This is a genomic window from Streptomyces sp. NPDC059994, from assembly GCF_042737755.1.
GTDB lineage: Bacteria > Actinomycetota > Actinomycetes > Streptomycetales > Streptomycetaceae > Streptomyces.
On record NZ_JBHWUR010000061.1, the window covers coordinates 1 to 45,268 of the forward strand.

Genomic DNA, 45,268 nt, shown 5'->3' on the forward strand with positions numbered 1-45,268 from the left:
AGACAGGACCACCTGGGGGCGCGGGGAACTGCGCGACCAGCCCCCACCGAACCCGCGGACAAACAGGGGCCGGGCGCAGCCCGGGAAGCGGGCGACCGTCACACCGCCGGGACGCAGCGGCCCTCCTCCGTGTGGTACGTCCACTTCGCACCGTCCCGCACCAACTCCCGCACCGCCCCCACGAACCGCTCCACATGCTCGTCCGGCGTCCCCGCCCCGAAGCTGACGCGGATCGCGTTGAGGGAGCGTTCGCCCGGCTCCGCCTCGGGCGCCCCGCACTCGCCCGGCTCCTGCGGCTCGCTGCCGAGGAGCGTGCGTACCAGGGGGTGCGCGCAGAACAGGCCGTCGCGGACGCCGATCCCGTACTCCGCCGACAGCGCCGCCGCGAAGTGCGAGCTGTTCCAGCCGTCCACCACGAACGAGATCACGCCGACCCGGGGCGCGTCATCGCCGAACAAGGAGAGGACGCGGACCTCGGGAACCTCCGCCAGTCCCTCCCGCACCTTCGCGATCAGGTGATTCTCCCGCTCCACCAGACCTTCGAAGCCCGCCTCGGTCAGCGCCTTGCAGGCGGCGGCGATGGCGTACACGCCGATCACGTTCGGGGAGCCGGCCTCGTGGCGGGCGGCCGTGGTGTGCCACTCGACGTCCACCCCGCCGTCCGCGCGCCGGGCGACCTTGCGGGAGGCGCCGCCGCCCGCGAGGTACGGCTCGGACTCCTGCAGCCAGTCCGCGCGGCCCGCCAGCACTCCGGAGCCGAACGGCGCGTACAGCTTGTGGCCCGAGAAGGCGATCCAGTCGACGTCCAACTCCTGTACGGAGACGGGGTGGTGGGGCGCCAGCTGCGCCGCGTCGAGCACGATCCGCGCCCCGTGCGCGTGCGCCACCGCCGCCAGCTCCTTCACCGGCCACAGCTCGCCCGTGACGTTGGAGGCGCCGGTCACGCAGACCAGGGCCGGGCCGTACAGATCGCGGTCGGACAGGGCCCGATCCAGCGTTTCCACCGCCTGGCGCGGCGTACGCGGCGCGTTGAGGTAGGTCACCCGCGCGTCCCGCCACGGCAGCAGTGACGCGTGGTGCTCGGTCTCGAAGACGAAGACCTGGCAGTCGGCCGGGATCACCTGGGCGAGGAGGTTCAGGGAGTCCGTCGTCGAGCGGGTGAACACGATCTGGTCGCCCGCGCGGCAGTCCAGGAACTCCGCCACCGCCGCCCTGCTGTTCTCGAACAGGTCCGTGGACAGCTGCGAGAGGTAGCCCGCGCCGCGGTGCACGCTGCCGTAGTAGGGGGCGTACGCGGCCACGTCGTCCCACACCCGCTGGAGGGCCGGGGCGCTCGCCGCGTAGTCGAGCGCCGCGTACGTCACCTCGCCGCCGGTGACCAGCGGCACGGTGACGTCCCGGCCGAGCACCGGCAGCGGCGCCGCACAGCAGGGTTCGGCGGCGGAGGCCGCGACGGAGTCGGAGGCGGCGGCGGAAGTGGCGGCGGGCGTGGCGGCGTATGCGGACATGGCGGATTCTCCCGGCAGGACGAGGCGCGACGAAATGACTGTGGAGCCCCACGGCACGGCGGCGGCAGTCCAACTGGCGCCGGGTGCACGGGGGTTGACCTCGAACACGGGCAAGAGGGGCCCGCGGAGGTGTACAGAGAGAGGGGCCGGAGGCCCTATCGCATTCGCTTGCTCACGAGACTGCTCCCTTGAGGACCAGGACCCCAGGGGCGCGCCACTCCGAAGGGAGTGCGCAGGGGTCCGCGCTTGCCGCAGACCTCGCTGCCTGCGACCTGGTCTTCACCCGGGGCACCCCGCCACGGACGGAGGGTTGCCGGACAGCGGGCCGGGGCCGTAGTCGCTGTCACTCATGACCTTGGAAAGCATCCTGCCACACGTCCGCGTACGCGCAAGGCGCAGTCCGGATGCCGGACTGCGCCTTGCGTCACACCTCGCGGGGCGGGCGGGAATGTGACGACAGGCCCTGGCGGCCCTCAGGCGTTGCTGGCGGCCACCCAGCGCTCCAGGGCCCGCCGCGCCGCCCCCGAGTCCACCGACTCGGCCGCCTGGGCGATCCCGGCCCGGATCTGCTCGACCAGGCTCCCCTCGCCCGGATCGAGGGCGACGAGCGCCGCCGCCGAGTTGAGCAGCACCGCGTCCCGCACCGGCCCGGTCTCGCCGGCGAGCAGCCGCCGGGCGACGTCCGCGTTGTACGAGGCGTCCGCCCCGCGCAGCGCCTCGACCGGCACCAGGTCGATGCCCACGTCCCTGGGGTCGAACGACTCCTCGCGCACCGCCCCGTCCCGTACCACCCAGACCCGGGAGGTCGCGGTGGTCGTCAGTTCGTCCATGCCGTCGTCGCCGCGGAACACCAGCGCGGAGGAGCCGCGCTCGGCGAGCACCCCGGCCACGATCGGCGCCATGCGCGCGTCCGCGACCCCGGTGGCCTGGGCCTTGACCCGGGCCGGGTTGGTGAGCGGACCGAGGAAGTTGAAGGTGGTGCGGATGCCGAGCTCCCGGCGCGCGGCGGCGACGTATCTCAGGGCGGGATGGAACTTCACGGCGAAGCAGAAGGTGACGCCCGCCTCCTCGGCGACCTGGACGACCTGCCGGGGTGTGAGGTCCAGGTTGACGCCGAGCTTCTCCAGGACGTCGGAGGCGCCGCTGGCCGAGGAGGCGGCCCGGTTGCCGTGCTTGACGACCTTGGCGCCGGTGCCCGCCACCACGATCGAGGACATGGTGGAGATGTTGACGGTCTTGGCGCCGTCGCCGCCGGTGCCGACGATGTCCACGGTCCGGCCGGGCACCTCGATCACATTGGCGTGCTCGTACATCGCGCGGACCATGCCGCTGATCTCGCTGACGGTCTCACCCTTGGCGCGCAGGGCCACCGCGAACCCGGCGATCTGGGCGTCGGTCGCCTCGCCGCGCATGATCGAGTCCATCGCCCAGGCGGTCGCCTCGGCGCTCTGGTCGGTGCCGCTGAGCAGTGCGTCCAGTACGCCCGGCCAGGAGTAGGCCGCCACGCTGTCGCCGCCGACCGGGGTCACAACGTTCATGGTCCGCTCCTGGGTCCACCGACGGATAGGGATGGGAACACCCTATCCAGCCCGGGGGACGGCGAAGGGCCCCGTCCATCGCGTGGACGGGGCCCCTGTGCTGTGTGGCGTACAGCAGTGTCGCTGAGAGGGGATCAGTGGTGGCCGTGGCCGCTGGTGATCTCCTCGTACTCCTCAACGGTCGGCTTGGCGATCTGGCTCTGCTCGCCGTAGTAACCCTTGTGGATCTTGACGCGCAGCTTCTCCATGCGGGAGACCTTGCGCTTGACACCGTTCTCGTCGACCGCCGCGGGCAGCTCGTGCGGACGGGTCTGCTCGTGCGCGGTGAGCTTGTACAGCTGGCCCGCGTCGAGCGGCTCGTGGACCTCGACGAACTCACCGTGCGGCAGCCGCTTGATGATGCCGGTCTCACGACCGTGCAGCACCTTCTCGGCGTCCCGGCGCTGCAGGCCCAGGCAGATCCGCTTGGTGACGATGAACGCGATGACCGGGCCGACGAAGAACGCGATCCGGACGAACCAGGTGATGGCGTTCAGCGACAGGTGGAAGTTGGTCGCCCACAGGTCGTTGCCACCACCGACCAGCATCACCATGTACGCGGTGATCCAGGCCACGCCGATGCCGGTGCGGACGGGAGCGTTGCGCGGACGGTCGGCGATGTGGTGCTCGCGGGTGTCCTTGGTGATCCAGGCCTCGATGAACGGGTAGGCCGCGATCGCGAAGAGCACCAGCGGGAAGATCACCAGCGGGATGAACACACCGAGGACCAGCGTGTGGCCCCACAGGTTGATCTCCCAGCCCGGCATCACCCGGATGAGGCCTTCGGCGAAGCCCATGTACCAGTCGGGCTGGGCGCCGGTCGACACCTGGTCCGGGCGGTACGGGCCGATCTCCCAGATCGGGTTGACCGAGGCGATCGCCGCGATGACCGCGATGACACCGAACACCAGGAAGAAGAAGCCGCCGGCCTTGGCCGTGTAGACGGGCAGCAGAGGCGCGCCCACGACGTTCTTGTTGGTGCGGCCGGGACCCGCGAATTGGGTGTGCTTGTGGTAGAAGACCAGGATCAGGTGGGTGACCATCAGGCCGAGCATGATGCCGGGCAGCAGCAGGATGTGGACCGAGTAGAACCGGGCCACGAAGTCGCCGCCGGGGAACTCGCCGCCGTAGATGAAGAACGACAGGTACGTGCCGACGACCGGCACGCCCAGGATGGCGCCCTCCATGAACCGGACGCCGGTGCCCGAGAGCAGGTCGTCCGGGAGCGAGTAGCCGGTGAAGCCGGTGAACATGCCGCAGAAGAACAGCAGGAAGCCGAAGAGCCAGTTGACCTCGCGCGGCTTGCGGAACGCGCCCGTGAAGAACACGCGCATCATGTGCACGAACATCGCCGCGAGGAAGATCAGCGCCGCCCAGTGGTGGATCTGCCGGATCAGCAGACCACCGCGCACATCGAAGCTGATGTGCATGGTCGAGTTGAACGCCTCGGACATCTGCACACCCTGGAGCGGAACGTAGGAGCCGTCGTAGACGACCTCGTTCATGCTCGGGTGGAAGAACAGCGTCAGATACACACCCGTGAGGATGATGATGATGAAGCTGTACATGCAGATCTCGCCGAGCATGAAGGACCAGTGGTCCGGGAAGATCTTGCGCATGTTGGTCTTCGCCAGGGTGTAGATCCCCAGCCGGCCGTCGGCCCAGTCGGCGAACTTCTCGCCGTTTCCGGGCTCGCGCCGTTCGTCAGTCGTGGTGGTGCTCATCCGCGCTCCCAGAAGGCAGGACCGACGGGCTCTTCGAAGTCGCCGAGCGCTTCGAGGTAACCCTCGCTGTTCACGCCGATCCGCAGCTGCGGCAGAGCGTGACCGGCCGGGCCGAAGATGACGCGGGCCCCGTCGGAGAGGTCGAAGGTGGACTGGTGGCACGGGCAGAGCACGTGGTGGGTCTGCTGCTCGTACAGGCTGATCGGGCAACCGACGTGGGTGCAGATCTTCGAGAACGCCACGATGCCCTGGTGCGACCACTCCAGCTCGCGCTTGTCCTTGATGTTCTCCGGCTGGAGCCGGACGATCATCAGGGCCGCCTTGGCGATCTGGGTCTGGAAGTCGTGCTGGTCCTCCTCCAGGCCCTCGGGCTTGGCGAAGGTGAGCGAACCGACGGCCACGTCCTCGGGACGAAGCGGCTCGTTGGTGTTCATGTTGATGAGGGCCTTGCCCTTGGCCCACATCGTCTTGCGCAGCTTGTCCTCGGGCAGGGTGCCCAGGTCGCGCAGCAGCACCACACCGGCGAGCGGCACCATGGCCAGCGCGCCGTACATGGTGTTGCGGATGAGCTTGCGGCGGCCGAAGCCGGACTCGCGGACGCCGTCCGCCCAGTCCTGCATGACCTTCTCGCGGACCTCCGGCGGCGCCGAGATCTCGTGGCGCTCGTCGGACATCTCCTCGTCGGACATCAGCGTGCGGGCCCAGTGGACCGCGCCGGCGCCGATGCAGAACAGCGCGACACCCAGGGTCAGACCCAGGGAGAAGTTCAGCGCGCTGACGTGCCCGAACGGGAAGATGTAGACGATCTTGTCGATCGGGAAGATCACGAAGGACGCGATGAAGGCGACCGTCGCGACCATCGAGAGCATGAAGAGACCGGCGACCACGCGCTCGGAGCGCCTGGCTGCCGCCTCGTCGATGTCCTGGACGCGCGGCAGGTGGGGCGGCAGCCCCGGATCCGCGAACGGGTCGCGGGCGCGCTCTACCGAGCCGTGCTCGGGGTCCTGCTCGCTGGGCAGGTTCTCGGAATTGTCTTGGCTACTCATGACTTCTTGGCCTTAGCGGAGTGGGCCGCGATCCAGATGGCGACTGCGATGAGGGCACCGAGTCCGAAGATCCACGCGAACAGACCCTCACTGACGGGGCCGAGGCCACCGAGCGAGAGACCACCGGGGCTCGGCGTCTTCTCACTGTTCACGGCGTCCAGGTACGCGATGATGTCCTGCTTCTGCTTCTGCGGCATCGTCGTGTCGGGGAACGACGGCATGTTCTGCGGGCCGGTCTGCATGGCCTCGTAGAGGTGCTTCGGTTCCACGCCCTCAAGGCTGGGGGCGTACTTGCCGTGCGTCAGCGCACCGCCCTTGCCGGAGAAGTTGTGGCACTGGGCGCAGTTGGTGCGGAACAGCTCGCCACCCTTGGCGATGTCCGCGCCTTCCGGGCTGTACTGCTTCTCGGTCGGCTTGATGGGGCCGGCGCCGAGGGAGGCGATGTACGCGGCGAGCTGGTCGATCTCGGCCTGCGAGTAGATGACCTTCTTCTTCGGCACCTGGGCGCCGGGCTGCTGCGCCGGCATCCGGCCGGTGCCGACCTGGAAGTCCACGGCCGCGGAGCCCACGCCCACCAGGGACGGGCCGTCAGTGGTGCCCTGACCGCCGGCTCCGTGGCAGCTGGCGCAGCCGACGGAGTAGAGCTTCTTGCCCTCGTCGATGGCGAGGGACTGGGCGGTTTCGTCGGCCTTCGCCTTGTCCGCGGGCGCGAACGCGGCGTACAGCCCCCCGGTGGCCGCCAGCGCGAGGAGTAGGACGACGAGCGCCGCCAGCGGATGGCGTCGTCGTGCGGAGAGCTTTTTCACGGATTACCCCGGTGTCAGGATCTTCTGCGTCGATGCGGGATGGTGTCGGGTCTGCGGACCCGATTACTTGATCAAGTAGATCGTGGCGAAGAGGCCGATCCAGACGACATCGACGAAGTGCCAGTAGTAGGACACGACGATGGCGGCGGTTGCCTGCTCGTGGGTGAACCTCTTGGCCGCGTAGGTCCTGCCGAGAACCAGCAGGAAGGCGATCAGACCGCCCGTCACATGCATGCCGTGGAAGCCGGTCGTCAGGTAGAACACCGAGCCGTACGGATCGGAGGACAGCGAGAGGCCGTCCTTCTTCACCAGCTCGGTGTACTCGAAGACCTGGCCTCCGATGAAGATCGCACCCATCACGAACGTGATCGTGAACCAGGTGCGCAGCTTCTTCACGTCGCCCCGCTCGGCGGCGAAGACGCCGAGCTGGCAGGTGAGGGAGGAGAGCACCAGGATCGTGGTGTTCGTCGCCGAGAACGGAAGGTTCAGCGAGGACGCCATTTCCTTCCAGTGCTCGGCGCCCGTCACCGATCGCAGGGTGAAGTACATCGCGAAGAGGGCCGCGAAGAACATCAGCTCGGAACTCAGCCAGATGATGGTTCCGACGCTGGTGAGGTTCGGCCGATTGACCGACGGGTGCGCGTGCCCGGTTTCTACTGTCGTTGCTGTCGCCACGACCGACATTATGTCGGTCGCTTATCTCGCGCTCACTCCGGGGGGTGCCGTTCGGTGTGTCCGGACCCTGTGTCCTGCCCGAACGGCCCATCCCGACGCCCGCCGAACCGGTGTTGACGCGGTGTCGGACGGAGTAGCATCCGCGCATCGGCTCCCGAGCCCGTACCGCCGTCGAATCGGAGGAACAATGCAGTCGAGCGCCACCGTACTTGTCTACAGCGACGACGCGAACACCCGTGAGCAGGTGCGGCTCGCCGCCGGACGCAGGCCCGCCTCCGACGTTCCCCCGGTGACCTTCCTGGAGTGCGCGACCCCGCACGCCGTCCTCAAGGAGCTGGACCGCGGCGGCATCGACGTGTGCGTCCTGGACGGGGAGGCCGTCCCGGCCGGCGGGATGGGCATCTGCCGGCAGATCAAGGACGAGATCTTCCAGTGCCCGCCGGTGCTGCTGCTCATCGGGCGCCCTCAGGACGCCTGGCTGGCCACCTGGAGCCGTGCGGACGCCGCGGTGACCCTCCCGGTCGAGCCGGTCGAGTTCGCGGCCGCACTGGCCGCCCTGATCCGTCTCCGGCGCCCGGACGGCGCCGTGGCCACCCGGGCCTGATCCCCCCACCGCGGTCTCAGACCTGCGGCCGTAGCCGGGCGGAGCTCAGCTTGCTCTGCCCGGCCTTCAGGTCGGCCTGCAGCACGCTGCCCTTGTGCCACTTGTCCCAGCCCACGTTCCAGTCGCCGAACCCGTTGTCGAACGGCGTCATGTCCTCGCCGATGCTGTTGACGACCTTGACGATGTCGCCCTCGGTGACGGTCTCGTAGAACCACGCGGCGTTCCCGGTGGACATGCCCGTACAGCCGTGGCTGACGTTCTCGGAGCCCTGCGAGCCCACCGACCAGGGCGCGGCGTGCACGTACTCGCCGCTCCAGGTGACCCGGGTCGCGTAGTAGACCGGCAGGTCGTACGCGTCTGCGCTGCCGGACGAGATGCCGACCGTCTCCCCGCGCATCCGTACGAAGTACTGCTTGCCCAGCACCACCTTGACGCCGTTTCGGGTGGAAAAGCCCGGCTTTCCGGTGGTCACCGGAATGGTATTGATCACTTCTCCGTTGCGTTTGACCGTCATGTAGTGCGATGACGCGTCCGTGATGGCCTCGATGCGGTCACCGGTGGTGATCTTCAGAGGCTGCCCGGGGCCGCCGTACAGCTTGTCGGCGATCTTCACGCCCTCCAGCCGCGAAGTGGCCCTGATGGTCGCGTGGGTGGGCCAGTACTCCTTGGGCCGGTAGTGCAGCGTCTTGTCGTCGACCCAGTACCAGGCGCCCTCCACCGACGGCGTGGACTCCACCTTCAGCGCCCGCTCCACGACCGCCCGGGCCGCCTTGTCCTTGACCGGCTTGCTGAGCTCCGCCGTGATGGGCTGCCCGACGCCGTACTTGCCCGCGTCCGGGCCGAATTCGACCTTCACGACGTCTTTGGGGGCGGAGGTGTCGAACGTCAGCGTACGGCGCCCCGGAGCCCCTTTGGAGTCCTCCGTGGAGACCACCACCGTGTAGTGGGTGCCCGCGACCAGCGGGGCCGTGGAGTGCCAGCGGTTCCCGTCGCCGTCGAGCTCGCCCGCCAGATACCGTCCCGCGGCGTCCGTGGCCATCACGTCCGTGATGCGCCCGCGGCCGCCCCTGGCGGTGATCTCCAGGGGCTTCTCCGGATCCGCCTTCGCGCTGCCCGCCGGGCCGTTGTACGCGATCTGGCCGGCCGCGTCGTACGGCTTGGCCGAGAGCGGGTTGCTGTCGGAGTGACCGCACGCGCCGGCGCCCACCCCGAGGGCAATGACCAGCAGGGTGCAGCTCAGGACGGTACGGGTACGCGGTGCGTGACTCATGACCACATGTTATGAAAAAATGGTCATATTCGGCGCGCGATATGACTGCAAACGAGCGACACGCCCTCGGACGGCCCAAAGCGCCCCGCACAGGTTCCGCGTACGCGAAAGGGCCCCGCGGCTCGGATGAGCTGCGGGGCCCCTTCACAGGTGCCTGCGAGGACCTACTGGTTCTGGTTCTCGCCGCGGTAGTACTCGAACACCCAGCCGTAGATGCCGATCAGGATCAGCGGCGCCGAGAAGTACAGCAGCCACCAGCCCATCGCGATGGCCAGGAACGCGAGCGCGCCACCGATCGCCAGCGAGAGCGGCTGCCAGCTGTGCGGGGAGAAGAATCCCAGCTCACCGGCGTCGTCCGCGACATCGGCCTCCTTGTCGTCCTGCGCGCCCGCGTCGACCCGCCGGGCCGTGAAGGCCAGGTAGAAGCCGATCATCACGCTCAGGCCGAAGGCCATCACGAGAGCGGTCGCACCGGCCGGCTCCTTCGACCACACGCCGTACACGACGGCCATGATCAGGATGAAGACGGAGAGCCAGAGGAACATCTTGCCCTGGATCTTCACTTGCCCGCCTCCTTGCCGCCGGCGAGGGCTGTGTTGGTGGCACCGCCGCCGTGGTTCTCAAGCTGGTCGAGAGCCGCGATCTCGGGGTGGTGCAGATCGAACGCCGGCGATTCGGAGCGAATACGCGGCAGGGTGAGGAAGTTGTGCCGCGGCGGCGGGCACGACGTCGCCCATTCGAGCGAACGGCCGTAGCCCCACGGGTCGTCGACCTCGACCTTCTTGCCGTACTTGGCGGTCTTCCAGACGTTGTACATGAACGGCAGGATCGACAGACCGAGCAGGAAGGAGCTGATGGTCGAGATCGTGTTCAGCGCGGTGAAGCCGTCGGCCGCGAGGTAGTCCGCGTAACGACGCGGCATGCCCTCGGCACCGAGCCAGTGCTGCACCAGGAACGTGCCGTGGAAGCCCACGAACAGCGTCCAGAACGTGATCTTGCCCAGGCGCTCGTCCAGCATCTTGCCCGTGAACTTCGGCCACCAGAAGTGGAATCCGGAGAACATCGCGAAGACCACGGTGCCGAAGATGACGTAGTGGAAGTGCGCGACGACGAAGTACGAGTCGGAGACGTGGAAGTCCATCGGCGGCGAGGCCAGGATGACGCCGGTCAGACCACCGAAGGTGAAGGTGATCAGGAAGCCGACGGCCCAGAGCATCGGTGTCTCGAAGGACAGTGAGCCCTTCCACATCGTGCCGATCCAGTTGAAGAACTTCACACCGGTCGGTACCGCGATGAGGAACGTCATGAACGAGAAGAACGGCAGGAGCACGCCGCCGGTGACGTACATGTGGTGCGCCCACACGGTCACGGACAGACCGGCGATGGCGATCGTCGCGCCGACCAGGCCCATGTAGCCGAACATCGGCTTTCTGGAGAACACTGGGATGACTTCGGAGATGATTCCGAAGAACGGCAAAGCGATGATGTACACCTCTGGATGGCCGAAGAACCAGAAGAGGTGTTGCCATAGCAGCGCGCCGCCGTTGGACGCGTCGAAGACATGGGCACCGAACTTGCGGTCCGCCTCCAGGGCGAACAGCGCGGCGGCCAGGACCGGGAAGGCCAGCAGGACCAGCACACCGGTCAGCAGGACGTTCCACACGAAGATCGGCATACGGAACATCGTCATGCCGGGAGCGCGCATGCAGATGATCGTGGTGATGAAGTTGACCGAGCCGAGGATCGTGCCGAAGCCGGAGAAGGCCAGACCCATGATCCACATGTCGGCGCCGACGCCCGGCGAGCGGACCGCGTCCGACAGCGGGGAGTAGGCGAACCAGCCGAAGTCGGCCGCGCCCTGCGGGGTGAGGAAACCGCCGACCGCGATGAGCGAGCCGAACAGGTAGAGCCAGTAGGCGAACATGTTCAGCCGCGGGAACGCCACATCGGGCGCGCCGATCTGCAGCGGCATGATCCAGTTCGCGAATCCGGCGAACAGCGGCGTCGCGAACATCAGCAGCATGATCGTGCCGTGCATCGTGAACGCCTGGTTGAACTGCTCGTTCGACATGATCTGCGTGCCGGGACGGGCGAGCTCGGCGCGCATGAGCAGCGCCATCACCCCGCCGATGCAGAAGAACACGAACGACGTGACCAGATACATCGTGCCGATCGTCTTGTGGTCAGTGGTGGTCAACCACTTCACGACGATGTTTCCCGGCTGCTTGCGCCGGACCGGCAGCTCGTTCTCGTACGAGTCGTCTGCTGCCGCGGCACCCTGAGATTCGTTGAGGATGCTCACAGTTTGTTCGTCTCCGCGTTCTTGGCGGGGTCGGTCTGAGCGATGCCTGCCGGCACGTAGCCGGTCTGGCCCTTCGCCGCCAGCTCCTTGAGGTGCTGCTGGTAGCGCTCCGGGGAGACGACCTTCACGTTGAAGAGCATCCGGGAGTGGTCGACACCGCACAGCTCGGCGCACTTGCCGAGGAAGGTGCCCTCCTGGGTCGGGGTCACCTCGAAGGAGTTGGTGTGCCCCGGGATGACGTCCTGCTTCATCAGGAAGGGGACCACCCAGAAGGAGTGGATGACGTCACGGGACGTCAGCACGAAGCGGACCTTCTGCCCCTTGGGCAGCCACAGCGTGGGCCCGGGGTTTCCGGTCTGCGGGTTCCGCGTGCCGGGGATGCCGACGTCGTAGACGCCGTCGGCGCCGGCCGGGAAGTCCTTGGTGAAGCGGTCCGGAATGGCGGACAGCTCCTTGGACTTCGCGGCGTTGCCCGAGGCCGGGTTGCCGTCCACGTCCTCGACGTAGTTGAAGCCCCAGCTCCACTGGTAGCCGACCACGTTGACGGTGTGAGCCGGCTTCGGGGAGAGCTCAAGGAGCTTCGACTCATCACGCGCGGTGAAGTAGAAGAGCACCGAGACGATGATGAGGGGGACGACCGTGTACAGCGCCTCGATGGGCATGTTGTACCGGGTCTGCGGAGGTACCTCGACCTTGGTGCGGCTGCGCCTGTGGAAGATGACACTCCACAGGATCAGGCCCCAGACCAGCACGCCCGTGGCGAGCGCTGCCGCCCACGAACCCTGCCAGAGGGAGAGGATCCGCGGAGCCTCTTCCGTCACCGGGGTGGGCATACCGAGGCGAGGGAAGTCTTTCCAGTTGTACGAGCAACCGGAGGCGGTAGCCAGGACCAGGCCCGCGGTCAGCACCTGCAGCAGCTTCCGCCGCATCGGGCGCCTCGACGTGGGGGAACCGCCCGCGCCTTTCAGGCAGCGGGGGAGGTCGGAGCCGTTGGGACTCACGTAGCGCCTTCCCGAGAGTCTCGCCCGCGCCGGCCGGCTACGGCCGTCCGTCTCGCTGGTCGGTCGCCGCCCTGGCCGCGGGCAGGGGTTTGGATGTTTATGCGGACCAAACCCTACTGGACGCTATTTGGGGTCGCGCGGGGAGGGTGCCCAACGCGCCGCCGGGGCCCCCGAAGGGGTGGAATCCGGGCCTCCGGGCGGCATCTGACGGGTCTTTCCGTACGGGTGTACGGAGAGTGGTGCGGCACGGGGGGACCTCTGAAGGGGCGCGGGGCCGTGACCCGTGCGGCTCCGCCGCGATGGGGGTCTCCCCTGTTCGAGCGAAGCCGAGAACGCCGAGAACTCGGGGGAGCGACCAGCCCCCGACGACCCGCAGCGGACGGACCGCACCTCCGGCAGACCCCCCAAGCAGCGCTAGCGTGACCGCGTGCCCTACTTCGACGCCGCCTCCTCCGCCCCCCTGCACCCCGTGGCCCGCCAGGCCCTCCAGGCCTCGCTCGACGAGGGCTGGGCCGACCCGGCCCGGCTCTACCGCGAGGGCAGGCGGGCCCGGCTGCTGCTGGACGCGGCCCGGGAGGCCGCGGCCGAGGCGGCCGGCTGCCGGCCTGACGAGCTCGTGTTCACCTCTTCGGGGACGCGTGCGGTGCACTCCGGAATTAACGGTTCCCTCTCCGGGCGTCGGCGTGTCGGCCGCCACCTGGTGGTGTCGGCGGTGGAGCACTCCTCGGTGCTGCACGCGGGCGCGGCCCTGGAGGCGGACGGCGGCACGGTGACGGAGGTCCCGGTCGACCGGACCGGGGCGGTCTCCCCCGCCGCGTACGCCGCCGCGCTGCGCCCCGACACGGCGCTGGCCTGCCTCCAGTCCGCCAACCACGAGGTGGGCACGGTCCAGCCGGTCGCCGAGGTGGCCGAGGCGTGCCGGGCGGCCGGGGTGCCGCTGCTTGTGGACGCGGCCCAGTCGCTGGCGTGGGGCCCGGTCGAGGACGGCTGGTCGCTGCTCGCCGCGAGCGCGCACAAGTGGGGCGGCCCCGCGGGGGTGGGGCTGCTCGCGGTCCGCAAGGGCGTCCGGTTCGCCCCGCAAGGCCCCGCCGACGAGCGGGAGTCGGGCCGGGCGCCCGGCTTCGAGAACATCCCGGCGATCGTGGCGGCGGCCGCGTCGCTGCGGGCGGTACGGGCGGAGGCGGCGGCCGAGGCGGAGCGGCTGCGGGCCCTGGTCGACCGGGTGCGCACCCGGGTGGCGGAGCTGGTGCCGGACGTGGAGGTGGTCGGGGACCCGGTGCGGCGGCTGCCGCATCTGGTCACCTTCTCGTGTCTCTATGTCGACGGCGAGACCCTGCTGCACGAACTGGACCGCGAGGGTTTTTCTGTTTCGTCCGGTTCATCCTGTACGAGCAGCACGCTCACCCCGAGCCATGTGCTGCGGGCGATGGGGGTCCTGAGCGAGGGCAACGTCCGGGTCTCGCTGCCACCGGGCACGGCCTCCTCCGACGTCGACCGCTTCCTCTCGGTGCTGCCCGGGGTGGTGTCGTCGGTCCGCGAGAAGCTGGGCGCCCCGGCGTCGTCCCCCGCCCCCTCCACCCCCTCCGGCGACCTGACCATCGACGCCCTCGGCAAGCGCTGCCCCATCCCGGTGATCGAACTGGCGAAGGTGATCACCGGCGTCCCGGTCGGCGCCACGGTCACGGTCCTCGCCGACGACGAGGCGGCCCGGCTCGACATCCCGGCGTGGTGCGAGATGCGGGGACAGGAGTACGTGGGGGAAACGCGGCGGGAGCGGGGGTCCGCGTACGTGGTGCGGCGGGTGGGGTGAGGCCGGTGTGGGGGTACGGAGTACCCCCACACCGGTAAGGGCGGGTGTGGCCATGGTCTGTCCGGCGGATCTGGTCGGCTTCGGCCCGGGGCGCCTTTCGGTGCTGGTGAGCGGGGGTCTGGTGCTTCCCCAAGCTCTCCACTTCGTTCGAGCGGGGGAGACCCCGATGCCGCAAGGCGGAGGAGGGCGACACGGCGGAGCCATGGCAACCGACACAACGCCGCTGGGCCCCCTGGCCCTGGCCTTGGGGGAGGACGCACCGGACCCCCGAGGCACAGACAAGATCCGCCGGACAGGCCGCCCTAGGCCAGGTGCTCCCGGACCTCGGCCGCCGCCTCGTCCCCGTACGCCTTCGTGAAGCGGTCCATGAAGTGGGCGCGGCGCAGCTGGTACTCCTGGGTGCCGAGCGTCTCGATCACCAGCGTCGCCAGCATGCAGCCGACCTGCGCGGCGCGCTCGTGGCCGACGCCCCACGACAGGCCCGACAGGAAGCCCGCGCGGAACGCGTCGCCGACGCCGGTCGGGTCGACCTTGGCCTCCTCCTCGGCGCAGCCGACCTCGATCGGGTCCTCGCCGACCCGCTCGATGCGCACGCCGCGCGAGCCGAGGGTGGTGACCCGGTAGTCGACCTTCCCCAGGATCTCCGCGTCGCTCCAGCCGGTCTTGGACTCGATGAGCCCCTTCTCGTACTCGTTGGAGAAGAGGTACTTCGCGCCCTCCAGCAACGTACGGATGTCGTCGCCGGACATCCGGGCGATCTGCTGCGAGAAGTCCGCCGCGAACGGGATCTGGCGCGTCTTGCACTCCTCGGTGTGCCGGAGCATCGCCTCGGGGTCGTCGGCGCCGATCAGGACCAGGTCGAGGCCGCCCACGCGCTCGGCCACCGAGTGGAGCTCGATCTGGCGGGCCTCGCTCATCGCGCCCGTGTAGAAGGAGCCGATCTGGTTGTGGTCGGCGTCCGTGGTGCACACGAAGCGGGCGGTGTGCAGGACCTCGGAGATGCGGACCGAGTCCGTGTCCACCCCGTGCCGGTCCAGCCAGGCCCGGTACTCGTCGAAGTCGGAGCCGGCGGCCCCGACGAGGACCGGCCGGGTGCCGAGCTGCCCCATTCCGAAGCAGATGTTCGCGCCGACACCGCCCCGGCGCACGTCGAGGTTGTCGACGAGGAAGGAGAGGGAGACCGTGTGCAGCTGATCGGCGACCAGCTGGTCGGCGAATCGGCCGGGGAAGGTCATGAGGTGGTCGGTGGCGATAGAGCCGGTGACTGCGATACGCACGGCTAGGACACTCCTGCGTGGAGGACTGTTGACAGTTAACGCTACCGGGTCGCGGGGGTTCACCTGAAGGGCTGAAATTACCTGATAGTAGTCCTTTATTCGCATGGTTCCTGATGCGTACGGTGCGGAATATGGAAACCATGGAGCAGACCGGGAACGTCATGACGTCCGAACCGGGCCTTGCGGAGCTGCGCGGCGACTGCGCGCGGATGGCACCCCACTGGGTGGTGCCGGCGGAGGCCGGGCCGGCGCCCGTCCCACCGTCCCGTATCCACGGGGTGTCCGTGCCGCCCGACTCGGTCCGGCTGATCGCCACCATGTCCGAGTACGGCGACTGAGCGGACCAGAGCGGACCAGAGCGACGGGGCAGCGCGCGGAGGGAACCGTGCGCTCCCCCGCTCCGTCCAAGGCGTGTCCCCCGTAAAGGGGATGCAGGATACGACTGGACAGGAGCGATGCGGTGAGCAGCGAGCACACGCAGGACGAGTCGCCACAGCGGCGGACGCGACGATCTCCCTTCGTCCTCGCCTCGGTCGCGGCCGCGGTGCTGGTCGCGGGTGGCGGCGGGGCCTACTGGGCGTCCACCGCCTCGGGCGGCTCGCCCGCCGCCGGGGGCACCGCCGACGCGAAGGCAGGGGCGGGCGCGGACTCCACTCCGCCGCCGCTCGGCCTGGACAGCGGCAGGGAGGGCATCGCCCCCGGCGAACCGGACCCGAACGGCGTGGTCTACCGCGCCGAGGGGAAGCTTCCCGACGGCCCGGCGAAGGCGTCGGTGTACCGCCCGGGCGGCACGGTCGGCGAGGCCGAGGTGGCGAAACTGGCGAAGGCCCTGGGGATCGACGGTCCCCCGCGCCTGGAGGGGACGGTCTGGAAGGCCGGGATCACCAAGGACGGCGGCGGACCTGTACTGACGGTCAATCAGAAGGCGCCGGGCAGCTGGACGTTCGCCAAGTACGGCACCGGCGGCACGGACAACTGCCCCAAGGGCAGCAAGTGCCCGATGCACACCACCGGAGCGGACACCTCCACGAGCCCGGTTCCGGGCATCGCGCCCGGCGAGCACGACCCCACGGGAGGCGGCTCGCCGGTGAGCGAGCAGGCCGCGAAGGCCGCGGCCGCCCCCGTACTGAAGGCCCTGGGCCAGGACGACGCCAAGCTGAACGCGTCCCAACTGATGGGCGCGGTACGGGTGGTGAACGCGGACCCGGCGATCGGCGGTCTGCCCACGTACGGCTGGGCGACCGGCGTCCAGGTCGGCCCCGACGGCCAAGTGGTCGGCGGCAGCGGCCAGGTGAAGGCGCCGGAGAAGGGTGCCACGTACCCGGTGCTGAGCGCCGAGGAGACGCTGAAGCAGCTGAACGGATCGGGCGGCGGGCGCCCGGCGAGCAAGGACTGCACGGGCCCGGTGCCGCTGGAGGACCAGCCGCAGGGCGAGCCCACCAAGGGCAGGCTGCCGAGCGACCCGCAGCGCAAGCTGCCCAGTGACCCGCAGGGCAACATCCAGCAGCCGTGCAAGCAGGGCACGCCCTCGACGGTGACCGTGGACAAGGCGGTGTTCGGGCTCTCCGCACAGTACGTGGACGGGCAGCAGGTGCTCGTACCGTCGTGGCTCTTCGAGGCGAAGCCGACCGGCGCCGCGCAGCCGGTCACCATCACCGCCCCGGCGCTGGCCCCGCAGTACCTGGCGAAGCCGCCCGTGGCGCCGTCCGGTCCCGGCACTCCCCTGCCGACGCCGTCCGGGTCGTCACCGGTCGGCCACCAGGCACTGGTCTCGTACGCGATCGGCCAGGACGGCCGGACGATGACCGTGACCTTCTGGGGCGGGATCTGCGACAGCTACGCGGCGACGGCGGACGAGAGCGGCACGGAGGTCCGGGTCACGGTGGGCGTCGCGCACCACGACCCCAAGAAGATCTGCGCCATGATCGCCAAGAAGGAGACGGTCTCGGTGACGCTGCACCAGACGCTGGGCGAGCGTCAGGTGGTGGACGGCAACACCGGGAAGGCGCTTCCCAAGACCTGAGCCGCGACCGTACGGCACTCACGCATGACGAAGGCGGGCACCCCGGAGAGGGTGCCCGCCTTCGTCATGGCGCGAGCCGGCCCGTGTCGGCCGACGCGCGATCTAGCTGAAGGAGTCGCCGCAGGCGCAGGAGCCCGTCGCGTTCGGGTTGTCGATCGTGAAGCCCTGCTTCTCGATGGTGTCCACGAAGTCGATCGAGGCGCCGCCCAGGTACGGAGCGCTCATGCGGTCGGTGACGACCTTCACGCCGTCGAAGTCCTTGACGACGTCGCCGTCGAGCGAGCGCTCGTCGAAGAAGAGCTGGTAGCGCAGGCCGGAGCAGCCGCCGGGCTGGACGGCGACGCGCAGCGCCAGGTCTTCCCGGCCTTCCTGGTCAAGGAGGGCCTTGACCTTGGCCGCGGCGGCGTCGGACAGGAGGATGCCGTCGCTCACAGTGGTGGTCTCGTCCGATACGGACATCTGCTTCTCTCCCGGGTTGTACGGAGACTGCTTGCCGACGGTGAAAACCGGCGGCGCCCCGGATTCATTCCGGGCCGTGCGTGGGCCTAGGGCGTGCCTTGGCTCACCTTCATGCTCGCACACCCCGGCGCGGGCCGGAAAAGACCTGTGGACAACCGCGGGTCTCGCGGGTCAAGCGGGAGCGAAGGGGATGTGTCACATCGACGCAATGGCCATCGTCAAACTGACGTGAAGCAGTTATGATAGATAGCGTCATTTAGACGAAAACTCGTCTGCGAAAGAGAAAGGGTGCGTGACGTGACCACCGCCCAGCCCCTGGACGTCCAGCCGACGCCGCTCGCCCTGCTGCTGCTCGGCCGCGAGGCCGACCCGAAGAGCGAGCGCGGCGTGGAGTGCCCCGGCGACCTGCCGTCCCCGTCCGACCCGGACCTGGTGGCGCGGGCCCGCGCGGCCAAGGAGAAGCTCGGGGACAAGGTCTTCGTGCTCGGCCACCACTACCAGCGGGACGAGGTCATCCAGTTCGCCGACGTCACCGGTGACTCCTTCAAGCTGGCCCGGGACGCCGCCGCGAAGCCGGAGGCCGAGTACATCGTCTTCTGCGGTGTGCACTTCATGGCCGAGTCCGCGGACATCCTGACCTCGGACGACCAGAAGGTCGTGCTGCCCGACCTGGCCGCCGGCTGCTCGATGGCCGACATGGCCACCGCCGAGCAGGTCGCCGAGTGCTGGGACGTGCTGACCGAGGCGGGGATCGCCGAGCAGGTCGTGCCCGTCTCGTACATGAACTCCTCCGCCGACATCAAGGCCTTCACGGGCAAGCACGGCGGCACGATCTGCACCTCGTCCAACGCCAAGAAGGCGCTGGAGTGGGCGTTCGAGCAGGGCGAGAAGGTGCTCTTCCTGCCGGACCAGCACCTGGGCCGCAACACCGCCGTCCGCGACATGGGGATGTCGCTGGAGGACTGCGTGCTCTACAACCCGCACAAGCCCAACGGCGGGCTCACCGCCGAGGAGCTGCGCGACGCCAGGATGATCCTGTGGCGGGGCCACTGCTCGGTGCACGGCCGGTTCTCGCTGGACTCGGTCAACGACGTACGGGAGCGGATCCCGGGCGTGAACGTGCTGGTGCACCCCGAGTGCCGGCACGAGGTCGTGGCCGCTGCGGACTACGTGGGCTCGACGGAGTACATCATCAAGGCGCTGGAGGCGGCGCCGCGCGGGTCGAAGTGGGCCATCGGCACGGAGCTGAACCTGGTCCGCCGTCTGGCGAATCGATTCGCCGCGGAGGACAAGGAGATCGTCTTCCTCGACAAGACGGTCTGCTTCTGCTCGACGATGAACCGGATCGACCTGCCGCACCTGGTGTGGACCCTTGAGTCCCTCGCGGACGGCAAGCTCGTCAACCGGATCCAGGTGGACGCGGAGACGGAGAGCTTCGCGAAGCTGGCGCTGGAGCGGATGCTCGCTTTGCCGTAGGCGCCCGGTTTTCGCCTGCGGGCCGGTGGTGGGTTGCTCGCGCGGTTCCCCGCGCCCCTGAAGGCCTGTGGCTGAGCCGATTTCCCCGGCTGAGGCCGACTGCCCAAGGGGCGCGGGGAACTGCGCGACCAGCCCACCGCCCACCCGCGGACGAGCCCCGGGCCGAAAAGGGGCGCCCCGGTTACTCCACCCTCGGCCGCACCAGCCCCGACTCGTACGCGATCACGACCAGTTGGGCCCGGTCCCGGGCGCCCAGTTTGGCCATCGCGCGGTTGACGTGGGTCTTCACCGTGAGGGGGCTGACCACCAGACGTTCGGCGATCTCGTCGTTGGAGAGGCCGCCGGCGACCTGGACGAGGACTTCGCGTTCGCGGCCGGTCAGGGCGGCCAGGCGTTCGGCGTGGGCGCCGGGCGGGTCACCGGAGCCGTCCCAGCTGCCGCCCTGGGCGAGGAAGCTGGCGATGAGGCCCTTGGTCGCGACGGGCGAGAGCAGGGCCTCGCCGGCCGCCGCGATCCGGATGGCGTTCAGGAGCTCGTCCGGCTCGGCGCCCTTGCCCAGGAAGCCGGAGGCGCCCGCGCGCAGGGACTGCACCACGTACTCGTCGACCTCGAAGGTGGTGAGCATCACCACGTGGACGTCCGTGAGTTCGGGGTCCTCGCTGATCATGCGGGTCGCGGCGAGCCCGTCCGTGCCGGGCATCCGGATGTCCATCAGGACGACGTCGGCCCTCGTCGCGCGGGCCACGGCGACCGCCTCGGCCCCGTCCGACGCCTCGCCCACCACGTGCATGCCCGGCTCGGAGTCGACGAGGACGCGGAACGCGGAGCGCAGCAGCGCCTGGTCGTCCGCGAGTACCACCCTGATCGTCATGCGCAGCCTTCCCCCGGTCCCTCGGCCGCCCGGACGGCCTCGGCCTCCTTGCGGGTCCGTGCCGTACGGGCCGTGTCGGCCGTCTTGACCGGCAGTATCGCCTGCACCCGGAAGCCGCCGCCGTAGCGGGGTCCCGCCGTGCAGGTGCCGCCGAGCGCGCTGACGCGCTCGCGCATCCCGAGCAGACCGTGGCCCCCGCCGTCGCCCCCGGCGGCGCCGTCGCCGTTCCCGGTGCCGTTGTCGATGACCGTGATCTCCGTGTTCGGACCCACCCGCACCACGCTGACCTCGGCCTTCGCGTCCGGGCCCGCGTGTTTGCGTACGTTGGTGAGCGCCTCCTGGATCACCCGGTACGCGGCGAGGTCCAGGGCCGCCGGGAGCCCGGCTCGGACGGCCGCGTCGAGGGGGGCGAGCTCGACCGGGAGCCCGGCACGGCGGAAGCCGGCCAGCAGGTCGTCCAGGAGCGCGAGGCCCGGGGCCGGCTCGGTGGGGGCCTCCGGGTCGCCGGACTGGCGCAACAGGCCGACGGTGGCGCGGAGTTCGTTCAGCGCCGAGCGGCTGGCCTCGCGTACGTGCGCGAGGGCCTCCTTGGCCTGGTCGGGGCGCTTGTCCATGACGTGCGCGGCGACCCCGGCCTGGACGTTGACCAGCGCGATGTGGTGGGCGACGACGTCGTGCAGATCGCGGGCGATGCGCAGGCGCTCCTCGGCGACCCGGCGGCGGGCCTCCTCCTCACGGGTGCGCTCGGCCCGCTCGGCGCGCTCGCGGATGGACTCCACAATGGCCCGCCGGCTGCGGACGGCGTCGCCGGCGGTCGCGGCGAGGCCGGTCCAGGCGAGCACGGCGACGTTCTCCTGCGCGTACCAGGGCGCGTCCCCGAAGCACATCGCGGTCGCGGTGAGGACGGCCATGGTGGTGATGCCGACGCGGTAGGTGGTGGCGCGGTCGGTGTGCGCGGCGACCGTGTACAGCGCGACGACCGGGCTGATCGCGATCGGGGCGGGCGAGTTGCCCGCGAGCAGGTCGGCGACGGTGACCGCGCCGGCCAGGCCGAGGACCGCGAGCGGGTTGCGGCGGCGCAGCACCAGGGAGACGGCGCCGAGCACGGCGAGGACGAGGGCGGTCACGCTGGGCGTCCTGGTCCCGAAGACGGGGCCGTTGGAGCCGTGGGGGTCGGCGAAGGAGCCGACGATCATGCAGATGAGGACGACCCCGGCGAGGGCGGCGTCCCCGGCGAGGGGGTGGGCGCGGAACCATCCGTGAATACGGGCGAACGTCACGCCTCCTTACGGTACGGGTAGCGCTCCGCTGGGAGTGCGGTGCTTCGGCTGCGGGCCGTCTGTGGCTGGTCGCGCAGTTCCCCGCGCCCCTTACCGGGGCGCAGTGCCGCACCGCACTCCCAGGGGAGCGCTCAGCCCGGGATCAGCCCGTCGTCGCTGAGCATCTGCCTGACCTCGTCCAGGGTCGCGTCCTCGGCCGGGAGGATGAGCTCCGACGGCTCCAGGGCGTCGTCCGGGAGGGGTTCGCCCAGGCGGCGGACCGCGTCGAGGAGGGCGCCAAGGGTGCGGCGGAAGCCCTCTTCGTCGCCCGCCTCCATCTCCCCCAGCAGCTCGTCGTCCAGCTTGTTGAGCGCGGTGAAGTGGCTGTCCGCCAGCTTCACCTGGCCCTCCCCCATGATCCGTACGATCATGGACTCCTCCTTGGCCCTACTGCTTGTCGAAGCGGGGGGTCTGCTGCTGCGGACGGTCCTGCGGGCCGGCGGCGCCGCCCTCGATGGCCTGCTTGCCCGACGTACCGCCGGTGAGCTCGGCCTTCATCCGCTGCAGTTCCAGCTCTACATCCGTACCACCGGAGATGCGGTCGAGCTCGGCCTGGAGGTCGTCCTTCTGGAGGCCGGACTGGTCGTCGAGGGCGCCGGAGGCCAGCAGCTCGTCGATCGCACCGGCCCGCGCCTGGAGCTGCGCGGTCTTGTCCTCGGCCCGCTGGATGGCCATGCCGACGTCGCTCATCTCCTCGGAGATGCCCGAGAAGGACTCGGCGATCCGGGTCTGCGCCTGGGCCGCCGTGTAGGTCGCCTTGATCGTTTCCTTCTTGGTGCGGAAGGCGTCGACCTTGGCCTGGAGCCGCTGGGCCGCAAGGGTGAGCTTCTCCTCCTCGCCCTGCAGGGTCTGGTGCTGCGTCTCCAGGTCCGTGACCTGCTGGGTGAGGGACGCGCGGCGGGTCAGCGCCTCGCGCGCCAGGTCCTCGCGGCCGAGCGCCAGCGCCTTGCGGCCCTGGTCCTCCAGCTTGGTGGACTGGCTCTGGAGCTGGTTCAGCTGCAGTTCGAGCCGCTTGCGGGAAGTCGCCACGTCGGCGACACCGCGGCGCACCTTCTGGAGCAGCTCCAGTTGCTTCTGGTACGAGTAATCAAGGGTCTCGCGCGGGTCCTCGGCCCGGTCAAGGGCCTTGTTCGCCTTCGCGCGGAAGATCATCCCCATACGCTTCATGACACCGCTCATGGGCTTCGCGCGCCCCCTTCTGACGGACTCCAGCTCCAGCTGCTGCAACAGAACCCACAGTACGGGCCCTGCATCCATTACCGCACTGTTCGGGCGCCGATGCGGTCATCCGCAAGGACGACTACGTCCCCGCCCGCTCCGGCGCAGGGAGTAGGTGACGGTCAGGGACCGGGCACTCACTTCCCGCAAACCCGCCCTCCCACACCTCTGGGGACGCAAGGCGTTGCCGGATCGTTCCCCACCGGCCTGTGGTCCATGCGCGCGACCCCGTACCCTTGGGCTTTGTGTTCCGTAGCCGTTCCAAGGAAGAGAAGGCCCCCACCGACAAGGTGACGGCGGACCTCTCCAAGCAGCCCCGCGACCCCGAGGCCCCCAAGGGCCGGCCCACTCCCAAGAGGAGTGAGGCCCAGACCCAGCGTCGTCGGGCGTCGACCGTGCCGAGCGACCGCAAGGAGGCCGCCAAGCGTTCGCGCGAGGTCCGCCGCATCGAGCTGGCCAAGCAGCGCGAGGCGCTCGCCAATGGCGACCAGCGCTATCTGCCGGCCCGCGACAAGGGTCCCGTGCGCAAGTTCGTGCGCGACTACGTCGACTCCCGGTTCTGCGTCGCCGAGTTCTTCCTGCCGCTCGCCGTGATCATCCTGGTCCTCTCGATGGTCCGGATCGGCAGCCTGCAGAACATCTCGCTGCTGCTGTGGCTCGCCGTGATCGTGCTGATCGTGATCGACTCCATCGGTCTGGCGTTCCGTCTCAAGAGGCAGCTCAAGGAGCGCTTCCCGGACGAGCCCACCAAGGGCGCGGTGGCGTACGGCCTGATGCGTACGCTCCAGATGCGCCGGCTGCGTCTGCCGAAGCCGCAGGTCAAGCGCGGGGAACGGCCCTGAGCACGGAAGTCGCCGCCTTCAGCGGCGCCTCCGGCCACTGGCTGAAGGGCCTGGGCGGACTGCGTAACACCGTGCGCCAGGAGCTCGTGGCCCGTCAGCTCGACGAGCAGATAGCCGCCCGCTTCCCGGTCGGCCAGCGGCTGCGCGTCCTGGACGTCGGTACGGGCCAGGGCACCCAGGCCCTGCGCCTGGCCCGGGCCGGGCACACGGTGACCGGCCTGGAGTCCGACCCCGAGATGCTCAGGGTGGCGCGCGAGTCGCTCTCCACCGAGCCGGAGGGCATCCGCGAGCGGGTCCGGCTGATCGAGGGCGACGGCAACGAGACCGGGGTGCACTTCCTGCCCGGCTCGTTCGACGTGGTGCTCTGCCACGGCGTGCTGATGTACGTCCAGGAGCCGGACGCCATGCTGGCGGGCCTGGCCCGGATGCTGGCCCCCGGCGGCCTGCTCTCGCTGCTCGTACGCAACGCGGACGCGCTCGCGATGCGCCCGGGGCTCGCCGGTGACTGGTCCGCGGCGCTCTCGGCCTTCGACACCGACGCGTACACCAACCGGCTGGGGCTCTCCGTCCGCGCCGACCGGCTTGAGAACCTGACCCGCACCCTGGACGGCATCGCGGCCCCGCTGCACGTCTGGTACGGCGTGCGCGTCTTCACGGACAACGTGCCCAACGACGTCCACCTCCCGGCCGCCGAGGAGCTCGACCGGCTGCTCGCCGCCGAGGACAAGGCGGGCAGGACCGACCCCTACCGGCAGGTCGCGGCGCTGCTGCACCTGTGCGGGGTGCGGGGCTGACCCTCCGTCCGGGTGAGTCAGGTACGGACGGCGCTTTTCGCGTCCTACCGGTGTGACCACTGACGACACGAGCTCCAAGCTGCCCGCCCGGGAGACCTGGCGGGCGCTCTACCGCCACTTCCGGCCGCACCGCGCCACCGTCGCTCTCGGGGCGCTGCTGACCCTGGCGGGCGCGGCCACCGGGCTCGCCCAGCCGCTGGCCGCCAAGGCCCTGGTGGACCGGCTCGGCGGGGACGAACCGATCGCGGGGGTGCTCGTCCTGCTCACCGCGCTCGTGGTGGTGGGCACGGTGGTCGAGTCGTTCGGGGCGTACGTCCTGGAGCGCACCGCCGAGTCCGTGGTCCTCTCCGCCCGGCGCACCCTGATCGGCCGGCTGCTGCGGCTGCGGCTGCCCGAGGTCGAGCGGCTGCCCCCGGGCGATCTGATGTCCCGGGTGACCTCCGACACCACCCTGCTGCGGGCGGTCACCACCCAGTCCGTGGTCTCGGCCGCCACCGGCGGGCTCACCTTCCTCGCGACGATCGCAATGATGGCGTACATGGACGCGGTCCTCCTCGGCGTCACACTCGGCGTGATCGTCCTGATCGGCTCGGCGGTGGCGATGGTGATGCCGCAGATCTCCCGGGCGACCGCGCGGGCGCAGGCGTCGGTGGCCGAGATATCCACCGTCCTGGAGCGGGCGTTCGGCGCCTTCCGCACCCTCAAGGCCTCCGGCGCCGAGGAGCGCGAGACGGCGGTGGTGGACGCGGCGGCCGAGGAGGCCTGGCGGCACGGGGTGCGCTCGGCCAAGTGGCAGTCGGTGGCCGGGACTTCGGTCGGCCTCGCCGTGCAGGTGTCGTTCCTCGCGGTGCTCGGCATCGGCGGCGCGCGGGTCGCCTCGGGCGCGATCTCCGTGTCGACGCTCGTCGCGTTCCTGCTGTTCCTGTTCTATCTGATCGACCCGGTGTCCAGGCTGGTGCAGGCGGCCACGCAGTACCAGGTGGGCTCGGCCGCGATCGCCCGGATCGAGGAGGCCGAGCGCCTGGAGACCGAGGAGCAGGCGCCCGCCGCCGCGTCCCCGCCGCGCACCGGGCCCGCCTCGGTGGTGTTCGACGAGGTGACCTTCCGCTACCGCGACGACCTTCCGTACGTCCACCACGGGGTCTCCTTCACGGTGCCCGGCGCCGGGATGACCGCGTTCGTGGGGCCCTCGGGCGCGGGCAAGACGACCGTGTTCGGCCTGGTCGAGCGGTTCTACGAGGCGACCGGCGGGCGGATCCTGATCGACGGCCGGGATGTGCGCGACTGGCCGCTGGCCGAGCTGCGCGCCACCATCGGCTATGTCGAGCAGGACTCCCCCGTGCTGGCCGGGACCGTCCGCGAGAACCTGGTCTTCGGCGCCCCGGACGCCACGGACGCGGAGATCGCCGACGTTCTCGTACGGGCGAAGCTGGACGCGCTGGTGGAGCGGCTGCCGGACGGTCTGGACACCGTGGTCGGGCACCGGGGTTCGAAGCTGTCGGGCGGCGAGCGGCAGCGGGTGGCGATCGCGCGGGCGCTGCTGCGCAAGCCCCGGCTGCTGCTCCTGGACGAGGCGACCTCGCAGCTGGACGCGGTCAACGAGCTGGCGCTGCGGGACGTGGTGGCCGAGGCCGCCCGGGACACGACGGTCCTGGTGGTGGCGCACCGGCTGTCGACGGTGACGCTGGCGGACCGGATCGTGGTCATGGAGGCGGGCAAGGTACGGGCGGTGGGCACCCATGCCGAGCTGGTGGCCGGGGACCCGCTCTACGGGGAGCTGGCGGCGACACAGTTCCTGGCGACGGCGTGACCCGGCGGGCCTGCGGGCCGACCTGGCCGTACCGACCGGGTCGGCCGGCCCGACCGTCCCACCTGGCCGGCCCGACCTGATCGGACCGTCGTGGGAGGCCGTGCGCCGGGGCCGGGGCGATACTGCGGACCATGGATGGATCCGTGACCCGCGGCCGGGTTCACCGGCTGCTGCTCCCCGTGACGGCGGCCTTCGCCACCGTCGCCCTGCTGGCCGGCTGCTCCGGCTCCGGCGCGTCGCACTCCTCCCCGGCGCAGGTCAACGCGGCCGCGCCGAAGAAGGCCGAGGCGCCCGGCAGGGCGGACGGCCACGGACTGCAGGCCGACTACGAGCGGGTGATCAAGGACGTACTGCCGTCGGTCGTCCAGATCGACGCGGCCAACAGCCTGGGCTCCGGCATCGTCTACGACGCGCAGGGGCACATCGTCACCAACGCCCATGTGGTGGGCGGCGAGAAGACCTTCAAGGTCTCCACCGCCACCGGCGGCGGCGCGATCGGCGCCCGGCTCGTGGCGGCCTATCCCGAGCAGGACCTCGCGGTGATCAAGCTGGACTCGGTGCCGAACGGGCTGAAGCCGGCCAGGTTCGGCGACTCCGCGAAGGTGGCGATGGGCCAGATCGTGCTGGCCATGGGGTCGCCGCTCGGCCTGTCCAGCAGCGTCACCCAGGGCATCGTCTCCGCGACCGGCCGGACGGTCACCGAGAGCCGCGCGGGCGGCGGCACCGGCGCCACCATCGGCAACATGGTGCAGACGTCGGCGGCGATCAACCCCGGCAACAGCGGCGGCGCACTGGTCAACCTGGACAGCGAGATCATCGGCATCCCGACGCTGGCGGCGACCGACCCGGACATGGGCGGCAGCGCGGCCGCGGGCATCGGCTTCGCCATCCCGGCCTCGATGGTGAAGACGGTCACGGACCAGATCATCAGGAGCGGCAAGGTCACCGACTCCGGCCGGGCGGCCCTGGGCGTGACCGGACGTACCGTCGTCGACTCCCACTACCAGCCCGTGGGCGTCGCGGTCGTCGAGGTGAAGGGGGGCGGGGCGGCCGACAAGGCGGGGCTGCGGGCCGGGGACATCCTCACCCGGCTCGGGGACACCGACATCAGCACGATCACCTCGCTGTCGGAGGCGCTGGCCGCCGACAGGCCCGGCCAGACCGTCCAGGTGACCTATACGCGCGGCGGCTCGGTGAAGACCGCCCAGGTCACCCTCGGCGAGATCTGAGTCCACGCCCCCGGGCGGAGCGCCCCCGGCGCACGGCGGCGCCCGCGGACCGAAGAGGTCCGCGGGCGCCGCCCCGTGCCACCGTGCGTCCGCGCGTCAGGACGCGTCGGCCTGCAGGCTCATCGGGCCGTAGATCTTCCTGCCGTCGTCGAAGAGGTGCACCTGGTCGGCCCCGCCCTCCAGCAGGTCCTTCCAGACCTCACCGATCCAGGACTCCGCGTCGCCCTGGGTCGTGAACTCCTCCGGTGCCACCGCCGGCTCGACCTCCGTCCCGTCGGACTTCTCGAATCGCCACGTCCACGCCATGTGCGCCTCCCGGGTCACGTTGCTGCCCGCAGCGTAGCCGGGCGCGCACCGGGTGCGGCGACGCGGGAGGATCGTCTTCGTGGAACTGACTCTCCTCGGCACCGGAGCCCCCGACGGGCTGCCGCGCCCCGACTGTCCCTGCGCCGCGTGCGCCTCGGCCCGCGGCGACCAGGCGCGCGCCGCGACCGCTCTGCTCGTCGACGGCGCCCTGCTGCTCGATCTGACCCCCGGGGCGGCGCTGGCCGCCGCCCGGGCCGGACACTCGCTCACGGGCGTACGGCAGGTCCTGCTCACCCATCCGCACGACGGGCCCGCGGTGGAGCTGCCCCCCGGGCTCCCCTCGGCCGGGCGGGTGCCGGACGGCCGGGTCCTGACGCTGATCAGCGGGCACCGGGTGCGGGCCGTGCCGATGGACTCGCCGGGCACGGGGTACGAGGTGACCTCGCCGGAGGGCGAGCGGCTGCTGTATCTGCCGCCGGGGGGCGCGCCGTCGGGGCTGGCCGGCGCGTCGCCCCCGTACGACATGGTGGTCTGCGACGTCCTGGGGCGGCCGGACGCGCTGGCGCGGCTGCGGGCGGCGGGCGCCGTGGGGCCCGCCACCGATGTGGTGGCCGCGCACATCGACCACGACGTGCCGCCCGGCCGGGAGTTGGCCCGGCGGCTGGCGGCGGCCGGGGCGCGGGCGGTGCCGGACGGGACGACGCTGGTCGTCGGCGAGTACCACGCGGTGCCGGATCTGCCGCGCCGCACGCTGGTCCTCGGCGGCGCCCGCTCGGGCAAGTCGGTGGAGGCCGAGCGCCGTCTGGAGGCCTTCCCTGAGGTCGTGTACGTGGCGACGGGCGGCACCCGGGACGGCGACGCGGAGTGGGCGGCGCGGGTCGGGCTGCACCGCGACCGGCGGCCCGGCGCCTGGCGCACGGAGGAGACCTGCGACCTGGTGCCGCTCCTCGCCTCGGCCGGGCCCGCGCTGCTCGTGGACTGTCTGTCGCTGTGGCTCACCGACGCGATGGACCGGACCGGGGCGTGGTGGGAGGAGGAGAAGCTGCCGGCGGCGGTGCGGGAGCGGGTGGCCGAGCTGGTCGCGGCGGTCCGGGCGACCCCCAGGACCGTGGTGTTCGTCAGCAACGAGGTGGGCTCCGGGGTGGTGCCCGCGACGCGCGCCGGACGGATGTTCCGCGACGAGCTCGGCAGGCTCAACGCGGCGGTCGCGGGCGAGTGCGAACACGTGCTCCTGGTGGTCGCCGGGCAGCCTCTGGTGCTGCGCGGCTGAACCCGGGCCTGATCTTGCCGCACCACCCGTGGGGCACCCTTCAAGTGCCGGTACTGTTCAGCGAATGAGCAGGCTGAATCTCGACGACTTCTCCGATCTGATCGAACGCCCCGACAGCGGTGTGCGGCGTGACGCCGAGGAACGCCGGGAGCGGCTGACCGTGCCGTCCGGCTCCCTCGGCCGGCTCGACGAGCTGGGCGAGTGGCTGTCCGCCGCGCAGGGCACGGTTCCGGTCAAACCCATCGAGCACCCGCGCGTGATCCTCTTCGCCGGCGACCACGGCGTCGCCGAGCTGGGCGTCTCGGCCCGCCCGGCGGGCTCCGCGCACACCCTGGTGCGGTCGGTGCTCGACGGCGCGGGCCCCGTCTCCGTACTGGCCCGCCGCCTCGGCGCCCCCGTACGGATCGTCGACGCGGGACTGGACTGCGACCCGGGGCTGCTGCCCGAGGACGTCGTACGGCACCGGGTGCGGCGCGGCAGCGGGCGGATCGACATCGAGGACGCGCTGACCGTCGAGGAGGCCGAGGCGGCCGTACGCCTCGGGATGCGCATCGCCGACGAAGAGGCCGACTCCGGCACCGACTTGGCCGTGCTCGGCGACCTCAGCGTCGGCGGTACCACCGCCGCGGCCACCCTGATCGCGGCGCTCTGCGGCACCGACGCCTCCGTGGTCACGGGGCGTGGCGGGGCCGCGATCGACGACCTGGCGTGGATGCGCAAGTGCGCGGCGATCCGGGACGCGCTGCGCCGCGCGCGGCCGGTACTGGGCGACCAGCTGGAGCTGCTGGCGGCCGTCGGCGGCGCCGACCTTGCCGCGACCACCGGTTTTCTGCTTCAGTGCGCGGTGCGCCGAATGCCGGTCATCCTCGACGGGGTGGTCTCTTCGGCCTGCGCGCTCGTTGCCCAGCGGGCCGCCTTCCGGGCTCCGGACTGGTGGCTGGCCGGTCAGCTGAGCGGTGAACCGGCCCAGTCCAAGGCACTGGACCGGATGGCACTCAACCCTCTGCTCGATCACGGCGTCACTGTCGGTGAAGGAACCGGGGCCCTGCTCGCTCTCCCTCTCGTGCAGGCCGCCGCCGCCCTGGCCGCGGAGCTGCCCGAGCGCGCGGAGGCCGAGGGGGATCGCGCCGAAGAGTGAGCCGTGGCGCGGCCGGGCACCGCCCCGGCCGCGGCCGTGACCGCCATGAGGCGCGATGTCCGATGCCCCATATGATCGCGTTTCATGGGAGAAGTCCGCTTGACCACCGAAGGATTGAACCGGAGCACCGTCCGGTCGCGACGCAGTGCGGCATTCGCCGTCTGGTACCTGCGCGCCGTGACGTTCATCAACTTCCTGAGCGCCGTATGGGTTTCGCTGGGCCAGGACCTTCGACGTCACAACACGGACGAGTACTTCACGCCGTATCTGCTCGACGCCAGTTTCGCCTCGGGCGTGGTCACGCTCTTCCTCGCGGTCACCATGCGCCGCCGCAAGCGGGCCGCCTGGATCCTGAACATGGTGCTCAGCGGCCTGGTCCTGCTGCTGTACGCGTTCGTCATGGTCTTCCCCGACTTCCGGCAGTACGCGCAGAACTGGGTGTCCCTGGTCCTGACCGCCGCCTTCGTGCTCGCGCTGCTGTTCAGCCGGCGCGAGTTCTACGCGAAGGGCGACCGCTCCAACCCCCGGCTCGCGGCCGCCGTCGCGGGCGTCGGGCTGCTGGTCACCTCGCTTGTGGCCACGCTCCTGGTCACCGTCTCCAACACGTACGAGGGCAGCCAGCACTCCACGTTCCTGGGCCGCTGGCGTTACGGCGTGATGCGGCTCGTCTCGCTGGTGCCGGACGACCACGACATCACCGGGATCGACACCCCGGGCTGGGTCGACGTCTCCATCAACGTCCTGTCCACGCTGCTGCTCATCGCCGTGATCTACGCGGCCTTCCGCAACCGCAAGGCCGTCGACCCGCTCACCGTCGAGGACGAGGAGAAGCTGCGCGCGCTCCTGGACAAGCAGGGCGAGCGCGACTCGCTCGGCTACTTCGCGCTGCGCCGCGAGAAGAGCGTCATCTGGTCCCCCACCGGCAAGGCCGCCGTGGCCTACCGGGTGGTCGGCGGCGTCTCCCTGGCCTCCGGCGACCCGATCGGCGACCCCGAGGCATGGCCCGGCGCGATCGAGCCGTGGCTGGCCGAGGCGCGCGAGCACGGCTGGACCCCGGCGGTGATGGGCGCCAGCGAGGAGGCCGGCACCATCTACGCCCGGCACGGCCTGGACGCGCTGGAGCTCGGTGACGAGGCGCTCGTGGAGACCGCCGACTTCACCCTGGACGGCCGCGCCATGCGGACCGTGCGCCAGGCGTACAACCGGGTGAAGCGTGCCGGGTACGAGGTGAGGATCCGCCGTCACGCGGACATTCCTGCCGAAGAGATGAGTGAACTGCTGCGCAAGGCCGACGACTGGCGCGACGGCGCCACCGAGCGCGGTTTCTCGATGGCCCTGGGCCGTCTGGGGGACCCGGCGGACGGCCAGTGCGTGATGCTGGAGTGCACCGACGGCAACGGCGACCTGCGGGCCGTCCTGAGCTTCGTGCCGTGGGGGCCCAACGGCCTCTCCCTCGACCTGATGCGCCGCGACCGGGACTCCGAGAACGGCCTGATGGAGTTCATGGTCATCGAGCTCCTCCAGCGCGCCAAGGAGATCCGGACCACCCAGGTCTCGCTGAACTTCGCGATGTTCCGCTCCGTCTTCGAACGCGGCTCGAAGCTCGGCGCCGGTCCCGTGCTGAGGCTGTGGCGCTCGCTGCTCAGCTTCTTCTCCCGCTGGTGGCAGATCGAGTCGCTGTACCGGGCCAACGCCAAGTACCGCCCGATCTGGGAGCCCCGCTTCATGCTGTTCGAGAAGTCCGCCGACCTGCCGCGCATCGGTATCGCGGCCGCGCGCGCGGAAGGCTTCCTGGAGGCCCCCGGGCTGCCCAAGTGGCTGCACCGCAGGCACCTGGAGTCCCAGAGGTGAAAGTCCCCCTCTCCCTGACGGGCAACGGACCAGTACGTCGGTTCGCCCGGCGGGAGTGGGGGCCGCTCCACCTGGCCGTCCGCTACGCGCTCACCACCCAGCGCTGGCGGGCGGTCCCCATGACCCTCGGCGCGGTCGCGCTGACATCGTTGTTCCAGCTCGTCCAGAACCAGCCCCAAGGCTTCCGCCCGGTCCAGCTGATCGGCTCGGTCAAGGCCGAGGACGCGCTGTGGATCTCCCTCCTGCGCACCCCGCTCTCCCTCTTCGTCCCGGCCCTCGACCTGCCGGTCTGGGGCGCGCTCGGCCAGCTGCTGCTGGTCTTCGGGATCGCGGAGATCTGCATCGGCCGCCGCCACACCCTGCTCATCGCCTACGCCGCGACCCTGGCCGGGACGATGTACGCGCGCGTGGGCATCGCACTCGGCCCCGACGGCGCCCTGGGGCTGCCCGCCTCGGACGCCAAGATGGTCGACACCGGCCCCTCGGCCGCGGTGGTGGGGCTCGCGGTGTACGTGTGCTGGCGCTACCGGGCGTACTGGACGGCCGGGGTGGTGGTCGCGTCGATGGTCGGCGAGGTGCTGATCAAGGAAAACCTCGCGGGCAAGGAGCACATCGCGGCGATCATCGCGGTGGGCGTGCTGTGCTGGATCACCACGGTGCGCCAGAAGCGCCGCCGCGACCGGGCCGCTCAGGGGCGGCGCACCGGCAGCCTGTCCGGGGCACCGCCGATAAAGTCCTGAGCCCGGCGCCGCAGCCGCGTCCAGCGCCGGTCGTGCCGGTAGACCCGCATGGCCGACCGGGCGCGGGCCCGGGGCCGCTTGCGGTAGGCCCGGCGGGCCCACGGCGAGCCGGGCCGGGCGAGCCGGATCGCGCCGACGAGCGCCACGAACGGGATCAGCGTGCCCATGATGGCGAGCCGGAACTTGCCCTTGAAGAGCGCGATCAGCACGAAGCAGAAGTTGATCGAGACAGTGAGGATGAACGACGCCCGGTCGTGCTGTTCCTGCGCTGTCACGTCGTTGACGCCGAGCGGCGAGAACCCGCCGAGGGCGAGCAGCACCAGGGCGGCGGTCAGCACCACCACCTCCACGCTCTTGCGGCCCTGCTCGGTCCAGTAGACGTCGTCCAGGTGCAGGATCAGCGCGAACTCGTCGAGGACCAGGCCCGCGCCGACCCCGAAGACGACCGCGAAGACACAGGCGCCGGTCCCGTGCCGCCCGCTGCCGACCGCCCCGAACCCGCCCAGCACGGTGAGGATCACCCCGGGCACCACATGGTGGATGTGCATCCCGCCCGGCTTGATGTTGCGGAACGGGCCGCGCCCGGCCCGGATGAGCCGGGTGATCGTACGGGTGACGAGGAAGGTCAGCACGAACGACGCCAGGGCGAGCAGCATCGGAAGCTTGCCCGGCTCGACGAAGTTCCGGTTGAACCAGCTCATCCCCATCCGTTCTGTATTGGTGCAATACGCGCAATTTACCCCGATGGGGCCGGGGACGGCGCCCGGGATACCCTGCGGCCGATGAATCCCATGGACGGCATACGCTTCGCCTTCGGCACGCTCACCGCGCTCCCGGTACGGGTCACCCGCTGGGACCGCGAGGCGGCCCGGGCGGGGATGCTCTGGGCGCCGCTGGCGGGTCTGGTGATCGGCGCCTGCGCGGCGGCCGTCGGTGGGATCCTCCTGCTCCTCGACTCGGGCCCGCTGCTCGCCGCCGTCGCCACGGCCGCGGTCCCGGCCGCGCTCACCCGGGGCCTGCACCTGGACGGCCTGGCGGACGTGGCCGACGGCCTGGGCAGCGCGAAGCCGGCCGAGGACGCGCTGCGGATCATGAAGCAGTCGGACATCGGCCCGTTCGGCGTGCTCACCCTGGTCTTCGTGCTCCTGGGCCAAGTGGCCGTCCTCACCGAGCTGTACGCGGCGAGCTGGACCCGGGGCGCGGCGGCGGCCACGATCGCGGCCGTCACGGCCCGCCTGGCCCTCACCCTCACCTGCCGCCCCACCGTCCCCCCGGCCCGCCCGGACGGCCTGGGAGCGACGGTGGCGGGGGCGGTGCCGGTACGCCTGGCGGTACCGGTGGCGTTCACCGTGACGGCGGCCTGCGCGGCGATCGCGGGCGCGGGGCTGGGCCCCGGCGCGGCCGTGCACCACGCACTGGCGATGGCGGCGGCGCTGGGCGCGGCCCAGTTGCTCCTGGCCCACTGCGTACGCCGCTTCGGCGGGGTGACGGGGGATGTGTTCGGCGCGGTGGCGGAGACCGCCACGACGACAGCCCTGATCGTGTCGGCGCTGGGGGCACTCTAGGAGCTGCGGGCCGGTGGGGGGCTGGTCGCGCACTTCCCCGCGCCCCTGAGGTGGTCCGCCTCGGCCGGAGAACTCAGCTCAGCCACAGGCTTTCAGGGGCGCGGGGCTGTGCCGATATGCGGCCCCGCCGCGGGGCGCGACCAGGCCCCACCGGCCCGCAGCCGAATTCGCTAGCACGCCTTACGCCACGTACCCAGCTCCAGCTCCTTCTGCATGGAGCTCAATCGCAGCTTCCGCGCCACGGTGCAGAACTCCGCGGGCGCCTTCTCGTACTCGACATGGAACACCGCCTTCCCGGCGCGGGTGAACGCGCCGAGCGCGTCACACTCCCCGAACTGCGCGCACTGCTCGTTCACCGCGAAGTCGAAGTCCCCCACCAGCTCCGGAATCTGGTCGAGGTCGTTCTTCAGCCCGACCGCCAGCCCCCGGTCATGGGCGAGCCGTGCGACGAGCCGGTTGTACGCGAGCTGCTGCGTGGCCGTGAGAGGGAACCCGGTCTCGTTGTCGTAGCCGTCCATGTTGTCCGGCTCGACCGCGTCGAACCCCTTCTCCCGGCACATGTCGAACCGCTTGGCCATCAGCGGCCCCAACACGTCCGTGCGGCGGACGTCGAGCCAGCGCTCGCCCTTCCAGCCGTTGCTCTTGCCGAGCACCGACTTGGGGAACCGGCCGGCGTCGGGGCGGAAGTCCTCCCAGGCGCCGGTCGAGACGTAACAGATGACCTTGCGCCCGCGCCGGTGCAGATCGTCGGCCTGTGCCTTGGAGACGTTGAAGCCGTCGACGTCGTACACCGGCACGTCCACCGTCGGGTCGAGCTTCCCGGTGAGCTGCCACTGCCAGGCCAGGCCGGGCCGCGGCTGCCAGCGCGCGCCGCCGGCCGTCGGCGAGGGGGCGGAGGGGCTGGGGCGGGACGCGGTCGGGCCCGGCGCGGACGGGGTCGGCGCGGTGCTGGACTCGTCCGGCCCCGGCCTGGCGTCGTCGTCCGACGAGGACGAGGAGCACCCCGCAACCAGGAGCAGCAGCAGGACCAGCGCGAGCGGCAGGCGTCTCATCGGGCGGGCTCCAGGAGGTGCGGCAGGGTGCCCCACGGGTGCGGCGCGTCGCCCGGCACCGCGCAGTGCACGGAGGTGGTGGGCCGGGCGCCGGGCGGGGCCGCGTACACGAGGTGGCAGAAGCGTTCGGGCGGGTGTCCCAGGGTCCACGCCGGGGCGCGCACCTCGGGATAGGCCGCCCAGGTGCCCTCGAACGTGACGAGCAGGTCCGCGAGTTCGGCGTACCCGGCGTCGGGGTGGGCGCCGTGGTTGAGGACCAGGGTGCGGGCCCCGGCGGCGCGGGCGGCGACCGAGAGCCGCCGGTAGTGCGGCAGCAGCGCCGGGTCGGTGGCCGCCTGGTCGAGGAAGGCGCCGTCGGCCCCGTACCAGTCGCGGTGGCGCAGCAGGTCGCGTACGACGTCGGCGTGCGGGCGGCGGCCGTAGTCCGTGTCCGCGTAGCCGAGGACGGGGACGCCGGCCGTCCGCAGCCGGGCCGAGGCCTCGGCGAACGCCGGGTCGGGGGCCTCCCCCGCGCCGCTGGCCGGGTTGAGCACCACCCCGTACAGCAGGGGGGCCGCCGCGATCAGCGTCTCCCAGGCGTCGGGCCGGTCGGCCGGGTGGTCGTAGAACGGGACGAGGAGGTTCCGCCCCGGGGCGGAGGTGGGAGGTGCGGCGTGCTCGGCGTGCATGGTCTGCGTGGTTTCCGTCCTGATGCGCGCGGCCGCTGCGGGCCCCGCTCCATATGCGGTCATACCCGATGCGGTCGTCCCCGATGCGGTCATGCCCGGTGGGCCGTCGCCCTTCCCAGCAGCGCCCCCACAAGCCCGGCGAGCACCACCGCCGCCGCGCCCGCCACCACCGGCCCGACCGTGCGGGGGTGGCCCGCCCCGGTCGCCAGGGCGAGGACCTGCGCCCCGCCCGCCGTGCAGCACACGGCGGCGGCGCTGCGGACCGCCCCGAAGGACTGGAGCAGCAGCGCGGTCCACAGGACCATGCCGGTGAACAGCAGCCCGGTGAGGCGCAGTGCGCCCAGTTGGGGGGCGCCCGGCCACAGGAGCGTGCCGACGACGGTGAGGGCGAAGAGGATGGCGAGATAGCCGCTCAGACAGACCACGATGGTGAGCACGGTCGCCTTGCGGAAGCCGTACGCGGTGGTGCTCGCCCGCAGCCCGGCCAGGCTCTCGCTGCGGAAGCGGTACAGCAGCCACTCGGCGGGCCCCATGCTCAGGGTGAGCGCCACCGCCGAGGGCGCGGCCACGGCGGACCCGGCCCCGTCGGCGAACACGTCCCCGACGGCCGCGTAGAGCACCAGGACGCCGGTGCCCAGGCCGAACAGGGCATACGGGACGGAGGCGGCGAGCCCGGGGCCCGGCCGGTCGTCGGCCGCTGCCCCGTCGCCGCGGGCCGCGCCCGCCAGGGCCCGCCGGGCGAAGCCGGCCGCGGCGGCGAGCGAGAGCAGCAGCAGCCCGGTGCGCAGGGCCTCGGGCAGGTCGTACGGGACGGTGAGCGCGGCGCCCGCCGCCATCGGCAGCAGCGCGCACAGCAGGTCCCGCTCGCGCCCCATGGCGAGCAGCACGGTCGCCGCCGCCAGGTAGACGGCCTGCCCGGCGGCGAAGCCGGCCGCCGGCAGTTCGCCGGGCCCGCTCGCCGCCAGCGCCACCAGGGCGCTCAGCACGGCCCCCAGCGGCGCCCCGGTGCGCAGGGCGGCGGCCGCGGCGGGCCGGTCGCCGAGGCCCAGCCAGGAGTACGCGCGGTGCGAGAGGCCCTGGTTCCACACCCAGCCGGTGATGGCTCCGGCGAGCAGCGGGACCGTACCGGCGGGCAGGCCGAAGCCGTCCGGGCGTCCGGCGAGCAGCGGCGCCCCCAGGACGTACGCGAGGCCGGGCAGGGCGAAGACGAGGCCGCGCAGCAGACAGGCGGGCAGAACGGCGTGCCAGGGGTCGGCGGCCGGGCCCGCGGCGGGCGGGTAGCGGCGCTCCACGCGCGCGTAGAGGTCCTCGGCGAGCTCGAAGGAGTCGTGGCGGCCGTAGGTGGTGCGTATGTGGGTGTCGGTCATCCCGTCGGATTCGAGGATGGCCGCCACCTCGTCCGGGTGGACGGCGGCGGCTATCAACTCCTCCAGGCGGTCGGCCAGTTCGTCGATGGGGTCGGCGGCGGCGCCGTGCGGGCGCTGCCGCGGGATGAAGGGCAGGGTGTCCTGCCCCTCCTTGCCCAGCCAGAGCGAGCCGCTCACCAGACGGATCCGTCCGACGCCAGCTCCCGGTACCAGGGGTCGGCGAGTTCGAGCGTCCAGTCGTCCGACTCCCGCGGCACCTCGATGCGCTGCTCGGCGGCCGCCGCGTACCGCGGTACGGGCTCCGGGTCGCCGGCGAGCTCCAGATAGATCTGGCGGAACCCGTCGACGGACCGGTGCAGGGTGAACTGGTCGACGACCCGGCTGCGGGCCCGCGCGCCCAGTTCGGTGCGGTACGCGTCGTCACGCAGCAGCGCGAGCGTGGCCTCGGCCATCAGGGCGGGCTCGCGCGGCGGCACCACGAGACCGGCGTCCCCGACGGCCTCGCGCACCCCGCCCACGTCCGTGGACACCGTGGCGCGGCCGCAGGACATCGCCTCTATCAGCGAGAAGGGGAAGCCTTCACTGATGCTGGAGAGCATCACCACGCTCCCCGCCGCGTACGCGCCGGCCACATCGCTGACGCGGCCCTCGTAGCTGATGCCGTCGGCCACGCCGAGCTCGGCGGCGAGCTTCTCAAGGCGGGTGCGGTAGTCCTCGTTGCCCGCCGGGACGGGGCCGAACAGCCGCAGCCGCACCTCGGGCAGCTCGGCCCTGACCATGGCGTACGCCCGGATCAGGGTCTCCAGGTCCTTGATGGGGTCGACGCGGCCGCACCAGCTGAGGGTGGGCACCTCCGGGTCGGGTCCCGCGTGCGGGAAGAGGTTGGGGTCGACGCCGTTGTAGACCGTCCTGATGCGGTCCGCCGGCGCCCCGCCGCGCTCCTCCCAGCGGCGGTTGTACTGGTTGCACGGGGTGATGAGGTCGGCCTGGCGGTACCCCATCGAGTTGAGTTCGCGGTAGAAGCTGAGGATCACCGACTTCACCGGCCAGGTCTGCTCGCCCGTGCGGTAGCCGAGGTAGCGCTCGCGCAGATAGATGCCGTGTTCGGTGAGGAGAAAGGGCACACCGTCGAAGTGCTGGGCGGCGAGCGCGGGAAGGGTGGCGAGTCCGCTGCTGACCGCGTGCGCCACGCAGTCCTCCGGGAGCCGGGCGGACAGCGGGCGCAGCGCGTGTTCGAGGAGGTCGGTGGCGGTCAGGGCGTCGTGCACGGTGGGCCGGGCCGCGGCCGTCCGGAGGTGCGGCATGGTCCAGATCCACATCAGCGACCGCAGCGCGGCCTCCGAGCGCAGCGCCGCCGAGAGCCGCCCGGCCCGGGCCAGCCGCGCCAGGGCGTACAGCCCCTGGGTGAAGTCGCAGCCGGACTCCGGGTCGAGCATCGAGAGCAGGAACCGCTCATAGACGTCTATGAAACGGCGCCGCTCCTTGCCGAGAAGTGGCCGCCGCCGCCCCGGCGCCGGCCCCCACAGGGGGAACGCCGTGTGCCGGTACACGTTCGGCGGGAGCTCCCAGGTGACCGGCTCGCGGCCGCTGCCGGTGAGGGCCAGGACGTTGAAGTCCACCTCCGGCATACCGCGGACGAGCTGGTCGCACCAGGTGCTCACGCCCCCGTGGATGTGCGGATAGGTGCCTTCCGTGAGCATGGTGACATGACGGCCACTGCTCGGCATTGGTGTCCCCCCTGGACAGCGAATGTCAGTCGGCTGGTCAGGCCGGAAGCTTCAGCGTGATCGCCGCCTGCAGCGGTCCGGGTGAGGACCAGGCGGAGCGCTGACCCGCGTACGGCGTGCCGAACACGGTGGTACCGAGGAGCTGCTGCTGACGGGTGCCCTCGGGAGCGGTGACGGGTGCCACCACGCCCGACGGCCCCTGGACGGTCACGGTGGTGCCGACGCGGTACGCGGTGACCTTGCCGTCCGCGACCGCCTTGGCCCACGTGGACTGGCGGCCGAGTTCGGTGCCGATGTCCCGCTGGCGCAGGTTGACGACGGGCGCGCTGTCCGCGAACAGCCCACGGTAGTCGCCGAGGACCTTGTCGAGCACCGGGTAGAGGATCCGCTCCTCGGCGAGGTTGGACTGGTGGACGTAGTGCGGCCGCGGGTCGTTGCCGAGCACGTGGCGCAGCGCGGTGCCGGCCTCCTGGGGAACGATGTGGGACTGGTAGCCGGTGGCGGTGTCCAGCGGCGCGGGCAGGCAGGTGGACGTCGGGTTGTCCTCGCAGATCCCGCTGCCGCCGTCCGCCTTCGAGGTGTAGATCCAGTTGTACTCGTCGGTCATCTCGGCCGCCTTGCCGACGTTGTAGTACACGTTCATCGGGAAGCGCGGCACCGTGAGGGCCTTGCCGACCGGGCGCTGCTGCGGCTCGCGCGAGTTGTCGCTCCCGGCCCACTTGACCCCGGCGTCGAGGAGCCCGGCGGCCAGGTTGGGGTTGTCCTGGGGCTGCTGCGGCAGGGTCTTCAGGCCTGAGTGCTCACCGGTGACCAGCTCGGTGCGGTCGACCGGAAGGCCCTTCTGCACGCCCCACTGGTAGTTGTTGTTGATCTGGCCGGAAATATCGCTCCGGCTCACCCACTTGGTGCTGCCGTCGGCGTTCTTCGCGCAGGTCCACGGGACGGTGGTGGTGTCCTGGACGCAGCCGAGGAACTCGTGCGTGTAGGTGTGGTTCTCCCAGCGGAACTTGGCCTTGTCGGCGAGGAGCTGAGCGGTGAGCGCGTCGGTGCCGCCGTTCTCGGCCTTCCACTCCTCTCCGGAACCCGCGTTGTACAGCAGGTCGAGGGTGAAACCGCTGGTCTGCTCCCACTGGGCGGCGTACTGCGCGTCGGCCGCCGTCATCCGGATGTCGCTCGTCCGACCGCTCCCGCCGGCGCAGTCGAAGTCACCGGGCGTGCAGTTGAGCGTGGTGTCCCAACGGGCGTCCGGCGCGAAGACGTCGTCGACATGCACGGCAAAATAGTTGCGGCTCTGCCCGAGGTGTACGCCTTGAGTCAGCCATTCCACCATGCCGCGGGCAAGTACCTTGAACTGCTCCTGGTACTGGTTGTAGGCGAAGGTGACGACGAGTTCGCTGCGCCCGTCGTGGGTGTAGGACCCGACCAGGGAACCGCCGGTGGGCGCGGTGAGATAGCTGGTGTAGCCCTCCCGGGGGTGGCCCGCGTACCCGTAACTCTCCGACACCATGGCCGAGTTGTCCTCGAAGAGGACCGGCCCGTCGAGATAGCTGAACGGCCCGGCCTTGCCGTCCGCGGTGACCGCGGTCCTGGCGCCGTCCAGGACGCCCGCCCAACCGCCGTTCTGGTCGGTGTAGTCGAGCCCGACCTCGGGGTGGGCCCAGGTGTAGGCGTCGATCTGGCGGATGCCGAAGGTCTTCTCGTACGCCGCGAGCGCGGTCTGCTCGGGGGCGTCGGCCGCGCCGAACGGGATCTCGTTGGGGGCCACGACTCCCTGGAACTTGGCGCGGGGCCGCCCGCCGACCGTGTCGCTCAGGAACGCCGCGTCGATCGTCTGGCGCCCGGCGTCGTTCAGTTCCACCGTCTGGTACGGCAGCCCGATGCTCTGGAGCTGGGCCATCAGCGCGTCCACCGCGCTGCCCCCGTCATCCAGGACGAGCACCTTCAGGTCGATGCGCGCAGGAGTCGCCGTCGTGTCGGCCACGGCTGCGGGTATGCCCGCCGCCAGGACGCCGGCGGTGAGCAGTGCGACGGTGGTTCTGCCCGCGTTCAAGCGGTTCGCCTTCTTCAATGTTTCCCCCCTGATGGGGGCCCTTCCGTATGCACGCACATGGGAGGACCTGTGGAGATGATGCAAAGGAGCCCCGTGCGCCCTTGCCCGAACGGGCCGAGTGTGACCGAGCGCTCACAGTCTGGCGGGGAAACATTGAAGAGACACCACGGATGAGTGAATTGCCGCCGCCGTGATCGAAGCGCATCTGCGCGCGTACGCTCGTATCCGCGCCCAACTCGGCCGATTTACGATGCGCCGGGGCACAGCCGACCCATCCCTCGGCTCGAAAACTCAACGGAAGAGAGACTTCACCACCGTGACTGCTCTGACTCTCAGCACTGCCGGTGCCGCGACGCTGCGCGCCGACGCCGTGGTCGTCGGTTTCGCCAAGGGCACCGGGCCCAAGGCGGGTCCGGTCGTCGCGCCGGGCGCCGAGGCCGTGGACAAGGCGTTCGGCGGCAAGCTCGCCGGCGTTCTGGAGACCCTGGGCGCCTCCGGTGCCGAGGGCGAGGTGACCAAGCTGCCGTCGCCGTCCGGCCTGAAGGCGCCGGTCGTGCTGGCGGTCGGGCTCGGCACGGCCCCCGAGAAGGGCGAGGCGTTCGCCGCCGAGGTGCTGCGGTCCGCCGCCGGCGCCGCGGCCCGCGCGCTCACCGGCACCAAGAAGGCCGCGTTCGTCCTGCCCGTGGAGGCGGCCGAGGACGTGGCGGCCATCGCGGAGGGCGCGCTGCTCGGTGCGTACGCCTTCACCGCGTACCAGGACGGCGGCAAGAGCGCGAAGGCGCCACTGGCCGAAATCGCTTTGATCGGCGCCAAGCCGCGTGACAAGGCTCACAAGGCGGCCGCCGAGCGCGCCATCACGCTGGCCGAGGAGATCAACCGCGCCCGCGACCTGGTGAACACCCCGCCGAACGACCTCTACCCCGAATCCTTCGCCGCAGTCGCCACCGCGGCCGGCAAGGAGCACGGCGTCAAGGTCCAGGTGCTCGACGAGAAGGCACTCACCAAGGGCGGCTTCGGCGGCATCCTCGGCGTCGGCATCGGCTCCGCCAACGCGCCCCGCCTGGTGCGCATCGCCTACACCCACCCGGCCGCGGCCAAGTCCCTCGCCTATGTCGGCAAGGGCATCACCTACGACTCGGGCGGCATCTCGCTGAAGCCGGCCGGCCACAACGAGACGATGAAGTGCGACATGGCCGGCGCCGCCGCCGTCTTCGCCGCCGTCGTCACGGCCGCCCGCCTCGGCCTGAAGGTGAACGTCACCGGCTGGCTGGCGCTCGCCGAGAACATGCCGTCCGGCACCGCCACCCGCCCCGGTGACGTGCTGCGCATGTACAGCGGCAAGACCGTCGAGGTCCTCAACACCGACGCCGAGGGCCGGCTCGTGCTGGCCGACGCGCTGGCCAAGGCCTCCGAGGAGAACCCGGACGCGATCGTCGACGTGGCGACCCTGACCGGCGCCATGGTGATGGCGCTCGGCAACCGCACGTTCGGCGTCATGGCCAACGACGACGCCTTCCGCACCGCCGTCCACGAGACGGCCGAGGAGGCCGGCGAGCAGTCCTGGCCGATGCCGCTCCCCATCGAGCTGCGCAAGGGCATGGACTCCCCGACCGCCGACATCGCCAACATGGGCGAGCGGATGGGCGGCGGCCTGGTGGCCGGTCTGTTCCTGAAGGAGTTCGTGGGCGAGGGCATCACCTGGGCCCACCTGGACATCGCGGGCCCGGCCTACAACGAGGGCGGCCCCTTCGGCTACACCCCCAAGGGCGGCACCGGTTCCGCGGTCCGCACCCTGGTCCGCCTCGCCGAGCGCACCGCCGACGGCGAGCTCGGCTGACGCCGTGTGACACCGATGGCCTCGGGCATACGCCCGAGGCCGTTCGTGTTCACCCCGCGTACCTGTGGATTCCGCTCTGGACGAAATCCACGGGTACGCAGACGGTGATCGCCCTCCCGAGGGGGCGGTCGCCCGTCTCAGAGCCCGGCCCCGCGTCCCGCCTTCCGGCAACAAGTGCGAAGATGGGTTCTCGGCAGGACAGGGCCCCCACCACAGGGCCGACGAAGACAAGCGGCCGAACACCAGCCGCCGCCCGGTCATCGGTGACCGGTGCCCGGCGCACATGCATGGAGGACGTGACGTGGCGAACGACGCCAGCACCGTTTTCGACCTAGTGATCCTCGGCGGTGGCAGTGGCGGCTACGCCGCGGCCCTGCGCGGAGCGCAGCTGGGCCTGGACGTCGCACTGATCGAGAAGAACAAGCTCGGCGGCACCTGCCTGCACAACGGCTGCATCCCCACCAAGGCCCTGCTGCACGCCGGCGAGATCGCCGACCAGGCGCGCGAGGCCGAGCAGTTCGGTGTCAAGGCCACCTTCGAGGGCATCGACATCGCGGCCGTCCACAAGTACAAGGACGACGTGATCTCGGGCCTCTACAAGGGACTCCAGGGCCTGGTCGCCTCCCGCAAGGTGACGTACATCGAGGGTGAGGGCCGTCTGTCGTCGCCCACCTCGGTCGACGTCAACGGGCAGCGCGTCCAGGGCCGCCACGTCCTCCTGGCGACCGGCTCCGTGCCGAAGTCGCTGCCGGGCCTGGAGATCGACGGCAACCGCGTCATCTCCTCGGACCACGCGCTGACCCTGGACCGGGTCCCGCAGTCCGCGATCATCCTGGGCGGCGGCGTCATCGGCGTCGAGTTCGCCTCGGCGTGGAAGTCCTTCGGCACCGACGTCACCGTCATCGAGGGCCTCAAGCACCTCGTCCCGGCCGAGGACGAGAACTCCTCGAAGCTTCTTGAGCGCGCGTTCCGCAAGCGCGGCATCAAGTTCAACCTGGGCACCTTCTTCCAGAAGGCCGAGTACACCCAGAACGGTGTCAAGGTCACGCTGGCCGACGGCAAGGAGTTCGAGGCCGAGGTCCTCCTCGTCGCCATCGGCCGCGGCCCGGTCTCGCAGGGCCTCGGTTACGAGGAGCAGGGCGTCGCGATGGACCGCGGCTACGTGCTCGTCGACGAGTACATGCGCACCAACGTGCCCACCGTCTCCGCGGTCGGCGACCTCGTCCCGACCCTCCAGCTCGCGCACGTCGGCTTCGCCGAGGGCATCCTGGTGGCGGAGCGTCTGGCCGGTCTCAAGACCGTCCCGATCGACTACGACGGTGTGCCGCGCGTGACGTACTGCCACCCCGAGGTCGCCTCGGTCGGCATCTCCGAGGCCAAGGCCAAGGAGATCTACGGTGCGGACAAGGTCGTCGCTCTGAAGTACAACCTCGCGGGCAACGGCAAGAGCAAGATCCTCAAGACCGCGGGCGAGATCAAGCTCGTCCAGGTCAAGGACGGTGCCGTGGTCGGCGTCCACATGGTCGGTGACCGTATGGGCGAGCAGGTCGGCGAGGCCCAGCTGATCTACAACTGGGAGGCTCTGCCGGCCGAGGTCGCGCAGCTCATCCACGCGCACCCGACGCAGAACGAGGCTCTCGGCGAGGCGCACCTGGCGCTGGCCGGCAAGCCGCTGCACTCGCACGACTGAGCCCCTCGGGCGCGACGACCACTTCCGCAATCTGTAAGGAGAAACTGAAACCATGTCGGTTTCCGTAACCCTTCCGGCGCTCGGCGAGAGCGTCACCGAGGGCACCGTCACCCGCTGGCTGAAGGCCGAGGGCGAGCGCGTCGAGGCCGACGAGCCGTTGCTCGAGGTCTCGACCGACAAGGTCGACACCGAGATCCCGGCCCCCGCCTCCGGCATCCTGGCCTCCATCAAGGTGGCCGAGGACGAGACCGTCGAGGTCGGCGCCGAGCTGGCGATCATCGACGACGGCACGGGCGCTCCGGCCCCGGCCGCCGCTCCGGCCGCCGAGCCCGCCGCCGCTCCCGCCCCGGCCCCCGTGGCCGAGGC

The 45,268-nt window shown here is 71.0% G+C and carries 40 protein-coding genes and 1 riboswitch; of the genes, 17 read left to right on the plus strand and 23 right to left on the minus strand.

What is annotated here, in order from left to right; genetic code table 11:
• Positions 1–98 precede the first annotated feature (98 nt).
• The 6 genes from ACFWA7_RS25945 to ACFWA7_RS25970 all read right to left on the minus strand — a co-directional run bounded on the left by ACFWA7_RS25945 (position 99) and on the right by ACFWA7_RS25970 (position 7,345).
• The gene (locus ACFWA7_RS25945; RefSeq protein ID WP_385548162.1) at positions 99–1,508 is read right to left on the minus strand and encodes an aminotransferase class V-fold PLP-dependent enzyme; all 1,410 of its coding nucleotides are present in this window, start codon (positions 1,506–1,508) and stop codon (positions 99–101) included.
• A gap of 237 nt (positions 1,509–1,745) precedes the next feature.
• Positions 1,746–1,863: riboswitch (SAM riboswitch) on the minus strand.
• Positions 1,864–1,981: 118 nt separating this feature from the next.
• Positions 1,982–3,046: an anthranilate phosphoribosyltransferase gene (gene trpD, locus ACFWA7_RS25950; RefSeq protein WP_385548159.1), complete on the minus strand. Its 1,065-nt coding sequence runs from the start codon at positions 3,044–3,046 to the stop codon at positions 1,982–1,984.
• Between the two features lie 134 nt (positions 3,047–3,180).
• Positions 3,181–4,809 carry a cytochrome bc complex cytochrome b subunit gene (locus ACFWA7_RS25955; RefSeq protein WP_385548156.1) on the minus strand — a complete coding sequence of 543 codons (1,629 nt, stop codon included), beginning with the start codon at positions 4,807–4,809 and terminating at the stop codon, positions 3,181–3,183.
• Positions 4,806–5,855, minus strand: coding sequence for a Rieske 2Fe-2S domain-containing protein (locus ACFWA7_RS25960; protein ID WP_385548153.1), 1,050 nt, complete (start codon positions 5,853–5,855; stop codon positions 4,806–4,808). The genes ACFWA7_RS25955 and ACFWA7_RS25960 overlap by 4 nt, the downstream gene beginning before the upstream one ends.
• Positions 5,852–6,661: a c-type cytochrome gene (locus ACFWA7_RS25965; protein ID WP_385548150.1), complete on the minus strand. Its 810-nt coding sequence runs from the start codon at positions 6,659–6,661 to the stop codon at positions 5,852–5,854. The genes ACFWA7_RS25960 and ACFWA7_RS25965 overlap by 4 nt, the downstream gene beginning before the upstream one ends.
• Positions 6,662–6,724: 63 nt before the next feature.
• Positions 6,725–7,345, minus strand: a complete 621-nt coding sequence (locus tag ACFWA7_RS25970) for a heme-copper oxidase subunit III (RefSeq protein WP_188274058.1) — start codon at positions 7,343–7,345, stop codon at positions 6,725–6,727.
• 178 nt (positions 7,346–7,523) lie between these two features.
• Between ACFWA7_RS25970 and ACFWA7_RS25975 the strand changes: the two genes are divergently transcribed.
• Positions 7,524–7,940, plus strand: coding sequence for a hypothetical protein (locus tag ACFWA7_RS25975; protein ID WP_385548147.1), 417 nt, complete (start codon positions 7,524–7,526; stop codon positions 7,938–7,940).
• Positions 7,941–7,956: 16 nt separating this feature from the next.
• Here ACFWA7_RS25975 and ACFWA7_RS25980 read toward each other — a convergent pair whose 3' ends face one another.
• The 4 genes from ACFWA7_RS25980 to coxB all read right to left on the minus strand — a co-directional run bounded on the left by ACFWA7_RS25980 (position 7,957) and on the right by coxB (position 12,513).
• Positions 7,957–9,210 (minus strand): Ig-like domain-containing protein, encoded by a 1,254-nt coding sequence (locus ACFWA7_RS25980; protein ID WP_385548144.1) that lies wholly within the window; start codon positions 9,208–9,210, stop codon positions 7,957–7,959.
• A 164-nt stretch (positions 9,211–9,374) separates the two neighbouring features.
• Positions 9,375–9,773, minus strand: a complete 399-nt coding sequence (locus ACFWA7_RS25985) for a cytochrome c oxidase subunit 4 (RefSeq protein WP_358833664.1) — start codon at positions 9,771–9,773, stop codon at positions 9,375–9,377.
• Positions 9,770–11,512 carry a cytochrome c oxidase subunit I gene (gene ctaD, locus ACFWA7_RS25990; protein ID WP_385548141.1) on the minus strand — a complete coding sequence of 581 codons (1,743 nt, stop codon included), beginning with the start codon at positions 11,510–11,512 and terminating at the stop codon, positions 9,770–9,772. The genes ACFWA7_RS25985 and ctaD overlap by 4 nt, the downstream gene beginning before the upstream one ends.
• Positions 11,509–12,513, minus strand: a complete 1,005-nt coding sequence (gene coxB / locus ACFWA7_RS25995; RefSeq protein ID WP_385548138.1) for a cytochrome c oxidase subunit II — start codon at positions 12,511–12,513, stop codon at positions 11,509–11,511. The genes ctaD and coxB overlap by 4 nt, the downstream gene beginning before the upstream one ends.
• Positions 12,514–12,940: 427 nt before the next feature.
• Between coxB and ACFWA7_RS26000 the strand changes: the two genes are divergently transcribed.
• Positions 12,941–14,323, plus strand: coding sequence for a cysteine desulfurase/sulfurtransferase TusA family protein (locus ACFWA7_RS26000; RefSeq protein WP_385548135.1), 1,383 nt, complete (start codon positions 12,941–12,943; stop codon positions 14,321–14,323).
• Positions 14,324–14,625: 302 nt separating this feature from the next.
• Here ACFWA7_RS26000 and ACFWA7_RS26005 read toward each other — a convergent pair whose 3' ends face one another.
• Positions 14,626–15,600 carry a carbohydrate kinase family protein gene (locus ACFWA7_RS26005; RefSeq protein ID WP_385548132.1) on the minus strand — a complete coding sequence of 325 codons (975 nt, stop codon included), beginning with the start codon at positions 15,598–15,600 and terminating at the stop codon, positions 14,626–14,628.
• A 140-nt stretch (positions 15,601–15,740) separates the two neighbouring features.
• Between ACFWA7_RS26005 and ACFWA7_RS26010 the strand changes: the two genes are divergently transcribed.
• Positions 15,741–15,938 (plus strand): hypothetical protein, encoded by a 198-nt coding sequence (locus ACFWA7_RS26010; RefSeq protein WP_385548165.1) that lies wholly within the window; start codon positions 15,741–15,743, stop codon positions 15,936–15,938.
• A gap of 122 nt (positions 15,939–16,060) precedes the next feature.
• Entirely contained in the window at positions 16,061–17,623 is a 1,563-nt protein-coding gene (locus tag ACFWA7_RS26015; RefSeq protein ID WP_385825465.1) for a hypothetical protein, read from the plus strand.
• 102 nt (positions 17,624–17,725) lie between these two features.
• Here the strand turns inward: ACFWA7_RS26015 and ACFWA7_RS26020 are convergent, their stop codons facing one another.
• Positions 17,726–18,082, minus strand: coding sequence for an iron-sulfur cluster assembly accessory protein (locus ACFWA7_RS26020; RefSeq protein WP_159692765.1), 357 nt, complete (start codon positions 18,080–18,082; stop codon positions 17,726–17,728).
• A gap of 288 nt (positions 18,083–18,370) precedes the next feature.
• Here ACFWA7_RS26020 and nadA point away from each other — a divergent pair, with 288 nt between their 5' ends.
• Complete coding sequence (nadA, locus tag ACFWA7_RS26025) at positions 18,371–19,558, plus strand: quinolinate synthase NadA (protein WP_385548392.1); 1,188 nt, start codon at positions 18,371–18,373, stop codon at positions 19,556–19,558.
• Between the two features lie 181 nt (positions 19,559–19,739).
• Here nadA and ACFWA7_RS26030 read toward each other — a convergent pair whose 3' ends face one another.
• The 4 genes from ACFWA7_RS26030 to ACFWA7_RS26045 form a co-directional block, all read right to left on the minus strand.
• On the minus strand, positions 19,740–20,429 hold the full coding sequence (locus tag ACFWA7_RS26030; protein ID WP_371652307.1) for a response regulator: 690 nt from the start codon (positions 20,427–20,429) through the stop codon (positions 19,740–19,742).
• Positions 20,426–21,709 (minus strand): sensor histidine kinase, encoded by a 1,284-nt coding sequence (locus tag ACFWA7_RS26035; RefSeq protein ID WP_385548395.1) that lies wholly within the window; start codon positions 21,707–21,709, stop codon positions 20,426–20,428. The genes ACFWA7_RS26030 and ACFWA7_RS26035 overlap by 4 nt, the downstream gene beginning before the upstream one ends.
• A 131-nt stretch (positions 21,710–21,840) precedes the next feature.
• On the minus strand, positions 21,841–22,119 hold the full coding sequence (locus tag ACFWA7_RS26040) for a hypothetical protein (protein ID WP_385548398.1): 279 nt from the start codon (positions 22,117–22,119) through the stop codon (positions 21,841–21,843).
• A 16-nt stretch (positions 22,120–22,135) separates the two neighbouring features.
• A complete protein-coding gene (locus tag ACFWA7_RS26045) occupies positions 22,136–23,005 on the minus strand; it encodes a PspA/IM30 family protein (protein ID WP_385548401.1) in 870 nt (289 codons plus the stop codon).
• A gap of 206 nt (positions 23,006–23,211) precedes the next feature.
• Here ACFWA7_RS26045 and ACFWA7_RS26050 point away from each other — a divergent pair, with 206 nt between their 5' ends.
• The 4 genes from ACFWA7_RS26050 to ACFWA7_RS26065 all read left to right on the plus strand — a co-directional run bounded on the left by ACFWA7_RS26050 (position 23,212) and on the right by ACFWA7_RS26065 (position 27,641).
• Positions 23,212–23,808, plus strand: a complete 597-nt coding sequence (locus ACFWA7_RS26050; RefSeq protein WP_385548404.1) for a DUF3043 domain-containing protein — start codon at positions 23,212–23,214, stop codon at positions 23,806–23,808.
• Between the two features lie 86 nt (positions 23,809–23,894).
• Positions 23,895–24,602 carry a class I SAM-dependent methyltransferase gene (locus ACFWA7_RS26055; RefSeq protein WP_385548406.1) on the plus strand — a complete coding sequence of 236 codons (708 nt, stop codon included), beginning with the start codon at positions 23,895–23,897 and terminating at the stop codon, positions 24,600–24,602.
• A 52-nt stretch (positions 24,603–24,654) separates the two neighbouring features.
• Positions 24,655–26,412: an ABC transporter ATP-binding protein gene (locus ACFWA7_RS26060; protein ID WP_385548409.1), complete on the plus strand. Its 1,758-nt coding sequence runs from the start codon at positions 24,655–24,657 to the stop codon at positions 26,410–26,412.
• A 131-nt stretch (positions 26,413–26,543) separates the two neighbouring features.
• On the plus strand, positions 26,544–27,641 hold the full coding sequence (locus tag ACFWA7_RS26065; RefSeq protein ID WP_385825467.1) for a S1C family serine protease: 1,098 nt from the start codon (positions 26,544–26,546) through the stop codon (positions 27,639–27,641).
• 96 nt (positions 27,642–27,737) lie between these two features.
• Here the strand turns inward: ACFWA7_RS26065 and ACFWA7_RS26070 are convergent, their stop codons facing one another.
• Positions 27,738–27,947, minus strand: coding sequence for a hypothetical protein (locus ACFWA7_RS26070; RefSeq protein ID WP_385548415.1), 210 nt, complete (start codon positions 27,945–27,947; stop codon positions 27,738–27,740).
• Positions 27,948–28,026: 79 nt separating this feature from the next.
• On the opposite strand from ACFWA7_RS26070, the gene ACFWA7_RS26075 reads away from it, so the two are divergent.
• The 4 genes from ACFWA7_RS26075 (at position 28,027) to ACFWA7_RS26090 (ending at position 32,946) form a co-directional block, all read left to right on the plus strand.
• Positions 28,027–29,217 carry a bifunctional adenosylcobinamide kinase/adenosylcobinamide-phosphate guanylyltransferase gene (locus ACFWA7_RS26075; RefSeq protein ID WP_385825469.1) on the plus strand — a complete coding sequence of 397 codons (1,191 nt, stop codon included), beginning with the start codon at positions 28,027–28,029 and terminating at the stop codon, positions 29,215–29,217.
• 64 nt (positions 29,218–29,281) lie between these two features.
• The gene (gene cobT / locus ACFWA7_RS26080; RefSeq protein ID WP_385548420.1) at positions 29,282–30,355 is read left to right on the plus strand and encodes a nicotinate-nucleotide--dimethylbenzimidazole phosphoribosyltransferase; all 1,074 of its coding nucleotides are present in this window, start codon (positions 29,282–29,284) and stop codon (positions 30,353–30,355) included.
• 84 nt (positions 30,356–30,439) lie between these two features.
• Entirely contained in the window at positions 30,440–32,206 is a 1,767-nt protein-coding gene (locus ACFWA7_RS26085; protein WP_385548423.1) for a phosphatidylglycerol lysyltransferase domain-containing protein, read from the plus strand.
• Positions 32,203–32,946, plus strand: coding sequence for a hypothetical protein (locus ACFWA7_RS26090; RefSeq protein WP_385825471.1), 744 nt, complete (start codon positions 32,203–32,205; stop codon positions 32,944–32,946). Before ACFWA7_RS26085 ends, ACFWA7_RS26090 begins: the two co-directional genes overlap by 4 nt.
• On the opposite strand, the gene ACFWA7_RS26095 is transcribed toward ACFWA7_RS26090, so the two are convergent.
• On the minus strand, positions 32,895–33,647 hold the full coding sequence (locus ACFWA7_RS26095; protein WP_385548429.1) for a hypothetical protein: 753 nt from the start codon (positions 33,645–33,647) through the stop codon (positions 32,895–32,897). The two genes, ACFWA7_RS26090 and ACFWA7_RS26095, sit on opposite strands and share 52 nt — an antisense overlap.
• Before the next feature lie 90 nt (positions 33,648–33,737).
• Between ACFWA7_RS26095 and ACFWA7_RS26100 the strand changes: the two genes are divergently transcribed.
• Positions 33,738–34,511 (plus strand): adenosylcobinamide-GDP ribazoletransferase, encoded by a 774-nt coding sequence (locus ACFWA7_RS26100; RefSeq protein WP_385825479.1) that lies wholly within the window; start codon positions 33,738–33,740, stop codon positions 34,509–34,511.
• Positions 34,512–34,681: 170 nt separating this feature from the next.
• Here ACFWA7_RS26100 and ACFWA7_RS26105 read toward each other — a convergent pair whose 3' ends face one another.
• The 5 genes from ACFWA7_RS26105 to ACFWA7_RS26125 all read right to left on the minus strand — a co-directional run bounded on the left by ACFWA7_RS26105 (position 34,682) and on the right by ACFWA7_RS26125 (position 41,375).
• A complete protein-coding gene (locus tag ACFWA7_RS26105; protein ID WP_385825473.1) occupies positions 34,682–35,563 on the minus strand; it encodes an endo alpha-1,4 polygalactosaminidase in 882 nt (293 codons plus the stop codon).
• Entirely contained in the window at positions 35,560–36,231 is a 672-nt protein-coding gene (locus ACFWA7_RS26110; RefSeq protein WP_385549712.1) for a spherulation-specific family 4 protein, read from the minus strand. The genes ACFWA7_RS26105 and ACFWA7_RS26110 overlap by 4 nt, the downstream gene beginning before the upstream one ends.
• An 89-nt stretch (positions 36,232–36,320) precedes the next feature.
• A complete protein-coding gene (locus ACFWA7_RS26115) occupies positions 36,321–37,775 on the minus strand; it encodes a hypothetical protein (protein ID WP_385825475.1) in 1,455 nt (484 codons plus the stop codon).
• A complete protein-coding gene (pelF, locus tag ACFWA7_RS26120; protein ID WP_385549700.1) occupies positions 37,772–39,325 on the minus strand; it encodes a GT4 family glycosyltransferase PelF in 1,554 nt (517 codons plus the stop codon). The genes ACFWA7_RS26115 and pelF overlap by 4 nt, the downstream gene beginning before the upstream one ends.
• Positions 39,326–39,362: 37 nt before the next feature.
• Entirely contained in the window at positions 39,363–41,375 is a 2,013-nt protein-coding gene (locus tag ACFWA7_RS26125) for a hypothetical protein (protein ID WP_385549697.1), read from the minus strand.
• Between the two features lie 316 nt (positions 41,376–41,691).
• Here ACFWA7_RS26125 and ACFWA7_RS26130 point away from each other — a divergent pair, with 316 nt between their 5' ends.
• The 3 genes from ACFWA7_RS26130 to ACFWA7_RS26140 form a co-directional block, all read left to right on the plus strand.
• Positions 41,692–43,212: a leucyl aminopeptidase gene (locus ACFWA7_RS26130; protein ID WP_385549694.1), complete on the plus strand. Its 1,521-nt coding sequence runs from the start codon at positions 41,692–41,694 to the stop codon at positions 43,210–43,212.
• Between the two features lie 301 nt (positions 43,213–43,513).
• Positions 43,514–44,902: a dihydrolipoyl dehydrogenase gene (gene lpdA / locus ACFWA7_RS26135; protein WP_385549691.1), complete on the plus strand. Its 1,389-nt coding sequence runs from the start codon at positions 43,514–43,516 to the stop codon at positions 44,900–44,902.
• A gap of 52 nt (positions 44,903–44,954) precedes the next feature.
• Positions 44,955–45,268, plus strand: a 314-nt coding sequence (locus ACFWA7_RS26140; protein ID WP_385825477.1) for a biotin/lipoyl-containing protein, incomplete at its 3' end; no start/stop codon positions are given.

Coding starts and splice junctions, on each gene's coding strand:
- ACFWA7_RS25945 (WP_385548162.1), bottom strand. CDS start 1,508: ATGTCCGCATACGCCGCCACGCCCGCCGCCACTTCCGCCGCCGCCTCC.
- trpD (WP_385548159.1), bottom strand. CDS start 3,046: ATGAACGTTGTGACCCCGGTCGGCGGCGACAGCGTGGCGGCCTACTCC.
- ACFWA7_RS25955 (WP_385548156.1), bottom strand. CDS start 4,809: ATGAGCACCACCACGACTGACGAACGGCGCGAGCCCGGAAACGGCGAG.
- ACFWA7_RS25960 (WP_385548153.1), bottom strand. CDS start 5,855: ATGAGTAGCCAAGACAATTCCGAGAACCTGCCCAGCGAGCAGGACCCC.
- ACFWA7_RS25970 (WP_188274058.1), bottom strand. CDS start 7,345: ATGTCGGTCGTGGCGACAGCAACGACAGTAGAAACCGGGCACGCGCAC.
- ACFWA7_RS25975 (WP_385548147.1), top strand. CDS start 7,524: ATGCAGTCGAGCGCCACCGTACTTGTCTACAGCGACGACGCGAACACC.
- ACFWA7_RS25980 (WP_385548144.1), bottom strand. CDS start 9,210: ATGAGTCACGCACCGCGTACCCGTACCGTCCTGAGCTGCACCCTGCTG.
- ACFWA7_RS26010 (WP_385548165.1), top strand. CDS start 15,741: ATGGAGCAGACCGGGAACGTCATGACGTCCGAACCGGGCCTTGCGGAG.
- ACFWA7_RS26020 (WP_159692765.1), bottom strand. CDS start 18,082: ATGTCCGTATCGGACGAGACCACCACTGTGAGCGACGGCATCCTCCTG.
- ACFWA7_RS26030 (WP_371652307.1), bottom strand. CDS start 20,429: ATGACGATCAGGGTGGTACTCGCGGACGACCAGGCGCTGCTGCGCTCC.
- ACFWA7_RS26040 (WP_385548398.1), bottom strand. CDS start 22,119: ATGATCGTACGGATCATGGGGGAGGGCCAGGTGAAGCTGGCGGACAGC.
- ACFWA7_RS26045 (WP_385548401.1), bottom strand. CDS start 23,005: ATGGATGCAGGGCCCGTACTGTGGGTTCTGTTGCAGCAGCTGGAGCTG.
- ACFWA7_RS26065 (WP_385825467.1), top strand. CDS start 26,544: ATGGATGGATCCGTGACCCGCGGCCGGGTTCACCGGCTGCTGCTCCCC.
- ACFWA7_RS26070 (WP_385548415.1), bottom strand. CDS start 27,947: ATGGCGTGGACGTGGCGATTCGAGAAGTCCGACGGGACGGAGGTCGAG.
- cobT (WP_385548420.1), top strand. CDS start 29,282: ATGAGCAGGCTGAATCTCGACGACTTCTCCGATCTGATCGAACGCCCC.
- ACFWA7_RS26085 (WP_385548423.1), top strand. CDS start 30,440: ATGGGAGAAGTCCGCTTGACCACCGAAGGATTGAACCGGAGCACCGTC.
- ACFWA7_RS26095 (WP_385548429.1), bottom strand. CDS start 33,647: ATGAGCTGGTTCAACCGGAACTTCGTCGAGCCGGGCAAGCTTCCGATG.
- ACFWA7_RS26100 (WP_385825479.1), top strand. CDS start 33,738: ATGGACGGCATACGCTTCGCCTTCGGCACGCTCACCGCGCTCCCGGTA.
- ACFWA7_RS26105 (WP_385825473.1), bottom strand. CDS start 35,563: ATGAGACGCCTGCCGCTCGCGCTGGTCCTGCTGCTGCTCCTGGTTGCG.
- ACFWA7_RS26110 (WP_385549712.1), bottom strand. CDS start 36,231: ATGCACGCCGAGCACGCCGCACCTCCCACCTCCGCCCCGGGGCGGAAC.
- pelF (WP_385549700.1), bottom strand. CDS start 39,325: ATGCCGAGCAGTGGCCGTCATGTCACCATGCTCACGGAAGGCACCTAT.